Consider the following 57,063-nt stretch of genomic DNA (forward strand, 5'->3'; position numbering starts at 1 on the left):
GGAGTGGTAAATGGAGATTCTCGCCGGGCTTAGCCGGCATAAAGAGGCCAAAGAATTCGTCCGGGCCGGAAAGCTGAAAGCCGACTAGCTCGGGGGAGCGGATGACAATCCTCTGCAGGTTTTCTGCCGGGGCGCTGACGTCATAAACAGTGGCGCGGATGATTCGATGGTGCGGTTCAGAAGGGGCGGCCAAGAGTAGGTGGTCAGAAAAGGCCGCGCGGTAGGCGGAAGTGCTCGTCGGAGTGTTCAGGGTAACTGGGTTCGAGGTCATAGTGGGAGTTAACTTACCCTTACCTAAAGCAAAAGTGAAAGGGTGAGGGGCAGAAAAAGCCCCGCGGGGATCCGAGGTGAACTGGCCCCCGAAAGTTGGACTGGTTTAATTCTAGGCGGTGAGGGCTTCAAGGGTCTGATTTCGATATTGCTGAGGTTACCCACGTTTAGTGGACACCCTATTAGTGCGGATCTTGTGTCCGTAGGAGAGGATGTTCATTGTGAGTCAACAGCGCAAGAAGTACACGCCGGAGTATCGGCGTGAAGCCGCGAACCTGGTAATAGAGTCGCGGCGTCCGATTGCTCATGTGGCTAAGGAGATTGGTGTGTCCGCCGGGCTTTTAGGCCGGTGGGTCAAACTCGAGCGTGAGCGCCGAGGAGCATCAGATGGGATGAGCGAGGCTGATCTTCGTGCTGAGAATGCTCGTCTTCGTCGGGAGCTGGCTGAAGCCAAGATGGATAACGAGTTTTTGTCAAAAGCGACAGCCTTCTTCGCTGCGAAGCAACGCGAGCAGAAAAGTTCGAATTGATGCAGCAGGAGAAGGCGAACTACAGCATCAAGCGCATGGCACGGCTTTTTAAAGTGTCTCGGTCTGGATACTACAAATGGGCCCATACGCAGCAGAAGCGACTATCGGGCGAAGATGATCGTGCAGCATTTTACGATGATGTTGACCGCAAGATTCACCGGATTTGGAAAGACTCCGATGAGGTTTATGGTGCGCCGCGGATCACCGCAGAACTTGCCGAGCGCTACCACATTGCGCTTAACCGTAAGACTGTGGCTAAACGGATGTGCATGATGGGGATTGAGGGGATTTCACCGCGGGCCTTTGTCCCGGTGACAACGATTCAAGCTAAGCGTAAGTCCACGCTTCCTGACCTGGTCAAGCGCATGTTTGATACTGGTGAGCTCAACCGGGTGTGGATGTCAGATATTACCTACTTGCGCACCGGTGAAGGCTGGTTGTACTTGTGCGCGGTCCGCGATGGCCATTCCCGCCGGGTGCTGGGCTGGGCTATGGATAGCGTTCAAGATACTTCCCTGGTCGAGCGGGCCCTGCGGATGGCGCACACGTTGCGTGGTGACGTTCCTGATGGGCTGGTGTTTCACGCTGACCGCGGAGCTCAATTCACTAGCGAGCAGCTCTGGGAGGTTTGCCGCAGCCTGGGCATTGCTCAGTCCGTGGGGCGTACTGGTGTGTGCTTTGATAACGCGATGGCTGAGTCGTTCTGGTCGACGCTTAAAACCGAGTTCTACGACCGTAAGCGCTGGACGACCCGTGATGCTGCACGCAAGGCCGTTGCCTACTGGATTGAAGTCGTCTACAACCGTCGACGCCGACATTCCGCACTCGGTATGGTCAGCCCCGTCGACTTTGAGAACCAAATTGGTCTAATCACTAGCAGAAAAGAAATAGCTGCCTAACCACTAGGTAGCTCCACTACGTGTCCACGATTTGCGGGTAACCCCAACCCCCTGTTTGCCTCACACGGTGCTTACTGCTGGTGTCCGCCTACTTCCTACAATCGTATGTACGGTGTTGCAGCGCACAGCGATAGTTCCTGTCTTCTCGTAATTGCGTAGGAGGTATAGCACCCACAACCCAGGTTCATGTAAACCTCATCGGGAACAACCGCAGACCGCCCTCACTCACTTCTTCTGAGCTTGGAGGATTTCAGCGAAGAACGACTGCTGGTCGCTCCAGTCACCGACGTTTTCGCCGTTGACCTGCACCGTCGGAGTGCCCTTGAGCCCGTTGTTGAGGGCTTCCTTCGTCGACTGGGTGACATAGTCCTCAAACTGGATGTTGTTCACGCAGTCCGTGACGGTCACATCATCCTCAGCGGTGTTGATCTTCTTGTCGACGTCGACTCCGGCTTCCTTGGCCAGGTCGAGCATCTTCTGATCATCAAGACCCGTTGCGCCCTCTTCGGGCTGCTGGGAGAACAGGCCGAGCGACAGTTCCTGGAACTTATCGGCCTGGCCGGAGTCGACAACACACATCATGAGGTTGGCCGACCGGGTCGAGTACTTTGTGCCGCCGGACCGGTTGTCCAGCAGCGCCACCGGCTGGAAGGTCAGCGAAATATCGCCGTCATCGGCGAGCTTTCCAAGCCCCTTGCCGTTGAGGGCTTCGAACTGCCCGCACGCAGGGCACTGGTAGTCGAGGAACACCTTGACATTTGGCGCGCTGTCCTTTGCGTCCTTGCTGTCTTTGCTCGGGTCCCCCGTCAGCGCCACACCGTCGCCGTCTTTGACGAACGTCACCGAGCCGTCGCTGTAGCCCTGCGGCTGGTCAGCCGGCCGTGTGGACTGGTAGATGAGAACACTCACCACGACTATCACCAGGACCACCACGAGTGCGATTCCGATGAAGAGCACACGCTTGGCTGTCTTCTGCTTGCGGGCCTGCGCTTCGGCAATCTGCCGCGCCTTTTCACGCGCGGCCGAACGGCGGTCAATGTTCGACGGTTTCTTCGCCATGTTTCTCTGCTGTTCCTCCGGTTGAAGATCTCACCGACAATCCTACTTGCGCCTAAGACCGCAGGCGCACATCCTCCCTGGGAAAAGCACCGGGATCAGCTATGTCAGCTGCGGAATGGAGTCCACGGCCTCCGGCGCCAGCGGCCACGGGTCGAAGCTGTCGCCGGCCAGCACTCCAGACAGGAGAAATGCGGCGGCGATCAGCAGAACCACGCCGATGATCAGCCCGGCCAACCTCGATGACCCCGTACACCGGTCGAAGGCAAGCCGTGTTCCCAAACGCAGCATCTGCGAACCCGGTCCCCTCCACAGGACGAACGTGTACACAACCGAGGCGAGGAACAGTTCGAATGTAACCGACATGGGGCCGTCACCCAGCTCAACGAGGTTCAGGTGAGCCAAAATGAACGTCGCCAGGCCAGCCATAAGGGGCAGAATCGTCGCGAAGACACTGAGGAAGACGGAACTGAAGAACGCACCCGGCGCGTGAGACACGAAATCCCACTTCCCGCTGCCGGGCCCTTCGTAGAGGCGGCGCCTGCGCGCAATGATGTGCGCCTTGCCGAACGTGCGCGCCAACACCTGCCACAGGTAGGAGACCACCACCAGAATCAGGGGCGCGAACACCGCCGCCGCCATGCCCAGCATGACAGCGCCGAAAGTCGGGAAACGACCGCGGACCGGCTTGTCCGGCACCGGCTGCCCGAAGCCCGCATTCGGATAGGGCTGCTGCTGCGCGATTGGGCTAACGCCCTGGTGCGGCACGACGGGTGCCGGCGAATGCGGCTGATAGGGAGCAACGGCAGTCTGATGTGCAGCGCCCGGCTGGGGCGAATAGGGCCGGTGGGCAGGCTCCAGCGAACCGTGCACCGGAGGCTTCCACTGAGGTGCCGCCGGCTGCTGGCGCGGGAAAACCTCCGTGCGGGCCACCGCCTCCGGCTGCACCCTTGTCTGGTCTTCTGAACCCGGACCGGGGTCTGGCTTCTCTTCTGAGCCCCGACCGAAGTCTGGCATCCGCCCCTCTTCGACGTCGATGAGGGCGCCGAGCAGCTCGTCCCCCGTGGGACGGTCTTCCGGTTTGGGCTGCAGCGCAGCTCGGATGATGGGATCAAAGCGCTCCGGGCAGTCTTCGAGATCAGCCCGTCCAGTCGCCACCCGGGCAATGACCGCATCAATGCCGCCTCCGCCGAAGGGATTGCGGCCCGTGGCGGCAAAGGCCATCGTCGCTCCCCAACCCCACCAGTCAGTCGACGGTGACGAGTCTCCCCCTTCGACCACCTCGGGAGACAGGTATCCGGGAGTTCCCATGACCAGACCGGTCACCGTGACGGTGACCTCGTCAACAGCCTGTGCAATCCCGAAGTCGATGACCACGGGCTCACCATCGGAGATCATGACGTTGGCCGGTTTGAGATCACGGTGGACAACACCGGCGGCGTGCACGGCTTCGAGCGCATCCAGCAGCGCGTGTCCGAAGTGCACCAGCTCGGGCTCGGTGAACGGACCGCCTGAGCGGACGTCTTCAAGCAAAGTTGCGCCGGACACGAACTCCGTGACGATATACGGGCGCTGAGCATCAAGATCAGCATCGAGGACGGCAGCAATCCGCGGATGCGATATCCGCTGCAGTGTGCGAACCTCACGGGCTAGCCGCAAGCGCGAAGGTTCGTCGTCCGCGATGCTGGGATGGAGGACTTTTACGGCAACGGGCCGGTCGTGCTCGTCATAGCCCTTGTACACAACGCCCATACCGCCTGAGCCGAGCTTTTCGCCCAGGCGGTAGCCGCCAACTGTCTGCAGATTCATCAACAACAGGGTAGACGAATTCAGTAGGATGGTCTGCAAGTCCCGGATCTCCGCACAGGATTCGCACCGCGCACGCAGGGTCTGCCCGTCGCCGCACCGCCGAACTCTGCGGTCGAGTAAGGAGCACAGTGAAACGCCTGCACGCCGCCGACCAGCTGCCCACCATCGACCCACCCGCGCAGGGCCCGGAATTCCTCGTAGTGGCCAACCGGCTGCCCATCGACCGGGACGATTCCGGTGACGAACCCGGCTGGAAGACCGCTCCCGGCGGTCTCGTAACGGGACTTGCACCCGTTGTGCGCCGAGCCAGCGGAGCGTGGATCGGCTGGCCGGGAATCACCGACACCGACGTTGACCCCTTCGAACACGACGGAATGCACCTGGTGCCGGTGCGCCTGAGCTCTGACGACTTTCGGATGTACTACGAGGGCTTCTCCAACGGCACCCTGTGGCCGCTGTTCCACGACGTCATCGCACCGCCTGCATTCCACCGCACGTGGTGGGACAAATACCTCGACGTCAACACCCGCTTTGCCATCCGCACGGCCGAAACCGCCGGCAGAAACGCAACCGTGTGGGTGCACGACTACCAGCTGTTCCTGGTCCCCCAGCTGCTGCGCTCCATGCGCCCGGACGTCAGCATCGGCTTCTTCCTCCACATTCCATTCCCGCCGGTGGAGCTGTACAGCCAGCTGCCGTGGCGCTCTGAGATCCTGCGCGGAGTCCAGGGTGCGGACCTCATCGGCTTCCAACGGCCCACGGATGCAGCGAACTTCCGCCGCTGCGTGCGCAAACACTCCGGCTTCATCACCAAGGGCGACGACATCACCGTCACCGCCGACCCGGACCTCGGAACCGAGGAACACACCGCACGCGCTGCCCACTACCCCATTTCGGTCGACACGGAAGCCCTCATAGAACTGGCCGGCGACCCTGCAATTCAGGCTCGTGCACAGGACATCCGCCGCGAACTGGGAAATCCGGACATCGTCATCCTCGGCACCGACCGCATGGACTACACCAAGGGTCTGCGCCACCGCCTCAAAGCCGTTCACGAACTCCTCCGCGAGGGCCGCCTGAACAAGGACAAGGTCACGTTCGTGCAGATCGCCACCCCCAGCCGCGAAAGGCTCGACCACTACAAGCAGATCCGCACGGAGGTCGAACTGGCCGTCGGCCACACCAACGGTGAATTCTCCGGCCTGCACAACCAGGTCATCCACTACTTCCACCACTCTTTTCCCCGCGACGAAATGACGGCCTTCTACCTGGCGGCAGACGTCATGCTCGTCACCCCGCTGCGCGACGGCATGAACCTCGTGGCCAAGGAGTACGCGGCCTGCCGCACTGATGATTCCGGTGCGCTCGTGCTCTCGGAGTTCGCTGGGGCTGCCGATCAGCTGACCCAGGCCGTGCTCATCAACCCCCACGACATTACGGAACTCAAAGACGGCATCATGCGCGCCGTGGGCATGGAAGTGCGCGAACAGCGCCGCCGGATGCGGCCCATGCGCAGGCGCCTGAAAGACGAAACCGTACACACGTGGGCAGGCAGCTTCCTGTCGGACCTGGCCAGCATTGCCGGCACGGAGCCCGTTCCGCTGGAAACTGCGGCCATCAGCTTGGATGCGGTGCGCGAGGGACTGGGCTCAGATGAGGTTTCGGGTGAGCACAGCGACGGAAGCGCACGATGAGCCGGCTGAAAGACGCGCTTTCGCAGGCGGCCCAAGCGAATCTGCTGCTGGTCGCACTGGACTTCGACGGTGTGATGGCTCCGCTGGTGGACAACCCGTACGAATCCCGCGCCCTGCCGGAATCACTCAACGCGGTAGACCTGCTGGATCGGCTGCCGCGCACGTGGACGGCATTCGTCACCGGCCGCAACCTCGACAATCTGCGCTCGGTTGTCACTCCCCCAGACAACACTCTGCTGTTCGGGGCCCACGGGGCCGAGGTGTCGGTCCCCGATGCGGCCGCGGTTGAAAAAGCTGCCGTACCCGGCAGCGGAGAGGATCTCTCCACGCGCGAAATGCGGGTCCTCGACGTCATCGACACCGCCCACGAAGAACTCGATTCGCGCCTGAACCACACCGGGATCTCCGGCATGTGGCTTGAGCGCAAACCGCTGGGCCGGGCGTTCCACACGCGCGAAGTCGAACCCAAGGGCGCCGAAATCGTTCGCAGAACCCTCGACGAACTGTCAGCCGAACTTGACGATGTGCGGATTGTCCACGGTCACGACATCGTCGAATTCAGTGTGCGCAGCACAACAAAGGGTGACGCGATCGACCAGCTGATGCGGGCCACACGGGCCGACGCGGCCATCTACATGGGCGATGACACAACTGACGAAGACGCCTTCCGCCACCTCAACCGCTACCCCGGCGGGCTGACCGTCAAAGTGGGCCAGGGTGCGACGGAAGCCCGGCTGCGGGCAGAAGACCCGCGCGAGGTGTCCCGCGCGCTCGCCCATTTAGCCAGCGCCCGAGAACGGGAAGTGTCACGGGAGGCCTGACGGCACCTCGGCAGTGGGCAGGTTCCGGTCAGCGGCGGGCCAGCTGAGTCAGCGACGGGCCAGCGGCGCATCCGAACTGCGCAGAACGAGCTCGGGTTCGACCCAGTAGGCCGGCAGCGGATCGACCGGCCCGGCCATGAGCCGCTCGATTTCGCGCACGCCCGTGCTGGCCAGCTGCTCCCAGTCGAACGTGACCTGAGAGACCGGCGGATTGAACACATCGGCATCCGGGACATCGCCGACGGCCAGAAACGACAGATCGTCAGGCACCCGCAGGCGCTGCCGCTGGGCCGCTTGGAGGAAGCCGACCGTCAGATCCGGCGACGCGCTGATGACGGCAGTGCACTTGGTGTCCAGTAGCTGCTGCGCAGCCTGCGCACCGGCGAGCACACCGGGGTCGGAGACAACAACCGGAGCCTGTTCCCGGGTACCGGTGATGAACAGCAGGTCAGCCATCGTGGTTCGAAAAGCACTCACGCGGGAATTCTTCGCGGAGTCCTCCGGCACAGCCAAGCCGATCCTCGTGTGCCCCAGCTGCACAAGGTGGCGCACAGCGGTCTCAATGCCGACCGATGAGTCCATGATGATCTGCGCGAAACCGGTGTGCCGGGCGTGGGAAATGCGCAGCATGGGAAGTTCGGTGCTCGCCAGCTTCTCCGCTTCACCCGAAGCGGGCCCGCCGCCGACGACGATCACCCCGTGGACCCCAACGGCTGAGAGCAGTTCGTAGGTGGGAGGAAGACCGGGGTCGGTGACCGCTTGAACGGCAACGTGGCCGACGGCGAAAATGCGCTTGGTCAGCTCTTCTATGAGGGTGGTGAACGGCTCGATGTCCGGCCCGATGGGCGCTGCCGTGACCACGGCGATCCGCTTGACATCGGGGTCAGCCGGCACCTTCACGCCCAGGGTGCGCAGGGCGATGTCGACAGCCCTGCGGGTTTTCGGCGCAACTGACGCCGAACCGCGCAGCGCCCGTGAAGCAGTGGCCTGAGATATTCCCGCCGCCGTGGCGATCTGCTGCAGGGACACACCGGAAAGTTCGTACTGGGTCACGCTCACCTCCTGACTGCCGCGGTCGAGGCGCGGGCCAGCAGCCGAGGCCGGAAATTCGGGGGAACCGCCATCGGCGGCGAACCGTCCAGAATGTGCAGGGCCGCCCTGGCAAGTGCCTCCGCCAGACTGTCGGTGTCATAGGACAGGACGGTTGCCGGCGGGTTCGTAAACCGCATTGTCGACGAATCGCCGATGCCGATGACCGACAGGTCGCGCGGCACGCTGAGACGACGACGGCGCATGGATTCAAAGACTCCGTACATCTGCAGGGCACTCTGCGTAATGACTGCCGTGCAGGCGGCATCGCGCAGAACCAATGCGGCCTCGACACCGCCGGCGAAGGTCTTTGGGACTGCCGCAATCCAATCGTCGAGGTTGGGGGCGATCGCCGCAGCCGGGTGGAGAGCTTCGAAGTTCTCCTTGAGGATCTCCGCGAGCTCTCCGACGTCCTTGCACACCAGCCCAATACGGCGGTGCCCCAGATCGTACAGGTGGTCGAAAGCCAGCTGCATGCCCGCGCGCACATCGATATCAGCCGCAATATCGTCGCGGCCGACCATTCTTCCGTCGGTGCGCACAGCACTGCTGCGCCGCCCGGGCTGGGAGAACCGCACCACAGGCACATCGACATCGAGTTCGGTGAAGGTGGGTGTGACGATGACAGCCGCTCCGGCGTTCAGGCACGCACTCAGCTCGCGGCCTTCAGCATCGAGATACGGCGTCATGACGGCATGGCCGGCACGCTGCAGGTGGGCGATCGCAGCCCGCGCGACGTCCGTCTGCCAGTGTTCGGGATTCTCCGGCAGGCTCACCGCAGCAAACTGACCCGCGGCAGCGCCGAGCAGAGTGGAGCGCTGATAGCCGACGTCGTGAACCGCACGCATCACCTTGGCGCGCGTTGCCTCTGCAACAGTGTCCCGACCGCCGAGCACGCGCGAGACAGTCGAAACCGACACTCCCGCCCGCTCAGCAACGTCTTTCAGCCGAACACCCATACGGCGAGTCTACGGCAGGGCGCAGGGAGATCAGCTCCCCTTGCGGTAGTGTTGTCCCTGGTGGCAGCCGCCCACCGCGGCTTTGCGCCACGCTGCTCAATGACGAAAGGCACCAATGGCACGGGTCGTCCTCACAGGTCTCACGCACCGCTATCCGTCGACTGTGACAACGACAATCGACGACCTCAACCTCGATGTTCCCAACGGTGAACTGCTCGTGATCCTCGGCGGGACCGGTTCGGGCAAAACCACCCTGCTGCGGCTGATCAGCGGGATGGAAACGCCGACTGCCGGGACCATCGCATTTGACGGAGAAGACGTCACCAAGCTCAGTGCCCCTCAGCGTCACGTTGTCATGGCCTTTGAGAACTACGCCCTGTACCCCCACATGACGGTCGCCGAAAACATGGCCTTCGCGCTGCTGCTGTACGGCGAAACCCACGAGGGCGCTATGGAGCGCGTCCGCGCGGTGGCCAGCCGCATGGGACTGCAAGACCTGCTCGACGCCACCCCGGACGAACTGACCGGAACACAGCGCCACACCGTCGCAATGGCACGCGCGGCGGTACGCCGACCGGCGGTGTTCCTCCTGGACGAACCGATGGGCCGACTGCCCCACGACACCCGCGAAGAGACGACCGCAGCCCTTGCAGACCTGCAGCGCACAATCGGCATCACGGCAATCGTCGCCACTCGCGACACACAGCTTGCACTCGACATCGCCGACCGAATCGCCGTGCTCGAAAACGGCAGGATCACGCGGCTCGGAACGCCAGACGAGCTGCGCGACTTCCTGTGACAGGCGTGCGGGGTGCGCGGGGCGTGCACATCGCTGCTGTTGACGATGACATCCGCGAGCGCCTTGCGACCCTGCCGTGGGACAGACCCCTGGCCCAATGGGACGGTGTGCAGTTCGGTTCGCTTGGCCTGTCGCGCCACACCGTCCGTGCAGTGGAGTGCGGGCAGGCTGAGGCGCTGGCTGAAACGCTGATCATAAAGGAAACAGACGAGGGCAGAGCCGGTGACGAATACCGACTGCTGTGCTCCCTGCGGGACGCGGGCCAGCCGGCGGTCCGCCCACTGGGGGTCGTCACCGGCCGCACCACCCCGACTGCGGGAGCACTCATCACCCAGCGGCTGACACCGGCCGCCCGCTATGACGAAATCCTGCGCGACGGGCCCCGTTCAACCGCCGCGCACAGCGTGGTCGACGCCTTTGCCGGGCTCCTGGCCCGCCTTCACCAGGCCGGGTTCTTCTGGGGCGATGCCGCTCTGTCAAACACGCTGTTCTCACCTGGGCAGGCCGGGTACACCGCGTGGCTTGTCGATGCAGAAACCGGTGAGCTTCACCCTCGCCTGTCCGATGGCCAAACAGCGCACGATCTTCAGCTGGCGCGCCTCAATATGGCGGGTGAGCTCTACGCCAGCACAAGCACCGCTGCCGAGGCGGATGCCGCCGCGGTGCGCGCACTCGACTCCCGCTTGGCGGAGACGTACCGGTCCCTGGTTGGGCAGGGCTGACTCTCAGGCGCCGGGTTCGGCAGGAGCGCTGCGCAGACCGCGGGTGCGTGCGATTTCGTACAGCGACACCGCCGCTGCGACACCGGCGTTGAGCGACTCTGTTGCCCCGGCCATGGGGATGGACACGATCTGGTCGCAGGTTTCGCGGATGAGCCGCGACAGGCCCTTACCCTCTGAGCCGACCACCAGGCAGACGGGTTCGGTGCCCAGCTGCAGTTCCGGCAGGTCGACTTCACCGTCCATGTCGAGGCCGAGCACGAACACGCCCTGCTTTTTGAGTTCGGCGAGCTCGCGAGCCAGGTTGACCACCTGGGCCACTCGGATGCGGGCGGCGGCCCCGGCCGATGTCTTCCAGGCGCCGGCGTTCATTGCGGCAGAGCGGCGTTCGGGGATGATCACCCCGTGTCCGCCGAAAGCGGCGGCTGACCGGATGATCGCTCCGAGGTTGCGGGCGTCGGTGATGCCGTCGAGCGCCACGAGAAGCGGTTTCTGGACTTCTGCGGCTGCTGCGTCCAGCAGGTCCTTCGGCGTCGCGTACTCATACGGCGGCAGGACCAGGGCGAGCCCCTGGTGGACTGCCCTGTCGGTCATCCGGTCGAGTTCATCGCGGCTTGCCTCCAACAGCGGCACTCCGCGGTCAGCGGCAATTGCGATCGCATCGCGCACACGGTCGTCGGAATCTGCTCCGCGCACAATGTAGAGCGCTTTGGCCGGCACGCCCTCTCGGAGTGCTTCGAGCACCGAGTTGCGCCCGGCAACCGTGTCAGCACCCTGTTCGCCTTTGAAGCGGCGGGAGTTCTGTTTTCCCTGCTGACGGCGCTGCCGTTCGAGCTTGGCTTTGTGCGCTTTGTGGTACACGCGGTCTTCGGCCTTTGGGGTGGGGCCTTTGCCCTCCAGCCGACGCCGCCCGTGACCGCCCGTTCCCTTGCGCGGACCCTTTGCCTTTGCCATATTCAGTCCTTTATCTGGTAGCGGTAGCCGTCAGCGGTGTCTTCGACGACTATGCCGGCTGCCGCCAGCTGATCGCGGATCGCATCAGCCACTGCCCAGTTTTTGTTCGCGCGCGCCTCAGCGCGGGTGCGCACGAGCTCATCGACCAGCTGGTCAAGAGCCTGCGCGGTTGACGAGGATTCTCCACCCTCAGCCCAGGTGGACGAACTCGGGTTGATGCCGAGGATGTCGAGCATGAGCTCCACCGAGGTGAGCACCCGGGCGAGTTCGCTTCGGTCTCCGCCGTCGAGCAGGCGGAAGCCTGCACCCACCTGGTCGAACACAACGGCCAGGGCCTTCGGAATGCCGAGGTCGGCGTCCATTGCCTGCGCGAAGGCTTCCGGCACAGCCGTCGAGGTGTCGCGGAAGGTCGGCACTGCCGGAGCCTGGTCACCGAGCTCCTGACGAGCGCGGGCAATGAAGTTGCGGATCCGCTCCAGGGCCGGGGCCTGCCCCTCGACCAGTTCTTCTGAGAACTCCAGCACGGACCGGTAGTGCGCGGTCGACAGGAAGTAGCGCACCAGCAGCGCCGAATGACCGTCGAAGAGGTCGTGGGCGAAGATCGAATTGCCCAGCGATTTCGACATCTTGTCCCCGCCGACGTTGAGCAGACCGGAGTGCATCCAAATGCGGGCAAAGCCATCGCCTGCCGCAGTTGACTGGGCGAGCTCGTTTTCGTGGTGAGGAAAGCGCAGGTCCAGCCCACCGCCGTGGATGTCGAATTCGGCGCCCAGGTATTTGGTCGACATTGCCGAGCACTCGATGTGCCAGCCCGGCCTGCCGCGACCCCACGGGGTCGGCCAGCTGGCTGTGATGGGATCGCCGTCCTTGTGGCCTTTCCACAGTGCGAAGTCGCGCGGGTCGCGCTTGCCGCGGACCTCGGCATCGGTTTCGGCCATGTCGTCCAGGCTCTGGTGCGTCAGCGCACCGTACTGGGGCCAGGAGCGAGCATCGAAGTACACGTCCCCGCTGCCGTCTTCGGCCGCATAGGCGTGGCCTGCGTCAATCAGCCTGCCGATCAGTTCGATCATTTCGGTGATGTGGCCGGTGGCCCGAGGTTCATAGGACGGGTGCAGAACGCCGATCCTGTCGTATGCGGCAGTGAACACCTGCTCGTACTTGTAGGCGTGGGCAAACCAGGGGCGGCCCTCTTCTGCAGACTTCTGCAGGATTTTGTCGTCGATGTCGGTGACATTGCGAACCAGCAGAACATCGAGTCCGCGGTAGGTCAGCCAGCGCCGAAGCTGGTCGAACACGACAGCCGAGCGCATGTGGCCAATATGGGGCGCACCCTGAACGGTCGCACCGCACACGTAGATCCCCACCCGTCCGTCGCAGACCGGTACGAGGGGTTCAAGGGAGCGGGACTTGGTGTTGTACAGCTGAATTGTCACGGCTGACAGTCTAGCCGCCATGCGCCGCCAGCGCGGGGATGGCGTCACCGCAAGCGGTGAACACAACAGGCCTTCGCACCCATCCCGCAGTCATTGTCAGCGACAGTCTGAGAATCACAAACTGGCAACAGTCTGAAAGCAGCCTGGACGAACTATGATATTCGTCACTCATTCGTTTAAAGTTTTCCCATCATCGCAACAAACAAAGGTGTTTCTATGTCAACTCAAGCACCCCCTCAGGGTGAAAAGCGGCAGGTTTTCGTCAGCCGCAGCGCTTTCATCTTCGCTGCAGTCGGCTCCGCGGTCGGTCTGGGCAACATCTGGCGCTTTCCCTATGTCACCTACGAAAACGGCGGCGGAGCGTTCATCCTCCCCTACCTCGTCGCACTCATCACGGCAGGTATTCCGCTGCTCTTCCTGGACTACGCAATAGGCCACCGATTCCGGTCGTCCGCACCCCTGGCCTTCCGGTCCATGAATCGCGCAGCCGAACCCATCGGCTGGATTCAGGTGGGCATTGCCACCGTCATCGCCATCTACTATTCAGCGATCATCGCCTGGGCGGCCAGCTACGCATGGTTCTCCCTGTCAAAGGCGTGGGGCGATGACCCCGAAGGCTTCCTCTTCGGTTCGTACCTGCAGCTGGACGAAGGCGGCCTGCCGACAGCAGACATCGTGCCGGGCGTGCTCGGACCGCTCATCGGCGTGTGGGCAATCACGCTCATCATCCTTCTGCTTGGAGTGCAGGACGGCATTGCCCGCTTCTCCAAGGTCTTCATTCCGCTGCTCATCGTCCTGTTCGTGGCACTCGTCATCCGCGCGCTCACCCTAGAGGGCGCTATCACCGGCCTTGACGCCCTGTTCAAACCGGACTTCTCCCAGATTGCGCAGCCGAGCGTGTGGATCGCCGCATACGGTCAGATCTTCTTCTCGCTGTCCGTGGCCTTCGGCATTATGCTGACCTACGCTTCGTACTTGAAGAAGCGCACCAACCTCACCGGCTCCGGCCTTGTTGTCGGCCTGTCGAACTCCGCGTTCGAAATCCTCGCGGGCATCGGCGTGTTCGCCGCGCTCGGCTTCATGGCCCACGCCGCTGGAAGCGATGTGAGCGAAGTCGCCGCCGGCGGTGTCGGCCTGGCATTCGTCGTGTTCCCGCAGATCATCTCCGAAATGCCCTTCGGTGAGATCTTCGGCGTGCTGTTCTTCGTCAGCCTGATCTTTGCGGGTCTGTCCTCGCTGATCTCGCTGGTGCAGGTGCCGATCGCGGCAGTTTCGGACAAGCTCGGCATTTCACAGCGCAAATCCACCGGCTTCATAGGCGGCGGCATGGCGCTGGCAGCAGTCGTCGGCTTCGCCACCACCTCGGGCCTCATCACGCTGGACACGATCGACTACTTCGTCAACAACATCGGAATCGTCGGCATCGCCATCATCGCGATCATCACGGTCGCCTGGATTCTGCGCCGCCTGCCGTTCCTGCGCGACCACCTCAACGCCGTGTCGTCGTTCAAGCTCGGCAAAGTGTGGATGGTCTTCGTGGGCATCATCACCCCGGTTGTCCTGGTCGTCATGCTCATCCAGGTCATCCAGACGACGATCAAAGAAGGCTACGAAGGCTATCCGCAGCTGACCCTCAACCTGCTCGGCTGGGGCGTCCTCGGACTCATCGTCGTGGTGTCGCTCGTCCTGTCGATCACCCCGTGGCCGCGCAAGAGCCTCGAAAAAGTCGAACGAGCACAGGCCGAGTTCGAACAGCAGCTGAACGAGCCAGCCGCAGCTGCAGAAACCCAGGCTGCCGCACCGAACAACGAGAACGGAGTTACCCCATGAGCGCATCCGCAGTCATCATGATGCTCATCGCCATCATCACCGTCTGGGGCGGTCTCGGAGCCGCAATCCTGCATCTGAAGGCCCACCCTGACGAAGCGGCCGGCGACATCGACTGACCTGTCGCCGCACGCTGACTGAAACAGGGCCGGGCTTGGCACACAGCGAAGCCCGGCCTTTATCTGTGCGCAGTTTTCGGTAGCGTGGGACTTGACACATCAACGACTGCTTATAGGAGTCAGCATGTCCCAGACCGTGAAGGGCATTGTCGCTTTCGCAAAAGAAGAACCCGCACAGCTTGTCGACATCGTCATCCCCGACCCCGGTCCGGGCGAAGTCGTCGTCGACGTTAAATCGTGCGGCGTGTGCCACACCGACTACCTCTATCGCCAGGGTGGAGTCAGTGACGACTTCCCCTTCCTGCTGGGCCACGAGTCCGCCGGTGTTGTCAGCGCCGTCGGCGAAGGCGTCGTCCACGTTGAGGTCGGCGATTTCGTCATCCTCAACTGGCGTGCCACCTGTGGTGAATGCCGCGCCTGCAAGCGCAATGAGCAGCAGTACTGCTTTGCCACCCACAACGCCAAGCAGAAGATGACGCTGACCGACGGCACGGAACTCGAAGCCGCTCTGGGCATTGGGTCCTTTGCCGAGAAGACCCTCGTTGCCGAACGCCAGTGCACCAAGGTCAACGAAGGCGATCCGGCGGTGCTCGGCCTTCTGGGCTGCGGCGTCATGGCGGGAATCGGCGCTGCTATGAACACCGGTGAGGTCACACACGGCGATTCCGTGGCGGTCATCGGCTGCGGCGGTGTGGGCTGTGCCGCCATTGCCGGTGCGAAACTGGCGGGTGCCTCCACCATCATCGCAATCGACTTCGACGACAAGAAGCTCGCCGCGGCCGAAGACCTCGGAGCCACGCACAGCTTCTCGTCGAAGGGCATGAGCGAAGACGAAGTCGTTGAAAAGGTCCAGAGTCTCACCGGCGGGTTCGGTGCAGATGTCGTCATCGACGCCGTGGGCCGACCTGAAACCTGGCGCCAGGCGTTCTACGCGCGCGACCTCGCCGGAACGGTTGTGCTGGTGGGCGTACCGACCCCGGACATGGAGCTGACCGTTCCCTTCATCGACATGTTCGCCCGAGGCGGCAAACTCAAATCCTCCTGGTACGGCGACTGCCTGCCAGAGCGCGACTTCCCCATGCTCACCGAGCTTTACCGGCAGGGTCGCCTGCCGCTGGAGAAGTTCGTCACCGAGCGGATCGGCATCGAGCAGGTCGAAGACGCCTTTGAGAAGATGGCACAAGGAGAAGTCCTTCGATCGGTTGTGGAGTTCACATGACAGACAGCACCGTCCGCATTGAGCGGCTCATCACCTCGGGAACCTTTTCGCTCGACGGCGAAACCTTCGACGTCGACAACAACGTGTGGATTGTCGGCGACGATTCGACCGTCGTCGTCATCGACCCGGCGCACAGCCCGGATGCCATTGCCGAAGCCGTCGGCGAGCGCGAAGTCAGCGCTATCCTCCTGACCCACGGCCACGACGACCACATTCGGTACGTCTTCGACGCTCAGGCCAAGCTCGGCGACCCGCCGATCCTGCTCAACCCCGCCGATTCCGTGCTGTGGGACCAAGTGTTCGAGGACCGTCAGCCCACCGGACGGATCGATGACGGCGACACCTTCACGGTGGCCGGTCTGCGCCTGAGCGCGATGCACACACCGGGCCACTCCCCCGGCTCCACGTGCTTCTACATTGCCGAAGGCCTCACGGGTGCCGGACTGCCCGAAGACGTTCGGGGAACCACTCCCGCAAACGCCGAGGTGCCGGTCCTCCTTTCCGGTGACACTCTGTTCAACGGGGGCCCGGGAGCGACAGGACGGTCGCATTCGAGTTTCGACACGATCATCGACTCGATCCGGCAGCGGCTTTTCGCCCTGCCTGAAGACACGATTGTGCTGACCGGACACGGTGATTCCACCAGCATCGGCGCGGAAAAGCCGCATCTGCAGGAATGGATTGAACGCGGTCACTGAGCCGCTGCGACACATCACCGCGGGGCCGGGCGCTTTAAGCGCCCGGCCCCGGTATTATTCAGCGGACATGATCTGCGCCACAGCGGCGTATCATGTCATCCGAAGTTCACCAGCTGTTTTTGTTCATAAGGATTTTCATGGCCACCACCCAACTGCAGAAGCGCCTGAAGACCCGGCACCTCGTCATGATGAGCCTCGGTTCGGCAATCGGCGCGGGCCTTTTCCTCGGTGTGGGCGAAGGCATTGCCGTCGCCGGCCCGGCAATTCTCCTGGCCTATGTGGCTGCCGGACTCATCATCATCTCGGTTATGCGGATGCTCGGCGAAATGGTTGCCGCCGACCCCAACCCGGGAGCGTTTTCGTACTACGCGGGCAAGGCGCTGGGCCCATCGGCCGCTTTTGCCGTCGGCTGGCTGTGGTGGGTGCAGCTGTGCCTCGTCGTTGCCGTTGAAGCGACAGCCGCCGCACAGATCATGCGGTCTGCTTTCCTGCCCGATGTCCCACAGTGGATCTGGGTGCTCGCCTTCATGATGGTCTTCACCGTCATCAACCTCATGGGCGTCGGCTCGTTCGGCGAATTCGAATACTGGTTCAGCTTCATCAAAGTCGCCTTCGTCATCCTGTTCCTCATTGTCGTCACAGCATTCCTGTTCGGACTTACCCCCGGCGAGTCACCCGGGCTGAGCAATGTGCAGGGCGTAGACCTCGCGCCTTCCGGCATCGGCGGAATCGGCACCGGCCTGCTCATCGTGATCTTCGCATTCGGCGGCATTGAGATCCTCGCCGTCGCGGCTGCCGAAACCGCCGACCCCGAAACTTCGATCCGCAAGGCGATCGCCGGCATCGTGCTGCGCATCCTCGTGTTCTACATGGGCTCGGTCGCGCTCATGATCCTCGCCGTCCGCTGGGACAACCCCGACCTCGCCGAGAACCCGTTCGTCACGACGTTGACGGCCACGGGACTGCCGGCCGTCGGCACCGTGATGGCCATCATCATCGTGGTGGCGCTGCTGAGCTCGCTCAACGCCAATGTCTACGGGGCGTCCCGCATGGTGTTCTCACTGGCCCACCGCGGCATGGCGCCAGCGGTCACAGGGCGAGCAAACAACAGGGGCGTGCCGATCCCGGCGATCGTGGTGTCGGTCCTGATCGGCTTCGCCTCCGTGCTTGTGAATGCCTTCAATCAGGACAAGGTGCTGTTCATCGGCCTCAATGTGGTCGGCTCGACGCTCATCGTCACCTGGGTGGCGACCGTGGCCAGCCACATCATTCTTCGCCGACGGGCCGAACGGGAAGGCACACACCTGCCCATGAAGATGTGGGGCTATCCGGTTCTGTCATGGCTGACCGCCGCGGCCCTGCTTGCCGTGGTCGTGCTGGGCATGTTCGCGCCGGACACCCGAACACAGATGCTGTGGACCTTCGGCATCTTCGCCATTGTGTGGCTGATCGGCGTTGTCGTGACGCGCGGGAAGTCAGTTGAGCAGGTCACCGGCGGAGACGAACTCGCCTCAGATGATCCTCACGCCTGGTAGACCAGGGCGGTCGCCACGGCGGCAACCCCTTCACCTCGTCCGGTGAAGCCCAGACCGTCGGATGTCGTGCCGGACACCGTGACCGGCGCTCCGGCGGCCTCACTCAGCACCCGCTGGGCTTCGGCCCGGCGGGTGCCGATTTTGGGACGGGTACACACGGCCTGCACCGCAATGTTGCCGATGGCAAAACCGGCTTCGCGCACCAGACGGGCGGCCTCCTGCAGCAGCTGCGCCCCCGAGGCCCCGGCCAGTTCCGGCCTGTCAACGCCGAAGTGGGCGCCAAGATCGCCGATGCCGGCGGCTGAGAACAGAGCATCACAGCAGGCGTGAGCCACCGCATCGGAATCGGAGTGGCCCTCAAGGCCCGGACCGGCGTCCTCCCACAGCAGACCGGCCAACCACAGGGGGCGCTGCGGGTCGTCTGAAAAAGCGTGGCTGTCTATGCCGATTCCCACCTGCATTGTCATTCTCCTCGCAGTCGAGCGCGCGCTTGGCGCAGATCATCGGGGTAGGTGATTTTGTGTGCGGCTTCTGCTCCGGGCACTCCCCTGGCGGGAATACCGATGGCTTCCAGAAGACCGGCGTCGTCTGTTGCTGAAATGCCGGCTTCACGCGCGTGCTGATGTGCCGCCCGCAGGTCTTCTGTACGGAACCCCTGCGGGGTCTGGACTCGTCTCAGCTGGGATCTGTCAACGGGCACGGCGAGGTCCTCCACTGCCGAGGTGTCGCCGGACACAGTTCTTATTGTGTCGGCAACCGGGAGGGTCGGCACGACATTGCGCTCACCGGCGCGCAGAGCTTTGATCACGCGGGTGAACACTGCCTCGGGCGTGAGCGCGCGGGCAGCGTCGTGCACCAGCACAAAGCGCGGACCGGCGGATTCGAGCACGGTGAGTGCGGCGGCAACCGAGTCGGTCCGCTCAGTGCCGCCTTCAACGACAGCAACCAGGCTGCGCGGAAGACCCAGCGCGTCACATTCGGCGTGTGCGACAGTGCGTGCGTGATCCAACAGGTGTGCTGGTGCGGCAATGACAGTGAGCCCGCAGCCGGCGCGCAGCCCACAGCGCAGCGACCACGCCAGAAGCGTGCGGCCTTCAAGTTCGACAAAGGCCTTCGGACGGTCAGCGCCTAAGCGCGTACCGGACCCGGCGGCAGGAATGATGAGGGCTGTCTCCACGACAGCCATGGTAGCCGTCAACAGTCAAACACAAAGCCCGCGCTCAGAGCACTCTGAGCGCGGGCCGTGCTGCGAAGATCAGGAAGCCAGAACTTCGTCAAGCATTGCTTCGGCTTCGTCTTCTTCCTTTTCCTTGGCCAGAGCCAGTTCGGAAACAAGAACCTGGCGAGCCTTGGCGAGCATCCGCTTTTCGCCCGTGGAAAGTCCACGGTCCTGTTCGCGGCGCCACAGGTCGCGAACAACTTCTGCGACCTTGATGACATCGCCGGATTGGAACTTCTCGAGATTGGCCTTGTAGCGGCGCGACCAGTTTGTGGGCTCTTCGGCAACTTCGGCGCGCAGAACTTCGAAGACCTTTTCCAGACCCTCTGCGTTGACGACGTCGCGAACACCGACGAGGTCGCAGTTCTCAGCAGGGACTTCAATAGTCAGATCGCCGTGCGAAACCTCAAGCTTGAGGAAGACGGTCTCTTCACCCTTGATCTTGCGGGTGTTCACTTCTTGAACAGTGGCTGCACCGTGGTGCGGGTAGACGACGGTGTCTCCAACCTGAAAACTCATACTCTTTAGTCCCCTTTCGGTGACCCATCTTACCACGACACTTTCCGCAAATTGGGCGGCCATCGTCCACAGTGTGATATAGCGTCTCAGCCGCATATTCAGAGGAACATGGGAGATTCCACACTGAATCCTGTGACCCGAGTTTCGGACCGTTGGCAGAAACAGGTACGATTCCGTCAGAGGCCAAGCATTACTTCTTCTAGGAGCTTTTATCGTGAAAAGGCTGACCCGCTTCGGCGCTGTCGCGCTCGCAGCAGCCCTCGTTGCACCCCTCAGCGGCTGCGCCGCGCTGATCTCGTCCCAGCAGACCGCCAAGTACCACTACAACGGCGGCGACGGCGCTGCCACCTCGATTGACGGCGTGGACGTTCGCGGCATCCTGCTCATCTCAGACGAAGACCAGGAAAAGGCCCAGCTGTTCTACACGCTGGTCAACAACACCGACAAGACAGCCGATGTTTCGATCAAGGCCGGCGACAAGTCCGTCAGCCAGACCGTCAAGGCGGGAGAAAAGTTCTCGCAGGACCCGCAGAACCCCAACGCTGAGGGCGCTGACGAAGTCATCGTCTCCGGGCTGAACCAGCCCACCGGCACCCTCGTCGACGTCACGGTCACGGTCAACGGCAATTCAGAAGACGTCCAGACCCAGATTCTCGACGGCAGCCACTGGTACTACAAGACTCTGGAACCCAGCAGCGCACCGTCTGCCACAGACGGCGCAACGGACGACGCCACCGAGGACAGCACCACCGGCCAGTGAGCTCTGTGAGCCAGCACCCCCAGCGGACAGGCTCACACACAGCAGAGGTCCCCGAGCGATTATCGCTTGGGGACCTCTGCTTGTGGCGGCTGCGGGTATCAGTCTTCGAATTTGTAGCCCAGGCCGCGCAGGGTTGTCAGCAGCTTAGGCTCGGAGGGGTTGACCTCGATCTTGGCGCGCAGACGCTTGATGTGCACGTCGAGGGTTTTGGTGTCCCCCACGTAGTCAGAGCCCCACACCCGGTCGATCAGCTGACCGCGCGTCATAACGCGCCCTGCATTGCGCACCAGCATCTCCAGCAGCTCAAACTCCTTCAGCGGCAGCTGCATTTCCTCACCGCGGACCGTGACCACGTGGCGGTCGACGTCGACGCGCACGCCGCCGGCTTCGAGCACATCGTCGAACTCGTCGTCGACAGAAGCTGATCCGCGGCGCAGAACAGCGCGGATGCGAGCCAGGAGCTCACGCGAGGAATACGGCTTCGTCACGTAATCATCAGCGCCGAGTTCAAGGCCGACGACCTTGTCGATTTCGGCGTCTTTTGCGGTGAGCATAATGATCGGCACGTTCGACCGGCCGCGAATGATGCGGCAGACTTCCGTGCCGGGCAGCCCGGGCAGCATGAGGTCCAAAAGCACGAGGGCCGCTCCGGCGGTCTCGAATTCTTCGACCGCCTTCTTGCCGTCGGCCGCCACAACAACGTCGTAGCCTTCGCGACCCAGCAGGTAGGACAGCGGGTCCGACAGCGACTCTTCGTCTTCGACCAGCAGAATTTTGGTCAACTCATGCCTTTCTCTCGCGACCCTCGGCGGCGATTCCGTCAGAGGGTGTGTTTTCCGGCGGCTTCAGGTGCCGAACGTTATCAGCCGGCGCTGCCGGCAGGGCGATGGTGAAAGTCGACCCTTCACCGGGACGGCTCCACACGTCGATGCGCCCGCCGTGGGTGGCCACGATGTGCTTGACGATCGACAGGCCCAGGCCGGTGCCTCCGGTGTTGCGCGAACGTGCAGGATCGACACGGTAGAAGCGTTCGAAGATCCGCTCAGTGTCTTCTGCCGAAATGCCGATTCCGTGGTCAGTCACGACAATGGAGGCATCGCCGTCAGTGGACTCAACACTTATGCCCACGGACGTGCCCGAGTTCGAATAGTTGACCGCGTTGTCGATCAGGTTGCGCACAGCATTGACCAGCAGATCAAACGAACCCTGCACAGCGGCGCCGGGGCTGCCGGAAACTGACAGTTCGATGCCCTTTGCATCGGCATTTGTGCGGGCGCGGTCAACCGCTTCCTGCACGACGTCGTCAAGCTCGACCCGCGTTGTCGATTCCAGCTGTTCGTTGTCCTGGACCCGCGACAGATTGATGATCTCCTGAACAAGCTGCGCCAGACGCGCGGATTCCTTCTGAAGCTTCCCGCCGAAGCGCTGCACGGCGTCGGGGTCGTCAGAAAAGTCGGTGACGGCTTCGGCCATCAGGGAAATAGCGCCGATGGGGGTTTTGAGCTCGTGGGAAACATTTGCCACGAAGTCACGCCGGACGGCGTTGATTCGGTGAGACTCCGTGTGGTCATCACACAGCACAAGAACATAGGCCTCAGCCAGCGGGGCAACGCGCGCGTGCAGATAGCGGCGACTCTTTTCGTCTGATCCGCGCTGGGTTTCGAAGTCGATCTCTTCGATCAGGCCGCGCACGCGCACCCGCCCAACGGCTTCGCGCAGCTGCGGGGCGGCCAGGACGTGACCGCGCACAAGGCCGAAGGTGTAGGCGGCAGGCGATGCCTTCGTGACATCATCCCCGGCGTCGATGACGATTGCCGCACTGGGCAGAACGGCGAGAACTTCGGCGATGCCTTCGGGAAGTTCGTCATCCGAATGCAGCGACGCGGATGACCACGAGCTTTCGGACATGCGAAACGCCAGGATCCCGGCGATGCCCAGAATGAGCCCAACTCCGCCGGTAATGAGCGAAATAATCAACACGTCCACACTGACAGCCTAAACGCACGGTGACGCGGGTTCTATCTGACAGCGACGGAGCGTGCGACATTTCCCCCGGTATTCACATTGGGGACAGGCTCCTTTAACTCCCGCTTGAAAGCGTTAACTTGGTTCGTGTTGGTGTACAGTGCCTCACGTAGAACTTCAAGGAAAGGACCTCGAGTGCGCGAAGCCTTCCGCAATGAACTCGAATCCATCGCCGACGGACTTGTCGAAATGGCCGAAAAGGCCACCGTGGCTATGGAGAGCTCAGTTCAGGCTCTCTTGGAAAACAACCTCGAACTCGCTCAGCAGGTCATCGCCGCTGACGATTCGATCGACGGCATGCAGGCTTCCCTGGACCGCCGTTCAGCAGAAGTGCTGGCCCTCCAAGCTCCCGTCGCCGCCGATCTGCGCGCTGTCATCGCGGCGCTGAAGATGTCGGTTGCAATCGAGCGCATGGGCGACCTCGCCCGCCACATCGGTTCGCTCGTGCGCATCCGCCACCCCGAACCGGCACTGCCGGAGCAGTTCCGCGACGTCTTCACCCACATGGGCACGACCGCGGTGCGCATCGGCAACGCTCTCGTTCAGCTGCTGAGCGAACCCGGCACGGCGGCCGTGCCGATGATCGCGGCCATCGACGAAGAACTCGACACGCTTCACCTGCGGGTGTTCACCATCATCGGCGAACTGTCCAACGGTGAAATCTCGCCCAGCCAGATTGCCGATGTCACGCTGATCTCCCGCTATTTCGAGCGTTTCGGCGACCAGGCCGTCAACGTGGCACACCGCGTTGAGTACCTGCTCACCGGTTCGTTCGAACCGACGCTGACAGCGCTTCACGACTCCGAACCGGCACGCCGTGAAGCTGAAATCGCCGACATCCGCGCAGAGCAGGACGAAAGCTGACCACCAGCAGACTGCTTGAACGCTTAAGGCCCGGTGTCCACATGGACACCGGGCCTTAAGCGTTGGTTCTGGGCTCAGAGCATCAGCGCACCAGTCACTTCTTGCCCTGGGCGGCAACCGCGGCTGCGGCTTCGGCTGCCGCTTCGGGATCGAGGTAGCGGCCACCGGGGTTCACTGGCTTCAAATCTTCGTCGAGCTCGTAGTGCAGCGGAATGCCGGTGGGGATGTTCAGCCCCACGATGTCGTCGTCACTGATGCCGTCGAGGTGCTTGACGAGCGCGCGCAGCGAGTTTCCGTGCGCTGTGATCAGAACAGTGCGGCCCAGCTGGAGGTCTGGGACAATCGAGTCGTACCAGTACGGCAGCAGACGCTTGATGACGTCCTCCAGGCATTCGGTGCGCGGGATGGCAGAACCCAGGTTTGCGTAGCGCGCCTGCCCTGCCTGTGACCATTCCGAGCTGTCGTCGAGTTCCGGCGGCGGTGTGTCGAAGGACCGGCGCCAGATCATGAACTGCTCTTCGCCGAATTCTTCGCGGACTTCGGCCTTGTTCTTGCCCTGCAGCGCACCGTAGTGGCGTTCGTTCAGCCGCCATGAGCGTTTGACGTCGATCCAGGAACGGTCAGCGGTTTCCAGGGCAAGGTTCGAGGTGATGATGGCGCGCTTCAGGCGCGAGGTGTGCAGAACATCGGGCGCCAGCCCGGCTTCTGTCAGCAGCTCCCCCGCCCGGGCGGCTTCGGCGCGGCCCTTGTCAGTCAGGGGCACGTCAACCCAGCCGGTGAAGAGGTTCTTCTTGTTCCATTCGCTTTCGCCGTGGCGCAGCAGCACGAGGTTGTAAGTCATAGCCCTATTCTTCCATGTGAGGTCAGTCCTCGGCGGTTCTATCCGCCGAGGACTGACTGCCTGTCTCAGTCGGTGTCGGTCTCGGTGAACGTGCCGATGAACTCGTTGTCGTCGTTATCCAGCAGGTGTTTGAACGCTTCGAGGTTGCGAGTGGATTCGCCGCGGGCGATCCTCCACGCCCATTCGCGCTTCATGGATGTGAGAAAGCCGTGGACCAGCAGATCATTGAAGCTGCCGTCAGACACTGTGAGGACTTCGCCCATCACCTGATCGATGATCTCGGCCGTCCACGCGGATGCGGGGATCGATGCGCGCAGGTAGACGTCCCCGTGCGGGTCGAGGAAGAACGACACCAGGTGAAGTATCTGATTGCGGCGCAGCATCCACCGGTAGAACGCGGCGTGGTTTTCATCGGGCCTGCGCATGAGGAACGCCTGCAGGTCGACCCGGCTGGGTGTGAAGCGCACCGACACTGTGGTTTTGAGCTTCTTTTCGCCTGGCAGCGTGACCACCAGGTGGCCGACGTCGACCACGTCGAACTCGACCTGCGCGTCTTTGGCCCACGCAACCAGCGCAGATGCTGTTTCTTCGATCGGCGTCATTCGTTCCTCCCCGCGGACTGTTGGCCCGCTCCGGCGGCAGTGAGTGCTGCCATTACCTTCTCAGCACAGGCCTGCCACGTAAACCTCTGCACACGTTCGCGGGCTGCCTGGCCCAGACGTTCCCGCAGCTGCGCATCGTCAAGCAGCCGGGCGAGCGCCTCCGCCCAGCTTCTGTGGTCGCGGCCTTCCAGAAGCACTCCCGTCGTCCCGCTGTCGACAATGACTTCCAACCCGCCCACGCGGGAGGCCAGTACGGTACGACCGGCGGCTGACGCCTCGGCGGCGACAAAGCCGAACGACTCCGAACGCGACGGCACAATCACAACGTCAGCCGCCCGGTACCAGTCGGCGAGCTCTTCGGCGGGCACGGGTTCGCGGACCTTCAAACTGTCTGCCACTCCCAGGCGTCCGGCGAGTTCGGCGTACACGCTTGCGTGCGCGTCCCCGGAAACCGCGCCCAGCTGGACCATGCGCGTTCGGGCCGCCAGATCCGGGCGCACCGACCGCAGTGATGCGAGTGCTTCAATTGCCAGATCGGTTCCCTTGACCCGCTGCATCCGGCCGACCCCCAGCACCAGCAGGTCGGCGTCCGCCCCGACACGGCGGCGTGCCTGAGCTTGATCGCCGGGGGTGAATACGTCTGTTCGCACGCCCGGCGGCACGGTGAGAACTCTGTCGGAGGCAGCCCCCAGCAGTTCGCGTGCGTCTTCGGCTTCTGCCGGGGTGTTGGCCACGATGATGTCGGCCGTCTGGGCGATCCGCCGTTCAGCTTCCAGCCGTTGGGACGGTTCGCGGTGGCCAGGGAAGTCGCGCTCTTTGACCGCGGCGATCGTGTGAAATGACACGGCAGTCTTCTTGCGCGGCTGAGCCCGCAGGGCGGCATCGGCCGAGATCCAGTAGTGCGCCCACACAAAGTCGGCTGCCCGGTAGTCAGAATGTTCGCTCAGCTGTCCGGCAAGGCGGTCGATGTCATCAGCCAGTTCGTCTTTTGTTTCTGCTCTCGTGCTCAGCAGGTGAACTCGGATGCGGGGACCCAACTGACGAGGTGCCGTTTGGCTGCCGCTTTGCAGCTGCGGGTCGGCTGTGAAGATGTCGACTGTGTGCCCGGCTGCGGCAAGTTCTTCCGCGACGTTGAGGGCGTAGACGTTGAGGCCTCCGGCATCACCGGCACCGGGCTGGGCGGCCGGGGAGGTGTGCAGGGAGATGAGCGCCAAACGGCGAGCGGGCGGGTTCGGCATCGGCGGCTCAGCTGTCAAAGAACTCGCCCAGTATGCGGCGCACGTCCTGGCGTCCGCGCCACAGAATGGAGCCTCGCGGCAGCACTTCGAGGCGAGCGTGTGGGAAGGCGTCAGCGTATTTCTGTGCGACTTCGACCGGGTGGCTGGTGTCTTCTTCGTGTGTCAGCACGAGAACATCGCCTGCGAAATCTGAGGCTCCCGCCGGATTGTCCACGGCAGTCCTGCACGCTAAGCCGATGCCGTCTTCGAGGTCGGTTGTCATGATTGCCCGGGCCCGTCCGCGCGCAAACTGCTGGGCTTCGGGCATCTGCCGGACTTCGGGGGCTTCGCGTTCCGCAAGGGCCCTGGCGAGGCCGTCTTCGTCGCCTTGTGCGACATAGCTGCGCAGCATGTCGGTGTAGGCGGCGAAGTTCTCCATCAGGTGTTCCGGCGGCGCTGTCCACGACGCGGGCAGGACGAACGCGGCCTTTTTCAGCCCGCGCGCTGCGTGGTGGCCGTCGGTGATGAGTCTGGCGAGAGCACCAGCGCTCATGGACACCCCGAGTGCGCGATCGGCGTTCGTGCGTTCGAGAACACCGGCAAGCGCCTGGGCAAGCATCGGATATTCCCAGCCTGGACCGGGCGATGGATTGCCCCCGTGGCCGGGCATGTGGGGAAAGACTCTTGTGCCGCGGATGCCCGCCGCAAAAGGCCGGGTGTCGCGGATGCTGCCGCCGAAGCCGTGGGCGAAGACGGTCGTGGGCTCGCCCGAGCCGATGATGGCCGTGTAGTGCTCATCCGCGCCCGGCAGGTTGGTGCGCGTCACCTTCTGTGGCGGCGGGATTCAATGGCACGCAGCTTCTTGGCCATATCGCCCAAGTAGATGCCTGCCGCCACAACGCTGGCAATGCCCAGCAGACCGAGACCGCTCCTGACTCCGGTGAGTGGGAGGTTGGCGAAGGCCAAAGCGGCGGCCACACCCAGGATGCTGCACCACAGCGCCTTGGAGTGGCGGTCAATTGCCTTGTACGCCTCGTCGGAGAATCGCAGCGAATCGATGAACGCGATCGTCGTCAGAGCAAAGACGCCCACCTGGATGAGCATCATGATTCCCATTTGAATGTTCCCAAGCACCAGCATGGTGCCATTCTAGACTGCGCGGACCGGCACCTCGTGAGCCTTCAGGTTCTGTGCTGTCCTCGGCGGCTTTCCGACCTGGCTGCCCAGCGGAGATCACTCTCCGTCAAGTTCCGGCAGGCCCGGCAGGACGTCGTCGGCGGCGGCTTCGGTCAGACCGGCAGCGCACATGAGGTCGTGCGCCAACGGACGCAGCATAAGGATGACAGTTTCGTCCAGTCGGCCCTGAGCAAACGGCGCTTTGACATCCAAGCGCGCCGCCACCGACGCCAAATACTCCTCCGCCGGAACGCGAGACGTTCCCCGGCGCAGCGCAATGCCGAGCATGGAACTGCCCTCGGCGAGCGCATCGATGAGGTTCGCGATCTCCGGCCGCGCATCACCCGTCTGAGTCAGCGTGACGGACCGACGCGCCACGATCCTCACCATGCGCATAGAACGGTCGGCGTACTCAGCGGCACGGGCAAGCCGGTTGACCTCGGCCGCGTAACGGCGGGACCGCGCGTTGATGCGGGTGGCCTCCTTCGACACGCTGACCGAACTGTGCCACTGATCGACAAAGCTCTGCGTGTCGCGCGCACGCCCCAGCGCACGCTGGGCCGCCCCCTTATCCGCCGTGCGGATGCTGCGTGAAATGTCCTGCAGAATCTCGGAAATCTCATCGAGCAGAGAAGCTGCCCTGTCCCGCGGAGCCTTGCGCGCATCGTGGGGCACGATAAGGCTCATGAGAATCGCAACAGAGGCGCCGACGGCAGCGTCGACAGTCCGATCAAACGGATAGGCGTTCAGCGCAGGCGGGACCGTGACCACATAGATGGACTGCACGCCGATCTGCGTGATGAACAGCGGACCGGAATTGATCAGTGCGCCCACGAGAATGCCGCAGAACATGACCAGCGCCATCTGCCAGATGCCCGTGCCGAACAGCGACAGCACCAGCTCGCCGGCCAGCACACCGAAAATCGCACCGATGCCGAATTCCGTGGCCCGCCGCAGGCGACGGTCCGTGACAACGCCCGTTCCCACGGTTGCGGCGACCGCGGCCAAGAACGGGTACTGGTGCCCCAGGACCAGCAGACAGAACGAATACGCAACAACGGCGCCGATGACCACCTGCAGGTACTGGCCGAAATTCGCCCTGATCCGACGCAGACCCAGCCGAGCGCGCAGCCCCAGGTACGAACCCAGGCGCCGGGCCCGCGACGGCTGCTTGACTGTACTCACTGAAGCACCTCCTCCTGAAGTCTATATATCGACATTCCACGAAATATGAAAAGCTGGTCGTCGGAGGACCAATGACATCAAATCTCACCCGCACAGAGGCCCAAGAGCGAGCGCGCCTGCTCACCCTTGAGGCCTATCGCATCAGCCTGGACGTTTCTGGTGCGCCCAACCGCGATATGTCCACGTACGATTCGGTGACGACCGTGACGTTCACCGCGGCCGAAGATTCCACGACGTTCATCGACATCATCGCCGACTCTGTGTATGCCGTCAGCATCAACGGAAAAGACCTTGACCCCACGACAGCTTTCGACGGCTTCCGCGTCACCTTCCCCGTCACGGCCGGACAGAACGAACTGACGGTCGGGGCAAAAGCGCTGTACTCCCGTTCCGGTGAGGGCATGCACCGCTTCTTCGACCCCGCAGACGGCAAGGTCTACCTGTACACGCAGTTCGAGCCGACCGACGCCCGCCGCGTCTTCGCCAACTTCGACCAGCCGGACCTCAAAGCCGTCTTCGAGTTCGAAGTGACCGCACCGAGCGACTTCACCGTGCTGTCCGGTGGAACCAGCCGACAGTCCGAAGAGGTCGCCAAGGACATCACCCGGCACAGCTTCGCCCCCACTCTGCGTCAGTCGAGCTACATCACCTGCGTGTGCGCCGGGCACTACGTTGAGCTCACCGACTCCTACACGCGGACCGGTGCGGGTGCAGACGGCGCAGACCTCACCATTCCGCTGGGACTGTACGCCCGGGCCAGCCTCGCCGACCACATGGACCCCAAAGCGATCTTCACGGTCACCAAGCAGGGCCTCGACTTCTTCATGGACTTCTTCGACTACCCCTACCCGTGGGGTAAGTACGACCAGATCTTCGTCCCCGAATACAACCTCGGCGCCATGGAGAACCCCGGCCTGGTCACCTTCACCGACGACTACCTTTTCCGGGACGCCGTCACCCGACGCCAACTGGAGGCGCGCGCCAACGTCATCCTGCACGAAATGGCACACATGTGGTTCGGGGACCTTGCGACCATGACCTGGTGGGATGACCTGTGGCTCAAAGAGTCCTTCGCCGACTACATGGGCGGACTCGCCCTGGCAGAAGCCACCGAGTTCGACGACGGCTGGGTGTCCTTCGCGCTGTCGCGCAAAGACTGGGCCTACCGCCAAGATCAGTACCCCACAACGCACCCCATCGTCGCCGACATCCCCGATGTCGAAGCTGCCAAACTCAACTTCGACGGCATCACGTACGCAAAAGGCGCGTCCGTGCTCAAACAGCTGGTCGCCTACGTGGGCATTGACGCTTTCCGCGAAGGCTCCCGCCAGTACTTCCGCGACCACGCCTACGGCAGCACCACGCTGGAAGACTTCCTGTCCGCACTCGATGCGGCAGCACCTGACCGGGACGTCCGCGGCTGGGCCAAAGCCTGGCTGCAGACCACCGGCATGAGCGAAATCGGCATCGACCTCGACGTCGACACGGACGGAACGATCACCTCCGCAACGGCCTACCAGCGCAACTGCGACGGCTCTGATGTGCTGCGCCCGCACACCATGCGGGTGGGCACATTCACCAAAAACGGTGCCGCCATTGAGCTCACGGACTCCTTCACCCTCGACTTCGACACCGCAAAGGCCGAAGTCAGCCATCTGGTCGGCGCACCCGCACCGGACCTCCTGCTGGTCAACCACGGCGACGACGACTTCGTCAAAATCCGCCTGGACGAAAGATCCACCGCCACCGCGCTGCGTCACGTCAGCCGGCTGGAGGACCCCATGGACCGCGCTCTCGCCTGGTCGGCGCTGACCAATGCCGCACGGGACGGGCTTCTGCCCGTGACGGACCTCATTGAAGCCCACGCTCGTTCCCTCGGCCGTGAAGACCACGCAGGCATCGCCGGAGGAGTGTGTGCGACAGTGCTCGGCGCACTCGACCGCTGGACGGCCGACGCCGACCACCCGGAGGCGCTGCGCTCACTGCTGGGCTCAGCACTCGACGCTCTCGCTGCGGCCCCCTCCGGCTCCGACGTGCAGCTCGACCTGGCCGAACTGGCACTTGTGCTGGTGCAGCGCGCCGCCGCCCTGACCCAACCGCACCCCGTGGACACCGCTGGACGCCAGTGGGCTTCGAAGGTTCTCAATGCAGAGCTCGGCAGCGCTCTGAACGACGGGGCCAACGACCTCACCATCGAGCACTCACTGCGCTGGCTGGCACTGACCGCGCTGGTCACACAGGGCTGGGCCGACCAGCAGGACATCGATATCGAGGCCAGACTCGACAACACCGGTGCGGGCCTTCTGCGGGCACGCACAGCGCAGGCTGCCATGCCGCTGGTGTTGGCCAAACAGCGCGCGTTCACCTCAGCCGTTGACGACCACACCCTGTCCAACGATGCACTGAGCGCAACCATTCAGGGCTTCATCGCACCGTGTGCCCTGCCGTTGCGCGAACCGTTCGTCAAACAGTACTTCGAGCGACTGGAATCGTTCTGGACTGACCATTCGATCGAAATCGCTCGTCGCCTTGTGCTGGGCCTCTACCCCACGTGGAGCAATGACGCACAGCGGGTACTCGACCTGACGAATGCATGGTTGGACGACCACCCGCAGGCGCCCGCCGCTCAGAGGCGGCTGCTGATAGAACTCGCCGACAACCAGGCCCGGTCCATCCGCCTGCGCAGGGCAGGCGAACGGACAGAGAAGCCGGTCGGCACCTCGGGCCACCCTGGGCGGCACCTCAGAGCGGTCAAGGATCAGAACAGCTCTTCGGCCAGAAGCTCCAGCGTTCGCTCCCGGGCGACCGAAGTGCGCAGGTCCTCGTCTGGATAACCGCCGGCAACAGCCTGCATCATGACCTCGTCGACGCCGCCCTCGGCTGCCAGTTCGCGCAGCTGACGGGCGGCGTCGGTCGGTGTGCCGATGATGTACGTCTGTGCGAGCTTGTCCGCCACCGCGCGGTGCCCGGCCGACATGACCTCGTCCGTTTCCCGTCCCACCGTCGGCATGGAGCGCATGGGAGCGCCCACCCGCAGGTTCGCCATCTGGTACAGGAACGGCTGTGCCAGATTCCAGGCCTCTTCCTCGGTTTCAGCGACAACCACGTTCGCTGTCATAAAGCTGCGCGGCTGTCTTCCGAACTGGGTTGCTTCGAACTGGTCGCGGTACAGCTGCATAGCCTGCTGTGCGCCGCGACCGGCAAAATGATTGGCGAACACATAGGGCAGGCCGAGGACTGCTGCCAGCTGGCTCGAATAATTACTGGACCCCAGAAGCCACACCTGGGCTGCAGGACTGACATCAAGCTTCGGGGTGGCTCTCAGCGTGTGTTTGCGGTCGCCGAACAGCTCCACGTCCAGCCCTTCGGGGCCCAGCAGGCGAAGAATGTCCATGACGTGCTGCGGGAAGTTCTCCACGGGATCAATCGGCTGGCCCTCCCGATTGACCACCTGGCCCTCCCCCAGGTGGCCCCACATGGCCATGCGCGTAAACGGGTCGGTGCCGGGAGCACGCCCAATGCCCAGATCAATCCGGTCGCCGTAGACCGCGGCCAGCAGGGAGAACTGCTCAGCCACCGAATACGGCGCGTGGTTGGGCAGCATGACACCGCCAGAGCCCAAGCGAATCCGCGAGGTGTTCTGCCCTAAGTGCATAAGCTCAACTGCGGGATGGCTTGACGCAATGGCCGGCATGTTGTGGTGTTCGGCCACCCAGTAGCGGGTGTAGCCCAGGGCATCCGCCTTTTCTACAAATGACTTCGACGCCCGCAGAGCGTCACTGGTTGTCTGTTCGCCGCGAACGGGCACAAGGTCGAGGATCGAAAGCTTCAACGGTGTTTCAGTCATAATGCCGGAACACCCCTAGTCGAGGAGGAATTCCCCAAGGCCGTCGAGGTGGAGCTGAGTGGCCGAGGTGGGCTCGGATGGACTGCCGGGAGACGTTGATGAGGAACTCACCCGTCGCGGCCATGGACGGGCCTGGCGTTCGCAGGAGGGTCCCCGACTTCCTGAATGGCGTGGCCGCTGCAGGCAGTCATGGTGACGGTAGCGCATTCGATGCGCGACACGGAGAACCACCGCATCGCACCGCGCAGGAGGCACCATCCGACCAGATACCACCGACCGCCTGCAGAAGCGAAAAGCACGGGTTCAACCTCACGAACAGTCGTAGTGCCCTCCCGCGATGTATAGCGAATGCGGAGCACTCTTTGTTCGGCCATCGCTTCCTCTATCGCTGACTGAATAGTGCGTGAGGAAGAAGGAAGCGAATCCACCCAGACCCGGTGGGCAAGCTCGTCGGCCTGCGCCCGAGTCTTGGGATCGAGGACGTCCATGATCTTCTTGACCCCGGCGCGCGCCAGATCGGCATAGGGCGCATCTGACGCGGCGGACACCGCCACCATGAGCGCCACGGCCTGCTCCGGGGACAGGGTAACGGGCGGAAGGGAAGCGCTCTTGGCCAGTCCGTACCCACCGCCCGGACCGGGGCGGGACCAGATCGGCGCACCGCTGTTCTCCAACGCGTATAGGTCGCGCTTGACGGTGCGGACCGACACTTCGAACTCTCGCGCCAAGCGCTCGGCCGATACACCTCGCGTCCCGCTGCGACGCAGCATCTCGGACAGAGCGTGTAGTCGTTCGGCTCTCTTCACTGCGCGAACCTCACCAAATTCATGACATAAATGGTGACATACGGTTGTCCGCCAAGGCTGGGAGCCTTGTCCTATGACAGCAACACACAACATCAGACCTGCCGTCCTCGTTCCTGGCCACTGGCTGGGAGCATGGGCCTGGGACGAGGTCGTTGAGCACCTCACGACCGATGGCACGCGCACAGTGGCGATGACGCTGCCGGGCCGCGACGAGGACGACCCAGAGCGTGCGGCAAAGACGGTCGACGACCAAGCAGCAGCGATCAGGGACACGATTGCCGAGCAGGGCGATCAGCCTGTGCTCCTCGTCGCGCACAGCGGCGCCAATTTCCCCGTCAGTCTCGTTCTCGACCGGCACCCCGAGCTGATTGCACGGGTGGTGTGGGTCGATTCCGGCCCCGTGGCCGATAGCACTGCCTTCGCCGCCGACTTCCCAACCGAGAGTGAAGACCTGCCGCTGCCGTCGTTCGATGACCTCGGTCAGCAAGCCAGCCTCGAAGGGCTGAGCGCCGAAGCACTCGAGCGCTTCCGAACAAAGGCTGTCCCAGAGCCCGCTCCCGTGCTGCGCCAGTCCGTCGAACTCACGAACGGGGCCCGCCACAGCGTCCCAACAACCATGGTGTGCTGTTCAATTTCCGGCGAACAGGTGATGGCGTTGGCCAAGGCAGGTCACCCCATGTTCGCTGAGGTCGCAAACCTCGAAAGCCTCGATGTCGTAGACCTCCCTACAGGACACTGGCCCATGTGGAGTCGACCGCGCGACCTCGCCGAGATCATTCGCGCAACGTCGCAAACAAGCTAAACTCCACTCGCAGCTGTGAGTGGTCCAGCTGAAACGACTGGCCCCTTTTCCTTATTGAGTACTATGTCCGGCCAGCGCAGTTAGATCGCTGCGCTCTTGCCATGTGAGATTTCGCTGGGCTGAACGCGTTCTGGCGCGTAGATTACCCGCTATGGCACCCGGGAACACGAACTCACCCAACGACAGCAGCGACAGCGGGGCAGGCACCTCGTCAGCGATACGCACAAGCAGAGCGGCAGGCGACCAGCAGACCCGCAGCGCGCGGCTTGCCGTGACGGCATTCCCGGTGCTGGTGGTGCTCGGCGGCCTGCTGGGCATCGCGGCATCTGACACGCTCGTGGCCATGAGCCCCGCAATCCCGTGGGCACTGGGCGTGGTCATGTTCCTCATGGGCCTGACACTTACGATGCCGGACTTCGCCCGCATCGCCAAGCGCCCCTGGGCTGTGCTCATCGGCGTTGCGCTGCAGTTCACCATCATGCCGCTGGCCGGTGTCGCGATCGTTCGTCTGCTGGGCCTGGACCCCATGCTGGCCGTCGGCGTCATCCTCGTGGGCTGTGCGCCCGGCGGCACAGCCTCAAACGTCGTCACCTACCTGTCACGCGGCGATGTCGCGCTGTCAGTGACGGTGACGACAGTGTCGACGCTGCTGGCTCCCCTGCTCACACCGATCCTGACACTGTGGCTGGCCGGCTCCTACCTCGAAGTGTCGGCCGCGGCGATGATGCTCTCGATCGTCAAAACCGTGTTCGTGCCGGTCATTCTGGGGGTCATCGTGCGGCTGTTTGCTGCACGCGCCGTGGAGGCTGTCGCACCCGCACTGCCGTGGCTTTCGACCATCACGATCACACTGATCGTCGCTGTGGTCGTCGCAGGGTCGAAGGACAGCTTGGCCTCGGCCGGGCTCATTGTTCTGCTGGCCGTCATCCTGCACAACGCCATCGGCCTGGGATTGGGCTACTGCGCCGCGCGGCTCACAGGTCTTTCGCCGGCACAGCGCCGCGCACTGTCCATTGAGGTCGGCATGCAGAACTCCGGCCTAGCAGCGTCCCTTGCCGCCGCCTACTTTTCGCCGCTCGCCGCACTTCCCGCCGCTGTTTTCAGTGTGTGGCACAACGTGTCCGGGGCTATCATCGCAGCGTTCTTCGCCCGGTCCAAGACCGACTAGGACAGCACAAAGCGCTTCCGGCCGCTGCGTGATTACAGCGGCCGGAAGCGCTTTCAAGGCTCAGACCCGCGCGGTGAGGGCAAGCCCGCACCACGCAGCTCAGATCACTTGTCGAGGGCCTTGGCGAAAGCCTCTTCCATGACGTCGAAAGCGTCGTCAAGCAGTTCGTCGGAAATGGTCAGCGGCGGCAGGAAGCGCAGCACATTGCCGAACGTACCGGTGGACAGAACAAGAACACCCTGTTCAGCACAGTACTTCACGACATCACCGGCGAGTGTGGGATGCGGTTCGGTGGTGCCTTCGACAACGAGTTCGATGGCCTGCATGGCACCGCGGCCGCGGATGTCGCCGATTTCAGCGAAGCGCGACTGCAGCTTGGTGCAGCGGTCAACCATCTTTTCGCCGATCTCCAGAGCACGCTGGGCGAGACCGTCCTGTTCGTAGGCTTCGATGGCGCCGAGAGCACCGGCAACGGCAGCCGGGTTGCCGGAGTAGGTGCCGCCCAGGCCGCCGCCGTGAACGGAGTCCATGATGTCGGCGCGCCCGGTCACTGCAGACAGCGGCAGGCCGCCCGCAATGCCCTTTGCGGTGGTGACGAGGTCAGGTGTGATGCCCTCCCATTCGGAGGCGAACATCTTGCCGGTGCGGGCAAAGCCGGCCTGGACTTCGTCGACTACAAAGACGATCCCGTTCTTCTGGGCGTACTCCTGCAGTGCCGGCAGGAAGCCTTCGGCGGGGACGATGAAGCCGCCCTCACCCTGAATGGGCTCGATGACGATGGCGGCGACGTCTTCAGCGCCGATCTGCTTATCGATCATGGTGGTGACGCGCTGTGCAGCCTCTTCACCGGACAGCTTGGTGCCATATGCGGCGTTGTCGCGGAAGGGGTAGGACATGGGTGCGCGGTAGACCTCGCCGGCAAACGGGCCGAAGCCCTTCTTGTACGGCATGGCCTTTGCGGTCATGGCCATGGTGAGGTTGGTGCGGCCGTGGTAGGCGTGGTCGAAGACGACAACCGCGTTGCGCTTGGTGTAGCTGCGGGCGATCTTGACGGCGTTTTCCACTGCTTCAGCACCCGAGTTCAGCAGCAGTGTGCGCTTTTCGTGGTCGCCGGGAGTCAGTCGGTTGAGTGCTTCGGCAACTTCGACGTACGCCTCGTAGGGGTTGACCATGAAGCACGTGTGGGTGAACGCCTCAAGTGCTTCCTTCGCACGGCTCACCACGCGCGGATTCGAGTTTCCGACGTTCGTGACCGCGATGCCCGCGCCCATGTCGATGATCTGGTTGCCGTCGATGTCTTTGAGGATTCCCCCACCGCCGGCGACGATGTATGCCGGCAGCGAACTGCCCACACCGGCGCACACGGCCGCTTTGCGGCGCTCTTCGAGCTCACGGGACTTCGGCCCGGGGATTTCGGTTACAAGTTTGCGTTCCTGCGGCAGGCTCTGCCCGCCCTGCTCCAACGTAGTCATGAGGTCAGTGTAGAACTCTCAGAACAGTCTGTGCTGACCGGCTCACCTGCCAAGCCGCCGCAGATCAGCTTCGCGGTTGATGTGCGGCACACCGGCACGGTTTTCACGTTTGTGGGCAACGATTTCTTCGACGATGGTAGGCAGCTTTTCGTCTTCGTCACCGGCAGCCAACAGCTGGGCGTCGACGCTGGTGCCGCGACGGATCAGCGCGAGTGCCACGGGCCCGTACTCGTAGTGGATCGCAGTTGAGGTCAGGTGCCCGATCACCCTCTCGGCGCCTCGAACTTCGGCATACACTTCCGCTCCGGGCCGCGGAATGGTGTGAGTCGAACCGTCGATGTGCAGGAACACCAGGCGGCGCGGCACCTGGCCCAGGTTGTGCACGCGGGCCACGGCCTCCTGGCCGCGATAGCAGCCTTTGGCCAGGTGCACGGCGGTGCGCAGCACGTCGAGTTCGCCCACGAGCGTTTTGCCGTCGACGTCCTGTGGTGAGGGACGCCAGTTCTCAATCCGCAGTGCTTCCCACGCGTCGCGGCCGGCAACGCCGTTCGGCTGCCATTGCTGCAGCTGATCGCGCGGGCAGAGCTGAATGCGCAGGTCGTGCGTGTGGCCCGGGTGGTCCGGCGAGGCCTGGTCCGAACCGAGGTCGACAGCGGCATACGAGGCGGAGCCGGCTCCCACTGCCGGCCAGGGATCGTCCCACTCGGCTTGGGAGGGCAGTCCTTCCGGGGCGGGCCCGACGGTGCCGACGCATTGGAACTCTGCGGACCGGTCGGTGATTTCTGCGCGCATCATGAAGCGCATCGAGTCCAGCCACTCCACGGCTTCTTCGCCGCCGGTTTCGAAGATCAGCCACAGGCTGTCCTCTTCTGCGATGATCCGCACCCAGTGTTCGATGTGCCCCGTGGCCGACAGGATGAGCGTTTCGGTGTTCGCACCCGCCGGAAGGTTCTCCAGCGACTGTGTTGTCAGGGAGTGCAGCCAGCGCAGGCGGTCTTCGCCGGTGAGCGTGTAGACGCGGAAGCTGGAGAGGTCGGCAACGGCACGGCCTGCTGCGAGGTCGCGCTGCTCTTTGAGCGGCATGCCGAAGTGCTGGACTTCGTCTGCGCGTTCGTCGATGCCGTAGACGGCGGCAGAGCGGGGGTAGCGAAGCGAGTTCACGGATCTCCTGACTGTTCGACGAGGGAATATTCGACGAGAAATCTTGCGAGGTGGTCTGTTCTGCCGTCAACCGCACGGCGAACAGAGCTGCTAGGAGGTGGTAAACGACACAGCGGAATCGAAAGTGTCGTAGGCGTCGCCCAGCACTTTCTGCGACTCGTGCAGTGACGAGCGCACCGGGCTCCACGCACCGGAGTCGTCGACGGCATTGAGCGTATCCCGCGCGCTTTTGAGCTTCCGCATGGCCTCCGGCGTTTCGGCTGCGGCCGGACCGAAGTCCTTCAGCGCGCCGAGCCGCTCAGTCAGCGACTGGCCGTCCTCGCCTTTGAAAACTGAGGTTGACTGAGCGAGCGTGACTGCGGTGGGTGCGGCCTCGTCTACGACGATGATGAACTGGTCGAGAATTGTGGCGACGATGCTGACGTTCTTTTCGACGTCGGTGGCCTTGCGCAGAACCGGCATGGGGAACATGTCGATTTCCTCCCGTGCCGCGTGCAGTTCCTCTGAGGCCTTCTGCCGCGAGGAATCGGCGTTCTGCGGGTCCTCGCGCAGGTCTTCGGCGAACTGTTGGGCCGCTTCGATCGCACTGTCCGCGTGGGTGCGCAGATTCTGATAGCGCACAGTGGCCATTGCCCCGATTGCCACGAGGAATCCGGCAATGATCGCAAGCACTGTGAACACCGAAGCAAATGCGGCCAAGCGCCGCCGTCGGCGCTGCCTGCGCTCTTCGCGGATCGGATCTTCTGCCCTGCGCACGGGGTACGCAGCGGTGGGTTCGATCGTCATGGACTGACCGGTCAGGCGACCTTCTTCAGCCGCGCCGAAGCGTGGCTGCCCAGCGGGTTGCCGAGTGCGGCCATGTCCCACGCCCACAGAAGATCACCTTCGACCAGCCCGTACATGCGGGTGGAAGACTTGTATTCCTTCGATGTGGTGGTGCGGGCAACGAGGTCGGTCGCCAGGTCGATGCGCGGGCCTTTGACGCGGCCGGTGTAGAGCTCCATGATTCCGTGCGGCTGCACGATCGAGACTTCGAGTTCGAAGGCGTCGTCGTCTCCGCGCAGCTTTTCTACGGATTCGGCCGTGGTGTACGGGCTCTGCGCGGTGGGCACCATGAGTCCGGGGCCCGCATCGTGGGCTTCGCGCTTGCGCACCAGCTGCCAGATGCCGGTTTCCATGGTCAGCGTTTTGTCGATCTTGCCGTCAGCGTCAAGCGTGTACGCCTGCGCCGTGTAGTGCAGGAACGGAGCGCCGACAGGTGCGACGAAGTCGATGCGCTGGCCGAACTGGGTGTCGGGAGCGTCAGCGTAGCCGACGACTCCCACACCCTCCCAGGACCCGATGACCCATGCCAGCGGCACGAGCTCAGGAGCGAGGTCCGTAGGGATTTCGGTGACCATCAGCGGCGGCTCTTGAACAGGTTGGTGATGACCTTGGCTGCTATGCCGAAGGTGGCGAGGCCCGCGAGGGCAACGAGAACGGTGAAGAAGGTTTCGAGAACCACTAAGTTATCCATGACTTCAGTGTACCCAGGACGGCTGAGGACAGAAGACGCGCCCGCCGCTTCTCAGAAGGCCCGGCCCTGCCCCGGTCAGATCATGGGGAAGAGCAGCGGAATCTGGTCGAAGATGTACACGACCACCCCGCCGAGTGCGATCGGCGTTCCGCCCAGGGTGAGGTTGACGCCGACTTCGCGGACTTTGCTTCGATTGGGGCTGCGGCGGGGGCTGCGCGCGTGGAAGCGACCTGCGGCAATCGGGGCGAGCGCGCGGTCGACGGCCGCGACAAGACCGCCCAGAAGGACGCCCATGATGGCCGCCGAGGCGAGGGTCTGGGTGGGATACCACCAGGCGGAGTAGCCGATGAGCGCTCCGACCAGTCCGGCGATGATCGCCAACGGCGAGGTGAAGCGGGCGGGAAACGGCAGGATCGAGGCGCACTGGGCCAAGAAGATGGCGGCCAGCCCGATGATGATTGCCGATTTGTCACCGGGCAGTCGGAAACTGGCCGCCCAGGAGCACGCGGCAAGGGTCACGACGACTCCGGCCACCTGCGCTGAGACATTGGCCACTGCGTTTGAGGCTTCAATGCCGCGAGCCAGGTTCTGCACAAACGCCCACAGCAGCGCCAAACCGGTCAGCAGCGGCAGCCATTCCAGGTGCGGCGGGTAGATGCTCATCCACGTGGTGCCCATGCCCGCTATGCCGAACACGAACAGCATGATCGACGTCAACCAGCGCTGTGGGGAGTCCGTCAGGCGCGGCCAGCCGAAGGCGAGGACGCCCACGAGCGCGGCTGTTGCCAGGGCCACGGGGATGACGGCAACGGCCTCGCCGGCCAGCGGGTAGCTTCCCAGGAGGGATGTTGCCCCCAAAGCGAGCGCTCCGAACAAGGCCACGAGGGCGCGAAACCATCTGTACACGGCCCTATCGTCTCAGAGGGGGTTGCGTCTGCCTAATGGCGGTGTGACCGCGGCGCGTCTGCAGGCGTCCGCGCCGATATACTGTGTGCCGCGAAGACGGAAACCCGATCGCCGCGAAAGGTGGCTGCTGCTGTGTCTTGGGATATTCACTCTCCCGCCCGCGTCGACGGAAGCGTCCGCGAGCTCCTCGCGCAAGCGCAGCGGGCAGACGGTGTTCCCCCGCTGTCAGACGGCGTTCTCGATGCGGCCGATGCCACCGACACGACCGCCGTCGCGCTGGCTGACGGTTCGACCGTCGTCGGCTTCGGCATTGCCACGGGGCTGGGTTCCCGAGGTGCCGTCGAGTTCACCATCCACCCCGACTTCCGGGGCCGGGGGCTGGGCAAGAGGCTGTGGACTGAGCTGCTGGAGCGCCTGCGGGCTGAGGGCAGTCCGCACACCACGTGGGCGTGGTCGCACGGAAACCACCCGGCGGCCGCAGCACTTGCCGCCGAATACGGTTACACGCCGCAGCGCACCCTTCTGCAGCTGCAGACCCCGCGCACTGAAGATCTCGAACTGCCGCCGCTGGATCTGCCGCCGGGTGTTTCGCTGCGCACTTTTGAAACCGCTGACGAACAGCCGTGGCGGGACATCAACAATGCCGCGTTCTCCTGGCACCCGGAGCAGGCCGACCAGACCCTTGACGACATCCGCAAGCGCACCCGCAGCGCCGATTTCGACCCGCGGGATGTCATCATCGCCGAACAGGACGGCCGCGTCATCGGCTTCCACGACACCAAAATGCACCACAATCACGCCTCGGGCCTGATTGTGGGCGAGGTCTACGTCATTGCGGTTGACCCGGAGGTGCACGCGAAGGGCATTGGAAATGCGCTCATGGTCGCCGGTATGCGCGACATGATCGACCGACGCGGCGCGCGAATGCTCGAACTGTACGTAGAAGACGACAACGACAAGGCCCTCGGCCTGTACGACCGTTTGGGCTTCACACACCGCATTGAGCACATCAGCTACGCCCCGCCGTCCGCTGAGGACTCTTCCGACAAGACGCAGGGAGAAGGCTGATGTACGACGTCGCCGCCAGCGGGAAGAAGCACGACCTCCCTGAGCCGCGCGATCGCTACCTCGACCGCGAACTGTCCTGGCTGGCGTTCAACGAGCGCGTGCTGAGCATGGCAGACGACGCTGAAACCCCGCTTCTGGAGCGGGTGAACTTCCTGTCGATATTTGCGTCCAACCTCGATGAGTTCTTCATGGTCCGCGTGGCCGGCCTCAAACGCCGCATTGCCACCGGCCTGGCCGTGCCGTCTGTCACCGGCGCCCAGCCGCGGGCTGTTATGCGCTCCGTCAACAAGCACTCACGGGCATTGGCCAAACGCCACACGCGACTTTTTCTCGACGACATCAAACCCAAACTGGCCGGCCAGGGCATTCACTTTGTGTCCATGGACGAACTCAGTGCGCGCGAACGCAAGCACATTGACCGCTTCTACCGCAAGCGGGTCTTCCCCGTCCTCACTCCCCTGGCAGTCGACCCAGCTCACCCATTCCCCTATATTTCGGGGCTGTCGCTCAACCTCGGCATTCTGCTGCGCAACCCCGCCACGGGATCAGAGAGCTTTGCCCGTCTCAAGGTTCCCGGCCTGCTTCCCCGGTTCATCAACGTGTCGGAATCCCCCGACGGCAACCGGCTGGTCTCTCAGGCACACCCCGCCCGCTTCGTCGCGATCGAAGACCTTATCGCCACAAAACTCGACACGCTTTTCGAAGGCATGGAGGTCATCGGCTATTCGCTTTTCCGCGTCACCCGCAACGAAGACATGGAGGTCGAAGAGGACGAAGCCGAAAACCTCCTGAAGGCCCTGGAAAAAGAACTCAGCCGCCGCCGCTTCGGCCCTCCGGTCCGCCTGGAAGTCACCCACGACATCCATCCGCGCGTGCGCGCCCTGCTGCAGGACGAACTCGACCTCGCCGATTCCGAAATCATCGAGCTCGACGGCCCACTCGACCTCACGGGACTGTCGGTCATTGCCGATATCCCCCGCGATGACCTGCACTTCCCCCGGGCAGTCCCGCGCATGAACCGCGACCTCGCACCCACGGAAACCGCCGACCAGGTCGACGTTTTCGAAGCGACCGCCGAACGCGAAATCCTCCTGCACCACCCCTACGATTCGTTTTCCACATCCGTGCAGGCCTTCATCGAACAGGCAGCCGCCGACCCTCACGTGCTGGCGATCAAGCAGACCCTGTACCGCACATCGGGAGACTCCCCGATCGTCGACGCACTCATAGAAGCCGCCCACGCGGGCAAACAGGTTCTGGCAGTCGTTGAGATCAAGGCCCGCTTCGACGAAGAGGCCAATATCTCCTGGGCGCGCAAACTCGAACGCGCCGGAGTGCACGTGGTCTACGGACTCGTGGGGCTGAAGACCCACGCCAAACTGTGCCTGGTGGTGCGGCAGGAATCCGACGGCCTGGTGCGCTACTCACACGTGGGCACAGGAAACTACCACCCCAAAACCGCTCGCGGCTACGAAGACTTCGGCCTGCTTTCACGCGATCCGGCTCTGGGCGAAGACCTCTCGAAGCTGTTCAACAAGCTCTCCGGCTATTCGCCCCGCTCGGACTACCAGCGGCTCGTGGTCGCCCCGCAGTCCGTGCGCACCAGCCTTCTGCACCTGATCAACCGCGAAACCGAAAACGCCCGTGCGGGCAAACCCGCCCGGATCCGCATCAAGGTCAATTCGATCGTCGACGAAGCAATCATCGACGCCCTCTACCTGGCCAGCCGGGCCGGTGTTCAATGCCAGATGTTCGTGCGCGGCATCTGCGCTATCCGACCCGGAATCAAAGGGCTGAGTGAAAACATCGAGGTGCGCTCCGTCCTCGGCCGCTACCTTGAGCACTCCAGGGTATTCTCGTTCCTCAACGAGGGGAACACCGAAATGTGGATCGGCTCGGCTGACCTCATGCACCGCAACCTCGACCGGCGCGTCGAAGCGCTCGTCGAGCTCAAGTCCCCCGAGCACATCAAAAAGATCGACGCCCTGTTCGTCCGGGCTTTCGACCCGGCAACGGAGTGCTTCGTCCTGGGGCCTGCGGGAGTGTGGAGGCACATCGACCGCTCACCCGACGGTGAGAAGCTCTCCAACTACCAGGAACTGACCATCGCCGACTACCGCCGTCGTCCAGGAGAGCGCCCGTGAGTCCCACTCCGGTAGCCAACGCGGGCGAATCCGCCAGGATCAGCGCCGATGTTTTTGCCGCAGGCGCGGTTCTGTGGCGCGACTTCACCGGCCAGCTGGAAGTCCTGCTCATTCACCGGCCCAAGCACAAAGACTGGTCCTTCCCCAAGGGGAAAGTCGACAAGGGCGAAACACTGCCCGAAGCCGCGGTGAGGGAAGTCCGAGAAGAGACAGGCTACATCGTCCATTTGGGCCTGCCGCTGCCAGACGCCCGCTACACGGTGGGCAAAAAGCTCACCAAGCACGTCAAGTACTGGTCCGCTGAAATCACGACCACCCAAATGCCGATGGCCGCCAACCCCAAAGAAGTCGACGAGGGCCGCTGGCTGCCCATAGACCAGGCCATCAAAAAAGTCTCCCGACACGCGGACCGCGAACAGCTCGAAAAGCTCAAACTCGCCTACTCGACCGGTTCGCTGCGAGCCTGGCAGTTCATCATCGTCCGCCACGCAAAGGCATTTCCCCGCTCCAAATGGCACGAAACCGAGGCGCTGCGGCCGCTGCTGGCCATCGGCACCCGTCAGTCGATGGCGCTGACGGGACTTCTGGGCGCTTGGAACATCCCCCGCCTGCTGTCCAGCCCGTGGAAGCGGTGCACCGCATCTCTCAAGCCGTTTTCCGCCGGGCGCGGACTGAAGATCGCAACCAACCGCTGGCTGTCGGAAAAAGCCAACACCCACAAGCCCGAGAAGACCGTCAAGGTGCTCAAGAAAGTGTTTGCGCGCGGCCAGACGACGGCTGTCTGCTCACACAGGCCGGTGCTGCCGACCTTCCTGGAAGTCGTTGCCGAATACTGCGTCCCCGGCCTGGCCGAGAAGCTTCCACAGAAAGACCCGTATCTCAGCCCGGGCGAAATCCTCGTGGCCTACGTGCGGCCGGGATCCATTCCGAAGATTGTCGACTTCGAGCGCTTCCGCCCGATCGACTCCTGAGAACGACTGTCCGACCGACCGGCTCGAACCGACCAAACAGCAGATGCAGACGGGCACAATAGTCGCTTGAAAGCCCTTATGTGGCGGGGAACACCGCGCCCGCACAGAGGTTCACCTTCCGTTAACCTTAAAAGTTCCTGGACGTTACACGAGGTGCCTAACTTTTGAAGAGCACTGAGGGAAAACCTACCCTGTGACCTCGAAAGAAAGGCACTCTTGTGAAGCTCACACGCCTCGCACCTGCCGCAGCCGCATTCGCCGCAGCTGCCATCACCCTGTCCGCCTGCGGCGGAGGCTCCGCCACTGGAGAATCCCAGAACAGCAACGAAGGCGGAGAACAGGTCTCCGGCGAACTCGTCGGCATCGGAGCATCCTCGCAGAAGGCTGCCATCCAGTCTTGGACCACTGACTTCACCGGACAGAACTCCGGCGCAACCGTCAACTACTCGCCCGACGGCTCCGGCGCAGGCCGCAAGCAGTTCCTGGCCGGCAAGGCTGACTTCGCCGGTTCGGACGCCTTCATGGACGACGAAGAAATCAAGCAGGCCGAAAAGGTCTGCGGTGACGGCGGAGCCTTCGAATTCCCCGTCTACATTTCGCCGATCGCCATTGCCTACAACCTCGAAGGCGTTGACGAACTCAACCTCGACGCTTCCACCGCTGCGAAGATCTTCGCAGGCAAGATCACCAAGTGGAACGACAAGGCCATCGCCGACCTCAACCCGGACGCAGACCTGCCTGACACCAAGATCACGGCCGTCCACCGCTCCGACGAATCGGGCACCACCAAGAACTTCACCGACTACCTCAACAAGGCAGCCGGCGATGACTGGAAGGACGAAGCAGCCGAAGAGTTCCCGAAGGAAGCCGGTGGCGAAGCCGCACAGGGCACCGACGGCGTTGTCTCGCTCGTGACTGAAACCGACGGCGCAATCGGCTACGCAGACGCTTCCGCTGTCTCCGACGACCTGGGCACCGCCAAGATCAAGGTCGGCGACGACTTCGTGGAATACACCCCCGAAGCAGCAGCCAAGGTTGTTGACGCATCCCCCGTCGCCGAAGGCCGCGGCGAAGGCGACATCGCCGTTGAACTCGAACGCGACACCGAAGAGGCCGGCGCCTACCCGATCGTCCTCGTGTCGTACCACATCGTGTGCTCGAGCTACGACAGCCAGGAGAAGGTCGACCTCGTCAAGGCGTGGGAAAGCTTCGTCGTCAGCGAAGAAGGCCAGAAGTCGGCAGCCGAGAGCGCAGGTTCGGCACCGATCTCGGCTGACATGCGCGACAAGGTCACCGAAGTCATCGAAAAGATCGAAGTCAAGAAGTGATCTCACGCCGGTCTGAGGCTTTCTCAGACTGAGCATCAGGGCTGTGCGGCTGTTCGGGACGGACTCCGAACAGCCGCACAGTCCCTTGAATTACCTACCCACACCACAGGAGCTCTCTTGTCTACTGCAGCAGACACACAAGCCTCTGCTCCGGAATCGAAGAAATCCCGCACGGTTGTGCGCCCCGGCGACCGCATCTTCTCGGCCGCAGCGCTCAGCGCTGGCGTCTTGATCCTTGCGATTCTCGCCGGAGTTGCGTTCTTCCTGCTTCTTCAGTCAACGGACACCATCAAAGCATCGTTCGACGACCCCTCGCAGATCAGCGGCGGGCGCGGCTTTTTGCCCTACGTCTTCCCGCTCATCATCGGCACACTCATCTCAGCCGTCATCTCGCTGATCCTCGCAACCCCCTTCGCAATCGGCATTGCGCTGTTCACCACGCACATGGCCCCGCGCAAACTCGCACCGTTCCTCGGCTACACGATTGACCTGCTGGCGGCCATTCCCTCCGTCGTCTACGGCCTGTGGGGCCTGGCACTGTCGGGCAACCTCGTAGGCCTCTACACCTGGCTTGCCAAGTACCTCGGATGGATTCCGATCTTCGCCCCCGACGCCGACGGCGCAATTTCCCAGACGGGCCGTACGCTTCTGACCGCAAGCTTCGTTCTGTCGATCATGATTCTTCCGATCATCACCTCGCTGGTCCGCGAAGTGTTCCTCCAGACCCCGCGTCTGCAGGAAGAAGCCGCACTGGCCCTGGGCGCAACCCGTTGGGAAATGATCCGCATGGCAGTTCTGCCCTTCGGCGTATCCGGCATCGTATCCGCCGTCATGCTGGGACTCGGCCGTGCACTCGGCGAAACAATGGCCGTTGCCATGGTCCTGTCGTCCGGTGGGCTGATCGTTTCGCTGCTCCTGTCGGGCAACCAGACGATCGCAGCCGAAATCGCCCACAACTTCCCAGAGGCCGCAGGTCTGCGACTCTCTGAACTCATCTCGATCGGGCTGGTCCTGTTCGCCATCACGCTGGTGGTCAACATGACGGCACGCTGGATCGTCGCTCGCACGACCGTGAAGGGGCAGTGATGAACACGCAAACACGAACCGCTGACAAGACCCGCGGTGCATCGCACCTGGTGACCAAGCGACTGCCCAAGCGCGCACCGCTGTACGTTGCCGCAGGCTCCATCATTCTGGCGATTGTTCTCACACTCGTCATCGCCCACGGCTTCAACATTCCGCTCGCCGCGTTTCTCGCCGGCGTCATCAACCTGGCCGTGATCGTCGGATGGTCGTGGTCGGTTGAAGGCCGCCGCAAAGCTGTAGACCGCGCCGCTACAACACTCGTGACCTCGTCCTTCGCGCTGGCCCTCATTCCGCTCATCTCGCTTCTGTGGATGTCGATTGAAAAAGGCGGACCGGTCATTGTCGAAAACTCCACCCTCCTGTCCCGCTCCATGGAAGGCATGAAGGGCGTCTACGACAAGGACTTCGCCGCAGGACAGGGCGACCTGCTGGGCGGCTTCTACCACGCCATCATCGGCACCCTGCTCATCACGCTGTTTGCGGCACTGATCTCGATTCCGATCGGCATCATGTGCGCCGTCTACCTGGTGGAATACTCAGGCGGCAAAAAGGCCGGTGCACTTGGCCGTTCGATCACGTTCTTCGTCGACGTCATGACGGGCATCCCGTCGATCGTCGCCGGTCTGTTCGCCTTCTCCCTGTTCTCGACCGTCATCGGACTCGTCGCACCCGACAGCCTCACAGCAGCGAAATCGGGTATAGCAGCGTCCGTGGCCCTGTCTGTGCTCATGATCCCGGTCGTCGTGCGCAACACCGAAGAGATCCTTCGCCTGGTCCCCCACGACCTTCGCGAAGCCTCCTACGCGCTCGGCGTTCCCAAGTGGAAGACAATCGTCAAGATCGTCCTGCCCACCGCGATTTCGGGCATCCTCTCCGGCATCACCATCGCCATTGCCCGCGTCATCGGCGAAACAGCACCGATCATGGTGACCGCCGGCTTCGCGGCGAGCGTCAACTGGAACGTGTTCTCCGGCTGGATGTCCACCCTGCCGACGTTCATCTACGACTCCGTGACCCGACCGACCGCACCGGGCAGCGCAGCAATCGCTTCGGTTGACCGCGCATGGGCGGCAGCCCTCGTGCTCATCATCATCGTGATGGTGCTCAACCTCGGCGCGCGCATCATGGCAAAGGTTCTGGCCCCCAAGGCCGGCCGCTGACCGACCAGCACAACAGACAAGACTTAAAGCCGGCTTCCACCTCGTGAGCTCAGTCGGCACCCCGCCTGCCGGGGAAACGGCACAAGCCGAAACAGATTTTTGGAGGAAACGTGTCCAAGCAGATCGACATCGAAGATCTCAACATCTTCTACGGCGACTTCCGCGCTGTCGAAGGCGTGTCCATGACCATCGAACCGAAGTCCGTCACCGCGTTCATCGGGCCTTCGGGCTGCGGTAAGTCCACCGTGCTGCGCACGCTGAACCGCATGCACGAAGTCATCCCCGGCGCCAGCGTGCAGGGCTCTGTCAAAATGGACGGCAAAGACATCTACGGCCCCGGCGTTGACCCCGTCAACGTGCGCCGCGAAGTCGGCATGGTGTTCCAGAAGGCCAACCCCTTCCCCACCATGTCGATCAAAGAAAACGTGCTCGCCGGAGTTCGCCTGAACAACAACAAGCTTTCGAAGTCCGAAGCCGACGACCTCGCCGAACGTGCGCTGCGCGGCTCGAACCTGTGGGAAGAAGTCAAAGACCGTCTGGATAAGCCCGGTTCGGGCCTTTCCGGTGGTCAGCAGCAGCGTCTGTGCATTGCACGCGCAATCGCCGTCGAACCGGAAGTCCTGCTGATGGACGAACCGTGTTCAGCTCTTGACCCGATCTCCACACTGGCCATTGAGGACCTCATCAACACCCTCAAGGACGAATTCACCGTCGTTATCGTCACCCACAACATGCAGCAGGCCGCCCGCGTTTCGGACAAGACCGCGTTCTTCAACATCGCGGGCACCGGCAAGCCCGGCAAGCTCATTGAGTTCAACCAAACATCGGATATCTTCTCCAACCCGGACAAGGAAGAAACGCAGAACTACATCTCCGGTCGGTTCGGATGATCTGCGGCTGAAACAGCCCGCCTCCTCCGCTTGTTGACGGTGCAGGCGGACGGCTTCTAGCAGGCCCACAGGGTCTGAACCACACAGTCTGAGGCGTTCACCGAGGAGTTTCTGGGTAGGTTCTCCCTTTGGACGGCTCATCTCCCGCGGGGGTGGAAGGATCTAGTCCTCCTTCCACCCCCGCATTCTTATTGTCTCCGGGCAGACAACGGGCCTATGCTCGGCCTTCAGGAAGCTGGTCGGGCCCGGAAGCGCGATCATTTCAGGTCGGAGGCGGTGAGCAGAGTTGGCGGCCCTCATTCTGACGCTTGCAGCGGTGTTCGGGCTCGTGATTGCGGCACATGCTGTTGGTGCCGGGACAGCAGTCTTTGCCTGCACTGTAACCCTCTTGGCGTTCGGTCTGGCGCCTTTCGCAGGAGGTTCTCTGCAGCGCCGCATTCCCGAGTCCGTGTGGGCTCGTCTGTCGCTTTCTCGCAGTGCCGCCCGACGCTGCGGGGTCGACGTGTTCAACACCGCTCTGTCTGCAATCCGGTGGAACAAGCACGTCATGGCGATGAGGAGAGGCAGTTCGGGGCTGTCAGCAGAACATCTGAATCCGCGGCACATACAAGCAGCTGCGGTCGGCCACGCGTGGGCCGCCACCGGTGATTTGAGCCTTACCGCCCCGCGGGATAAACTGATGAGGCGCATGTGCGCGGGCCTCTAGCTCAGTTGGTAGAGCAACGGACTTTTAATCCGTGGGTCGTGGGTTCGATCCCCACGGGGCCCACTTTTTTATGCCCGCACCGGGTCAGCACTTCTGCCGTCTAGGGGGATATAGAGCCGAAGACTGCGATTTTGCCTCTATATTCCCCTAGCGGGCAGAGTTCGCTTAAGACAGCGGCCTGCAGAAGGCCCCGGCGGACGGTGTCTTATTTCTTCGATCCCACGACCGCGAGCAGGCCGCCGATAATGGCCGCGTTCTTGTAGAACTGAGTCTTCTGATTGGCCCTCTGGCCTTCGTCTTCTTCCTTCCAGAAGGCGTGGCCTGCAACCGTTGTGGGAATCAGCGAGCCGGCGAGCAGCGCCGCCGAGGTCTTCGGCAAAAGCCCCAGACCCAGCGTCACACCGGCCGCAGCCTGGATACCGCCGTTGATGCGCACAGCAAGCTCATCGTCCTTAGGGATCAGCGGAATGTACTCCCGCATAACGTCGAGAGTCGGCCCTGCCATCTGGGGTCGGGGTCCCGGCTCCTTGACGGCAGCGATGCCGTTGACGACGAACAGCGGAGCGATGGCCAAACGGCCAGCGGTGCGCGCAAAAGCGTTGAACATGCGTCCTCTTTCAGTAGCGTGCAATCTGCTTGCAGCTTCAAGCCTACGCTCGCGACGGCAAGTTCTGCCCCGTTTACACAAGCTTCCATTTGATGCGGGTGTTCGCTTTGCGCGGCGGCACGACCTTCACCGGCAGCGGTTTCGCAAGCTCGAACTCATAGCCGCCGTTGTCGATTGCCTGCCCTGCTCGCATTCGAGCCTCGTCATCGTCAATGTTGAAGTTGTTGTCCTCCAGCCACTTCTTCCAGCTGTACACCTGCCTGCGAATGGGGCCTGGCAGGTTCTTGGGACGGACGGGCTGATCCTCGTAGCGCTGCACACCGTGCGGAGTATCGACATCAATGCACACAGAGTTCAAACGGCTGTCAGCGACATCGCCCACCGTGCGGAATCTGCGTGTATCCCGCCGCACACGAACTACGCGAACCACGCCGTCAACAGCATCGGAGCGCAAGCCGATCGGCGCTCTGCCGGGCGACAGGCGATACACGATGACTGCGCAGAGCACAAGCAGCGCCACAATCGCGAGGAAACCACCCCCGGCAGACAGCAAGACCTGCATGAGATCACTGCTCATGATGCTGCCTTCGTGACAGGCGATTCATGCGGTGCGAACGGCGCCTCATGCCGGGCGGAGCACGAAACGCTGCACCAGGTGCACAAACAGCGCGCCGAGTGCCGCAGCGAGCACGAACACAGCACCGGTCGCAATGTCCATCAGCACTCCCGTCGACAGGTTCCACGGCGTGAACAGCGCGTAGTAGACCGACAGGAGAGCGGACACACCAAGAACGGCGACAGCGTGGCGGATCCACCCGCCTTCACCCGACCACAGGTGCACAGCAGCCGCGGCGACACCGGCTAGGAGGGGGCTGAGAAGGTTGAGAAACATCAGCGACCCGAACGGCAGAATCAAGCCCAAGACGAAGTCAATCGCAATAAAAACAGCTGCGCCGACGACCCACGCGCGGATTATGTCCATGGCTCACTTCCCCGGTTTGAGTTCAACCGAATCGGCAATTTCCTTCAGGAGGTCCTCGTCGAGCGTCTTTTCCTGACCGGCGATTTCGATGGTCACAACCTTGTAGGTCTGCGGATCAGTCATGAGGATCCAGCGGCCGCGCATTGGCGAATCGCTGTCAGACACATAGGTGAAATCGGCAGTGAAACCTCGGAAGGCCCCGGGGATTTCAGCTTTCTGCCGCTTACCGCCCTTCCAGTCTGACCCATAGAAACCCCCGACCTGTGCGCGCGTGGCCAACTCGGCCTCGACAACGTCCGGGTGAGGCGAGTCATTGATCTCAGGTGCCATGCGGACGCGGATCGTAGGGCTGTCAGCGGAATCGTCGTAGCCTTCGGTCCAGTCCCCGTCAAAGTCCTCTTCGGGGCTTTTCACCCAGCCCTCGGGAACTTTGAGGCTAACTTGACCGAGCATTACGTCCTGCATGCCGCCCTTTTTCTGTCCCTGGGCCTGAGAAGCACCGCCCGACTCCTGCTTCCCCTGTGGGGATTCTGAACTGCCACAGGCGGCCATCGACAGCGTGAGAGCTGCTGCCGCGCAGGTCAGAGCGGTCTTCTTCAGTGCTGATTTCAAGCCGGGTGTCCTTTCGGTTATTTCAGACAGTCCGCGTTGTTCTGGACATTGCGCTTGCCTTCCCGTATAGCCTCAGCATACTCGGATTTGACCAGGCGGTAGCCGGTTTCCTCGCCGCTGGCCTCTCCGCCGATCACACCGAAATCGAAGGAATCGCCGATGAGCTTCTTATCCACTTCGTAGACGTTCCGCGACAGTTGGCTGTTGTTGTAAATGGCGTTCTCGCCCTTGCCTTCGCCGGGCCCGTTCTTCATCATGTCTGCCAGGTTGACGGGCTTCGGGTTCTTGGTGATGCGGTCAAACGCAGCGTTTCTGTCCTCTTCGGTCATCTGCGAGAAGTCCATGTCCATGTCGTACCACTCTTCGGTGACTGCGTCGCCGCCGAGGCCGAAGCTGAAGTTGTCGTTCTCGTGCGAGTCTGTGGCACCACCTGACTGGTCGCTCTTGCCGTTCACTTTGAGCTTGTTTCCACTGGTCTTCGCCTGGCGGACCTTGAGGCCGACCAGTTCGTGGTTCTCGTCGAACTTATAGGTGATGGACTGTTTGCGCTTGAGGTCATTGCGAGCTTCGCCCCCGACTGTCTTAGGCGTCTGGTCGTCCGGGAGCCCGGGCAGCGAGTTCGGCATGTCTGCCTTTACGTCAGCGTTTGCCCCGAATTCACGTCCGTAGCCGGTGTCCAGCGAAATGCTGTAGCTGCCGTCCTGGTTTGTCTCGACGCCGAACTGGCCGTTGAACCCGCTGCCGAACTGGCCGCCGATCTTGGTCTCCAGAGCTTCTGCAATATCAAAGCCCAGGTTCCCACTGACATTGGCATTGCCGCTGATTTCGCCCGTGTAGCTCTTGGAATCAGGATCCCGCGGCGGCGTCGGACCATTGGTCAGTCCGGCAAACAGTCGACCGCCGAAGCCGAACGTCGCGTCGTCAGCCATGTTGTAGTAGACCCAGTCGCGCAGCTGCTCTTCCAGATCCCCGGCTTCAGCTTCGTTGTCAACCTCCCAGGTATCGCCCTGTTCGAAGCCGATGTTGATCTTGGCTTCAGCTTCGAGTGCGGCTTCTGCGTCTGTGCCCTTGATTTCCGTGCCGACGTCGACACCCTTGCCGGCACCGCCTTCTACTGCCGAGGTCAAAGTCATGGTGTGTTTGCCCTCGCTGTTGACGTCGTGCTGCAGCGCCCAGCCTCCGCCGAGCTCCCATACGCCGGCTTTGCCGGTAATGCTGCCGGACTGTGATGCACGGGATACCGTGCAGGCGGGCACAGCGTCATTGGGATTCTGCGCTTCAGGAGCTGATTCACCGCCCTCGCCGGAGCCTTCACCGCCGCATTCTCCGCCGAAGATATTGCAGATTCCATCCTGGAATCCCTTGGTCACTGTCGGCTGCGACGAAACCGGCACAGCAACGAGCACCGAGATGATCGCAGAGGCGATCAGGGCAGTCGCCATGTACTCGACGGAGGCAATGCCGCGCTCGCTCCAGCTCTTCAGAGAACGGCACCGCTCGTCTGAAGAGCGGCGCGACAACGGTGAAAGGACTGTCATGGACGACACAATAGAGCAAGAGTCCCACAAACAGAACGGCACAGGGACCCACCGTGAGGCCCAGCTGGCTCACATAGAAGCACCAGCGAGCACGCAGACTAGGAGTGCTGCAACAAGCATCGACGGTCCGAAGGCAATATGCACGTTCTTGAACCTGCGTTTGGCCACCGCAACCACCAGACCGTGCACAACCCCGATTACAAGCGTGAGAACCAAGGTCAGAACCACCACGCGCCACCCGTACCAGCCGACAAGAAGCCCGATGGCCACCGCAAGTTTAACGTCGCCGAAGCCCAAGGACGCTGGCGCAAAAACGAACATTGCGAAGAAAACGGCGCTCAGCAGAACTGCCCCGAGACACGCCTGAATCATCCGGTCGCCCGTACTGTCCATGACCGCAGCGACGCAGCTGGCAGCGAACACCACCAGCGCAAGGGGAATGACAACAACATCGGGCAGTCGACGCTCCACAAGATCCACCCAGATCAAAAGCGGAACAGCCAGAGCGAACAGCACCACGGCCAGCCGGTGCCAGCCGTCGCCCGAGCCCACGCACAGCCACATCACAGCTGAAAGCACTGCTGTTGCGACCGCACACAGCACCCAACCGCGGGGTGTTGAGTGCGCTGGATCGGCAAACAGTCGGCGGGTCGAGAGCCAGCGGCTGAAGGCCCCGGGACGAGATTCGGTCATCGACGTGTCCTCCTGCGCTGATGGAAGCCCGCTGCCCTGCGGTCGAGCCTGTACTCGACCCTAGGCCACACAGCTGCAAGAGCCATGCCGCAGAGCACGGACAGCACCGACCAACCGAACATAAAGGCAGCTTGCACATAGATGGAATGTTCAGCCTCGACCGCCCAGCGCGAACTGGCTGCATAAGCCAGCCCAGTGCCGATGAGCACGATCACCACATGAGCCGCCAAGAGATTGACCGCGCACGTGAGACGCGAAGCTGACAGCCTGCGGATCGCAACTGTGAATGCGCCGTCAATGCACGCGTGCAGAACCAGCGAACAGATGAGCACGAGTGCCGATGCCGCACCAGCCCCCAGCAGGGCAGAGACCGTCGGAACAGTCATGAGGCTGAGGGCAAGAGCCGCGAGCAGGCCGACCAGATGAAAGGCTGCGGCGAAAATGACAATAGACGGAAATAGGCGCAATGCCGTCACTTCGCTTCGTCGACAGACCCGTCGTCGGGCTCACAGTTCACAAAGGGCTCGATGCTGTCTTCGGGGCGCTTCAAATCCATCGCCTGTCCCTTCTTGAGGCGCGGATTGAACTTTTCGGCACCGGCCTGCGTCGGCACTCCCGTGGCCAGCACGAGGGTGTCCTGCACCGTCAGCGGACCTCCCCCCGGGTTGTTGTATTCGGTTTCGACGAGCACGGCCTCTGACCGCAACTGGCGCGCAAGCAGGTCCGTGGCGAAGCGTGGGCGGTCCTTGCGTGCTGACTCAGCCGCACGGTATTCGCGGTTCGGAAGCGCACGGAAACGCTGCCCGCCAACGCTGCGCACGCCCGGCATCGCGGCCTCGAACGCGCGAACATTCTTCTCTACAGTCAGATCGAGCGTGTACGAGCGCATCGCGAATCTGCGCCCGTCAATGTCTTCCGCATTCATCTTGCCCACCGAGGGGCTGGTGCCGGTGAGGACTCGCAGGTCCCATCCTTCCCGGGCAGGCCCGTACAGGGTCAGGCTGACCGGAGCGCCGTCTTCCCCGTAGCCGGTGCTGATGACAACGTGGTGATCGATTCCCACCCACTGGGCGAGCCCAGTCAATCGCGCACCTGCGGCGTGCGGGAATTCGACAGCCTGCACAGCGGTATAGCCGCCGTCGCGCCTTTCGCTGACCACAACGTTTCCGTCATCTGATCGAGCCACGTCCGAGGTGTCGCTCGACTGAGTCTGGGAACCGAGACCCACTTTGTCGAGGGCTTGGAATACTGCATGCGTCGGGCCTGACACACCTGGGCCCCACACGCGGTCCGCAGCCTGCAGTTCAGCCTGATTGCGGCCGACAAGCCAACGCAGAGCACCGCGGGCTGTGGAGAACCGGTGCAGCTGCAGGCCGTCGCCGCTGTCTCCGGTGACCGCCGCAGTGCCGTCGGCAAAATACCGCAGACCCTTGCCGCCGGTCTGCTCGTAGTAGACCGGCGTGCTGGTCTGGCCGCTGACGATGGCGTTCGTGTTAACAGCACACGCGTTCGTCATAGCTTCAGATGTACGACACGAGCCGAGCGTTTCACACGCCGCGGCCTGCGCACCGAAGCCAAGCTGCGGGGCAACAGGGATGATTGCTCCGCTCGCAATTCCGATGACTGCCAGAGCCGCAATCACTGCGGGCTGCAGCCTGCCGAACAGCCTCATTCCTGCTCGCCGCGAAGAATGTCTTCGATCGGCAGCGGCCACGTGCCGCTGTTGGCAATGCGCAGAGTCAGGTTCTTACGGTTGAGAACCTCGGCCGGGAACATTGAATACATCGGCGCAGGCTCCGCGAAGAGTCGATCCACTGTGGCCACACCTTCGGTGCACAGGCAATCGGCATCTCCGCCGGTGACCGGCAGGAACTGCTCACCGGTGTCTTCGTCAATCAAAGACACATTGCTGCCGGAAGGCGCACCACCATAGCCGTAGGCGTTGAGACCGAAATGCAGGGATTTGTTCACCATGCTGTTCCCGATGAACAGAGCGGGCGCGGATTTCGGATCGCCCTCTGCCGGCGCGAAGGCGTAGTCAAGGCGCGCATACCGGCCGTCTGCCTCCAGCCCGCGAACGTCGATGCGCAGGTCAGTGCCCGGGTCCCTGTTCGGCTGCTTCAGAAGCGCCGAGGCTTCAGCGCCATCGGCTGTTTCGGCTTCTTTCATCCTGGGGGCGTCGGGAAGCTTCTGCCCGGCATCGATTTTCGCATCTGCCCCTTCACTGGGCTTGTAGTCAAAGGACACCCGGCGGTTCTGCTTGCGGTTCTCCTCAATCGGATCGCCCTCGGCAGTTCTGTTCGGAACCAGCGGCTGCTTTTCGCCCCGTCCTTCTGTCTTCAAGGTGATGTCCGCACCGTCAAGCTGCTTCCCGATGGCCTTTTCGACTGATTCGGCTCGCTCTTCGGACAGCTTCTGATTGTAGTCTTCTTCGCCTTGGTCATCTGTGTGCCCGACAATCGTCACCGTCTGGCCCGCGGCACTTTCGCGCAGCGTCTTCGCTGCTTCGCCGAGGACCTTGTCGCCCTCTGCGGTGATTTTGCTGGAATCGAAGTCAAACAGAACATCTGAAGTCACGGACAGCTGAAGCTGATCACCTTCGTGCGTCTGCCGAGATCCCGTGACGTTCTTGATGGTCTCCTGCAAAGGCAGCACAGCCCGCTGCGCATCCTCGCTGCCGTACTGCTCAGGTGGAGCTTCTTTGAATTCGGCTTTGTCAGGGACCGGATTGTCAAAGGGAGTGCCCGAGCTGATCGGAAGGG

The 57,063-nt window shown here is 62.9% G+C and carries 56 protein-coding genes and 1 tRNA gene (2 of these 57 cut by a window edge); 23 read left to right on the forward strand and 34 right to left on the reverse strand.

Features of this window, described 5'->3' with window-relative positions; translation table 11 throughout:
• Positions 1-271 carry the start of a siderophore-interacting protein gene (locus HMPREF2757_RS07500; protein ID WP_070574804.1) on the reverse strand. 653 nt of this gene lie to the left of the window's left edge, so the window shows 271 of its 924 coding nt (coding positions 1-271); it begins with the start codon at positions 269-271; the stop codon falls past the left edge of the window.
• Positions 272-482: 211 nt separating this feature from the next.
• Between HMPREF2757_RS07500 and HMPREF2757_RS07510 the strand changes: the two genes are divergently transcribed.
• Positions 483-1,699, forward strand: a protein-coding gene (locus HMPREF2757_RS07510) for an IS3 family transposase (RefSeq protein WP_141750220.1) whose coding sequence is annotated in 2 segments (ribosomal slippage) — positions 483-744 and positions 744-1,699 — 1,218 coding nt in all. Because the reading frame shifts where the segments join, the coding sequence is not laid out codon by codon here.
• 225 nt (positions 1,700-1,924) lie between these two features.
• Here the strand turns inward: HMPREF2757_RS07510 and HMPREF2757_RS07515 are convergent.
• Both HMPREF2757_RS07515 and HMPREF2757_RS07520 read right to left on the reverse strand, forming a co-directional pair.
• Positions 1,925-2,758 (reverse strand): DsbA family protein, encoded by an 834-nt coding sequence (locus tag HMPREF2757_RS07515; protein ID WP_070574806.1) that lies wholly within the window; start codon positions 2,756-2,758, stop codon positions 1,925-1,927.
• A gap of 99 nt (positions 2,759-2,857) precedes the next feature.
• Positions 2,858-4,564: a serine/threonine-protein kinase gene (locus HMPREF2757_RS07520; protein WP_070574808.1), complete on the reverse strand. Its 1,707-nt coding sequence runs from the start codon at positions 4,562-4,564 to the stop codon at positions 2,858-2,860.
• 128 nt (positions 4,565-4,692) lie between these two features.
• Between HMPREF2757_RS07520 and HMPREF2757_RS07525 the strand changes: the two genes are divergently transcribed.
• Positions 4,693-6,258, forward strand: coding sequence for an alpha,alpha-trehalose-phosphate synthase (UDP-forming) (locus HMPREF2757_RS07525; RefSeq protein ID WP_070574811.1), 1,566 nt, complete (start codon positions 4,693-4,695; stop codon positions 6,256-6,258).
• Complete coding sequence (otsB, locus tag HMPREF2757_RS07530) at positions 6,255-7,079, forward strand: trehalose-phosphatase (RefSeq protein WP_070574813.1); 825 nt, start codon at positions 6,255-6,257, stop codon at positions 7,077-7,079. Before HMPREF2757_RS07525 ends, otsB begins: the two co-directional genes overlap by 4 nt.
• Before the next feature lie 48 nt (positions 7,080-7,127).
• Here otsB and HMPREF2757_RS07535 read toward each other — a convergent pair whose 3' ends face one another.
• Complete coding sequence (locus HMPREF2757_RS07535; RefSeq protein ID WP_070574815.1) at positions 7,128-8,132, reverse strand: LacI family DNA-binding transcriptional regulator; 1,005 nt, start codon at positions 8,130-8,132, stop codon at positions 7,128-7,130.
• 2 nt (positions 8,133-8,134) lie between these two features.
• Positions 8,135-9,127, reverse strand: a complete 993-nt coding sequence (locus HMPREF2757_RS07540) for a LacI family DNA-binding transcriptional regulator (RefSeq protein WP_070574816.1) — start codon at positions 9,125-9,127, stop codon at positions 8,135-8,137.
• Positions 9,128-9,242: 115 nt separating this feature from the next.
• Between HMPREF2757_RS07540 and HMPREF2757_RS07545 the strand changes: the two genes are divergently transcribed.
• Together HMPREF2757_RS07545 and HMPREF2757_RS07550 are read left to right on the forward strand one after the other, a co-directional pair.
• A complete protein-coding gene (locus HMPREF2757_RS07545) occupies positions 9,243-9,926 on the forward strand; it encodes an ABC transporter ATP-binding protein (RefSeq protein WP_070574818.1) in 684 nt (227 codons plus the stop codon).
• A 23-nt stretch (positions 9,927-9,949) separates the two neighbouring features.
• On the forward strand, positions 9,950-10,648 hold the full coding sequence (locus HMPREF2757_RS07550; protein WP_070574819.1) for a lipopolysaccharide kinase InaA family protein: 699 nt from the start codon (positions 9,950-9,952) through the stop codon (positions 10,646-10,648).
• A 3-nt stretch (positions 10,649-10,651) separates the two neighbouring features.
• Here HMPREF2757_RS07550 and rlmB read toward each other — a convergent pair whose 3' ends face one another.
• Positions 10,652-11,599 carry a 23S rRNA (guanosine(2251)-2'-O)-methyltransferase RlmB gene (gene rlmB, locus HMPREF2757_RS07555; RefSeq protein ID WP_070574821.1) on the reverse strand — a complete coding sequence of 316 codons (948 nt, stop codon included), beginning with the start codon at positions 11,597-11,599 and terminating at the stop codon, positions 10,652-10,654.
• A 2-nt stretch (positions 11,600-11,601) separates the two neighbouring features.
• On the reverse strand, positions 11,602-13,032 hold the full coding sequence (cysS, locus tag HMPREF2757_RS07560) for a cysteine--tRNA ligase (RefSeq protein ID WP_070574822.1): 1,431 nt from the start codon (positions 13,030-13,032) through the stop codon (positions 11,602-11,604).
• A gap of 216 nt (positions 13,033-13,248) precedes the next feature.
• Between cysS and HMPREF2757_RS07565 the strand changes: the two genes are divergently transcribed.
• The 5 genes from HMPREF2757_RS07565 to HMPREF2757_RS07580 all read left to right on the forward strand — a co-directional run bounded on the left by HMPREF2757_RS07565 (position 13,249) and on the right by HMPREF2757_RS07580 (position 18,430).
• Entirely contained in the window at positions 13,249-14,862 is a 1,614-nt protein-coding gene (locus HMPREF2757_RS07565; protein WP_070574824.1) for a sodium-dependent transporter, read from the forward strand.
• Positions 14,859-14,978 carry a methionine/alanine import family NSS transporter small subunit gene (locus HMPREF2757_RS11480; RefSeq protein ID WP_019175780.1) on the forward strand — a complete coding sequence of 40 codons (120 nt, stop codon included), beginning with the start codon at positions 14,859-14,861 and terminating at the stop codon, positions 14,976-14,978. The genes HMPREF2757_RS07565 and HMPREF2757_RS11480 overlap by 4 nt, the downstream gene beginning before the upstream one ends.
• A gap of 124 nt (positions 14,979-15,102) precedes the next feature.
• Positions 15,103-16,197, forward strand: a complete 1,095-nt coding sequence (locus HMPREF2757_RS07570; RefSeq protein WP_070574826.1) for an S-(hydroxymethyl)mycothiol dehydrogenase — start codon at positions 15,103-15,105, stop codon at positions 16,195-16,197.
• Complete coding sequence (locus tag HMPREF2757_RS07575) at positions 16,194-16,895, forward strand: MBL fold metallo-hydrolase (RefSeq protein ID WP_070574828.1); 702 nt, start codon at positions 16,194-16,196, stop codon at positions 16,893-16,895. Before HMPREF2757_RS07570 ends, HMPREF2757_RS07575 begins: the two co-directional genes overlap by 4 nt.
• Before the next feature lie 137 nt (positions 16,896-17,032).
• Positions 17,033-18,430 (forward strand): amino acid permease, encoded by a 1,398-nt coding sequence (locus HMPREF2757_RS07580; RefSeq protein WP_070574830.1) that lies wholly within the window; start codon positions 17,033-17,035, stop codon positions 18,428-18,430.
• Here HMPREF2757_RS07580 and ispF read toward each other — a convergent pair.
• The 3 genes from ispF to HMPREF2757_RS07595 all read right to left on the reverse strand — a co-directional run bounded on the left by ispF (position 18,418) and on the right by HMPREF2757_RS07595 (position 20,168).
• Positions 18,418-18,897: a 2-C-methyl-D-erythritol 2,4-cyclodiphosphate synthase gene (ispF, locus tag HMPREF2757_RS07585; protein ID WP_070574833.1), complete on the reverse strand. Its 480-nt coding sequence runs from the start codon at positions 18,895-18,897 to the stop codon at positions 18,418-18,420. The genes HMPREF2757_RS07580 and ispF overlap by 13 nt on opposite strands.
• Positions 18,894-19,607, reverse strand: coding sequence for a 2-C-methyl-D-erythritol 4-phosphate cytidylyltransferase (gene ispD / locus HMPREF2757_RS07590; protein ID WP_226829334.1), 714 nt, complete (start codon positions 19,605-19,607; stop codon positions 18,894-18,896). Before ispD ends, ispF begins: the two co-directional genes overlap by 4 nt.
• Positions 19,608-19,685: 78 nt before the next feature.
• The gene (locus tag HMPREF2757_RS07595; protein ID WP_019175786.1) at positions 19,686-20,168 is read right to left on the reverse strand and encodes a CarD family transcriptional regulator; all 483 of its coding nucleotides are present in this window, start codon (positions 20,166-20,168) and stop codon (positions 19,686-19,688) included.
• A gap of 214 nt (positions 20,169-20,382) precedes the next feature.
• Here HMPREF2757_RS07595 and HMPREF2757_RS07600 point away from each other — a divergent pair, with 214 nt between their 5' ends.
• Positions 20,383-20,928 carry a hypothetical protein gene (locus HMPREF2757_RS07600; RefSeq protein WP_070574839.1) on the forward strand — a complete coding sequence of 182 codons (546 nt, stop codon included), beginning with the start codon at positions 20,383-20,385 and terminating at the stop codon, positions 20,926-20,928.
• Positions 20,929-21,026: 98 nt separating this feature from the next.
• Here the strand turns inward: HMPREF2757_RS07600 and HMPREF2757_RS07605 are convergent, their stop codons facing one another.
• The gene (locus tag HMPREF2757_RS07605; RefSeq protein WP_070574842.1) at positions 21,027-21,710 is read right to left on the reverse strand and encodes a response regulator transcription factor; all 684 of its coding nucleotides are present in this window, start codon (positions 21,708-21,710) and stop codon (positions 21,027-21,029) included.
• 1 nt (position 21,711) lies between these two features.
• A complete protein-coding gene (locus HMPREF2757_RS07610) occupies positions 21,712-22,914 on the reverse strand; it encodes a sensor histidine kinase (protein ID WP_070574845.1) in 1,203 nt (400 codons plus the stop codon).
• A gap of 174 nt (positions 22,915-23,088) precedes the next feature.
• Between HMPREF2757_RS07610 and phoU the strand changes: the two genes are divergently transcribed.
• Positions 23,089-23,817 carry a phosphate signaling complex protein PhoU gene (phoU, locus tag HMPREF2757_RS07615; RefSeq protein ID WP_070574848.1) on the forward strand — a complete coding sequence of 243 codons (729 nt, stop codon included), beginning with the start codon at positions 23,089-23,091 and terminating at the stop codon, positions 23,815-23,817.
• 94 nt (positions 23,818-23,911) lie between these two features.
• On the opposite strand, the gene HMPREF2757_RS07620 is transcribed toward phoU, so the two are convergent.
• The 6 genes from HMPREF2757_RS07620 to HMPREF2757_RS07645 form a co-directional block, all read right to left on the reverse strand.
• Positions 23,912-24,658 carry a phosphoglyceromutase gene (locus HMPREF2757_RS07620; protein WP_070574851.1) on the reverse strand — a complete coding sequence of 249 codons (747 nt, stop codon included), beginning with the start codon at positions 24,656-24,658 and terminating at the stop codon, positions 23,912-23,914.
• A 65-nt stretch (positions 24,659-24,723) separates the two neighbouring features.
• Positions 24,724-25,260 carry a YbjN domain-containing protein gene (locus tag HMPREF2757_RS07625; RefSeq protein ID WP_070574852.1) on the reverse strand — a complete coding sequence of 179 codons (537 nt, stop codon included), beginning with the start codon at positions 25,258-25,260 and terminating at the stop codon, positions 24,724-24,726.
• A complete protein-coding gene (locus tag HMPREF2757_RS07630; RefSeq protein ID WP_070574853.1) occupies positions 25,257-26,498 on the reverse strand; it encodes a glycosyltransferase in 1,242 nt (413 codons plus the stop codon). The genes HMPREF2757_RS07625 and HMPREF2757_RS07630 overlap by 4 nt, the downstream gene beginning before the upstream one ends.
• A 7-nt stretch (positions 26,499-26,505) precedes the next feature.
• Positions 26,506-27,303 carry an alpha/beta fold hydrolase gene (locus HMPREF2757_RS07635; protein ID WP_070574856.1) on the reverse strand — a complete coding sequence of 266 codons (798 nt, stop codon included), beginning with the start codon at positions 27,301-27,303 and terminating at the stop codon, positions 26,506-26,508.
• The gene (locus HMPREF2757_RS07640) at positions 27,300-27,617 is read right to left on the reverse strand and encodes a DUF2516 family protein (protein WP_070574859.1); all 318 of its coding nucleotides are present in this window, start codon (positions 27,615-27,617) and stop codon (positions 27,300-27,302) included. Before HMPREF2757_RS07640 ends, HMPREF2757_RS07635 begins: the two co-directional genes overlap by 4 nt.
• A gap of 93 nt (positions 27,618-27,710) precedes the next feature.
• Positions 27,711-28,838: an FUSC family protein gene (locus HMPREF2757_RS07645; RefSeq protein WP_226829332.1), complete on the reverse strand. Its 1,128-nt coding sequence runs from the start codon at positions 28,836-28,838 to the stop codon at positions 27,711-27,713.
• Positions 28,839-28,909: 71 nt separating this feature from the next.
• Here HMPREF2757_RS07645 and pepN point away from each other — a divergent pair, with 71 nt between their 5' ends.
• Entirely contained in the window at positions 28,910-31,672 is a 2,763-nt protein-coding gene (pepN, locus tag HMPREF2757_RS07650) for an aminopeptidase N (protein ID WP_083304176.1), read from the forward strand.
• Here pepN and HMPREF2757_RS07655 read toward each other — a convergent pair.
• Together HMPREF2757_RS07655 and HMPREF2757_RS07660 are read right to left on the reverse strand one after the other, a co-directional pair.
• The gene (locus HMPREF2757_RS07655; RefSeq protein WP_218079086.1) at positions 31,597-32,685 is read right to left on the reverse strand and encodes an LLM class flavin-dependent oxidoreductase; all 1,089 of its coding nucleotides are present in this window, start codon (positions 32,683-32,685) and stop codon (positions 31,597-31,599) included. The genes pepN and HMPREF2757_RS07655 overlap by 76 nt on opposite strands.
• A gap of 107 nt (positions 32,686-32,792) precedes the next feature.
• Positions 32,793-33,491 carry a helix-turn-helix transcriptional regulator gene (locus HMPREF2757_RS07660; protein ID WP_083304177.1) on the reverse strand — a complete coding sequence of 233 codons (699 nt, stop codon included), beginning with the start codon at positions 33,489-33,491 and terminating at the stop codon, positions 32,793-32,795.
• Between the two features lie 73 nt (positions 33,492-33,564).
• On the opposite strand from HMPREF2757_RS07660, the gene HMPREF2757_RS07665 reads away from it, so the two are divergent.
• Complete coding sequence (locus tag HMPREF2757_RS07665) at positions 33,565-34,293, forward strand: alpha/beta fold hydrolase (RefSeq protein WP_070574869.1); 729 nt, start codon at positions 33,565-33,567, stop codon at positions 34,291-34,293.
• 151 nt (positions 34,294-34,444) lie between these two features.
• Positions 34,445-35,461, forward strand: a complete 1,017-nt coding sequence (locus tag HMPREF2757_RS07670; RefSeq protein ID WP_070574871.1) for a bile acid:sodium symporter family protein — start codon at positions 34,445-34,447, stop codon at positions 35,459-35,461.
• 104 nt (positions 35,462-35,565) lie between these two features.
• On the opposite strand, the gene gabT is transcribed toward HMPREF2757_RS07670, so the two are convergent.
• The 5 genes from gabT to HMPREF2757_RS07695 form a co-directional block, all read right to left on the reverse strand.
• On the reverse strand, positions 35,566-36,933 hold the full coding sequence (gene gabT, locus HMPREF2757_RS07675) for a 4-aminobutyrate--2-oxoglutarate transaminase (RefSeq protein ID WP_070574874.1): 1,368 nt from the start codon (positions 36,931-36,933) through the stop codon (positions 35,566-35,568).
• 42 nt (positions 36,934-36,975) lie between these two features.
• Complete coding sequence (locus HMPREF2757_RS07680; RefSeq protein WP_070574877.1) at positions 36,976-38,094, reverse strand: CAF17-like 4Fe-4S cluster assembly/insertion protein YgfZ; 1,119 nt, start codon at positions 38,092-38,094, stop codon at positions 36,976-36,978.
• 90 nt (positions 38,095-38,184) lie between these two features.
• Positions 38,185-38,880: an AI-2E family transporter gene (locus tag HMPREF2757_RS07685; RefSeq protein ID WP_070574879.1), complete on the reverse strand. Its 696-nt coding sequence runs from the start codon at positions 38,878-38,880 to the stop codon at positions 38,185-38,187.
• A gap of 11 nt (positions 38,881-38,891) precedes the next feature.
• Positions 38,892-39,494: a heme-binding beta-barrel domain-containing protein gene (locus HMPREF2757_RS07690; RefSeq protein WP_070574882.1), complete on the reverse strand. Its 603-nt coding sequence runs from the start codon at positions 39,492-39,494 to the stop codon at positions 38,892-38,894.
• Between the two features lie 191 nt (positions 39,495-39,685).
• On the reverse strand, positions 39,686-40,516 hold the full coding sequence (locus HMPREF2757_RS07695; RefSeq protein WP_226829330.1) for an ammonia permease: 831 nt from the start codon (positions 40,514-40,516) through the stop codon (positions 39,686-39,688).
• A 132-nt stretch (positions 40,517-40,648) separates the two neighbouring features.
• Here HMPREF2757_RS07695 and mshD point away from each other — a divergent pair, with 132 nt between their 5' ends.
• From mshD to HMPREF2757_RS07740, 8 genes are all read left to right on the forward strand, one after another.
• On the forward strand, positions 40,649-41,584 hold the full coding sequence (gene mshD, locus HMPREF2757_RS07700) for a mycothiol synthase (protein WP_176745910.1): 936 nt from the start codon (positions 40,649-40,651) through the stop codon (positions 41,582-41,584).
• Positions 41,584-43,728, forward strand: a complete 2,145-nt coding sequence (locus tag HMPREF2757_RS07705; protein ID WP_070574891.1) for an RNA degradosome polyphosphate kinase — start codon at positions 41,584-41,586, stop codon at positions 43,726-43,728. The genes mshD and HMPREF2757_RS07705 overlap by 1 nt, the downstream gene beginning before the upstream one ends.
• Positions 43,725-44,699, forward strand: a complete 975-nt coding sequence (locus HMPREF2757_RS07710) for an NUDIX hydrolase (protein WP_070574894.1) — start codon at positions 43,725-43,727, stop codon at positions 44,697-44,699. Before HMPREF2757_RS07705 ends, HMPREF2757_RS07710 begins: the two co-directional genes overlap by 4 nt.
• Before the next feature lie 218 nt (positions 44,700-44,917).
• A complete protein-coding gene (gene pstS, locus HMPREF2757_RS07715; RefSeq protein WP_070574896.1) occupies positions 44,918-46,027 on the forward strand; it encodes a phosphate ABC transporter substrate-binding protein PstS in 1,110 nt (369 codons plus the stop codon).
• A 117-nt stretch (positions 46,028-46,144) separates the two neighbouring features.
• On the forward strand, positions 46,145-47,113 hold the full coding sequence (gene pstC, locus HMPREF2757_RS07720; RefSeq protein WP_070574899.1) for a phosphate ABC transporter permease subunit PstC: 969 nt from the start codon (positions 46,145-46,147) through the stop codon (positions 47,111-47,113).
• Positions 47,113-48,273 (forward strand): phosphate ABC transporter permease PstA, encoded by a 1,161-nt coding sequence (gene pstA, locus HMPREF2757_RS07725; RefSeq protein ID WP_070574901.1) that lies wholly within the window; start codon positions 47,113-47,115, stop codon positions 48,271-48,273. Before pstC ends, pstA begins: the two co-directional genes overlap by 1 nt.
• A 110-nt stretch (positions 48,274-48,383) precedes the next feature.
• Entirely contained in the window at positions 48,384-49,163 is a 780-nt protein-coding gene (gene pstB, locus HMPREF2757_RS07730; RefSeq protein WP_070574904.1) for a phosphate ABC transporter ATP-binding protein PstB, read from the forward strand.
• A 696-nt stretch (positions 49,164-49,859) separates the two neighbouring features.
• Positions 49,860-49,932, forward strand: a tRNA-Lys gene (locus HMPREF2757_RS07740).
• A 142-nt stretch (positions 49,933-50,074) separates the two neighbouring features.
• Here the strand turns inward: HMPREF2757_RS07740 and HMPREF2757_RS07745 are convergent.
• From HMPREF2757_RS07745 to HMPREF2757_RS07785, 9 genes are all read right to left on the reverse strand, one after another.
• The gene (locus HMPREF2757_RS07745; RefSeq protein WP_070574910.1) at positions 50,075-50,476 is read right to left on the reverse strand and encodes a DoxX family protein; all 402 of its coding nucleotides are present in this window, start codon (positions 50,474-50,476) and stop codon (positions 50,075-50,077) included.
• 73 nt (positions 50,477-50,549) lie between these two features.
• Positions 50,550-51,053, reverse strand: a complete 504-nt coding sequence (locus HMPREF2757_RS07750) for a hypothetical protein (RefSeq protein WP_070574913.1) — start codon at positions 51,051-51,053, stop codon at positions 50,550-50,552.
• A 45-nt stretch (positions 51,054-51,098) separates the two neighbouring features.
• Positions 51,099-51,458, reverse strand: a complete 360-nt coding sequence (locus HMPREF2757_RS07755; RefSeq protein ID WP_070574917.1) for a hypothetical protein — start codon at positions 51,456-51,458, stop codon at positions 51,099-51,101.
• A 3-nt stretch (positions 51,459-51,461) separates the two neighbouring features.
• Positions 51,462-52,070: a hypothetical protein gene (locus HMPREF2757_RS07760; RefSeq protein WP_070574920.1), complete on the reverse strand. Its 609-nt coding sequence runs from the start codon at positions 52,068-52,070 to the stop codon at positions 51,462-51,464.
• A 17-nt stretch (positions 52,071-52,087) separates the two neighbouring features.
• A complete protein-coding gene (locus tag HMPREF2757_RS07765; protein WP_141750221.1) occupies positions 52,088-53,608 on the reverse strand; it encodes a hypothetical protein in 1,521 nt (506 codons plus the stop codon).
• A gap of 69 nt (positions 53,609-53,677) precedes the next feature.
• Positions 53,678-54,301 (reverse strand): prepilin peptidase, encoded by a 624-nt coding sequence (locus HMPREF2757_RS07770; protein ID WP_070574926.1) that lies wholly within the window; start codon positions 54,299-54,301, stop codon positions 53,678-53,680.
• Entirely contained in the window at positions 54,298-54,687 is a 390-nt protein-coding gene (locus HMPREF2757_RS07775) for a hypothetical protein (protein WP_141750222.1), read from the reverse strand. The genes HMPREF2757_RS07770 and HMPREF2757_RS07775 overlap by 4 nt, the downstream gene beginning before the upstream one ends.
• Before the next feature lie 86 nt (positions 54,688-54,773).
• Positions 54,774-55,973, reverse strand: coding sequence for a hypothetical protein (locus HMPREF2757_RS07780; RefSeq protein WP_070574932.1), 1,200 nt, complete (start codon positions 55,971-55,973; stop codon positions 54,774-54,776).
• Positions 55,970-57,063, reverse strand: the 3' portion of a protein-coding gene (locus tag HMPREF2757_RS07785) for an OmpA family protein (protein ID WP_083304179.1). 604 nt of this gene lie beyond the right edge of the window; the window shows 1,094 of its 1,698 coding nt (coding positions 605-1,698); its start codon lies off the right edge, out of view; its stop codon occupies positions 55,970-55,972. The genes HMPREF2757_RS07780 and HMPREF2757_RS07785 overlap by 4 nt, the downstream gene beginning before the upstream one ends.

It is taken from the genome of Brevibacterium sp. HMSC063G07 (assembly GCF_001810665.1).
Taxonomy (GTDB): Bacteria; Actinomycetota; Actinomycetes; order Actinomycetales; family Brevibacteriaceae; genus Brevibacterium.

Bases quoted from the DNA above. Each gene is read 5' to 3' on its own strand.
- HMPREF2757_RS07515 (WP_070574806.1), bottom strand. From the start codon at position 2,758: ATGGCGAAGAAACCGTCGAACATTGACCGCCGTTCGGCCGCGCGTGAA.
- HMPREF2757_RS07520 (WP_070574808.1), bottom strand. From the start codon at position 4,564: ATGAATCTGCAGACAGTTGGCGGCTACCGCCTGGGCGAAAAGCTCGGC.
- otsB (WP_070574813.1), top strand. From the start codon at position 6,255: ATGAGCCGGCTGAAAGACGCGCTTTCGCAGGCGGCCCAAGCGAATCTG.
- HMPREF2757_RS07540 (WP_070574816.1), bottom strand. From the start codon at position 9,127: ATGGGTGTTCGGCTGAAAGACGTTGCTGAGCGGGCGGGAGTGTCGGTT.
- HMPREF2757_RS07545 (WP_070574818.1), top strand. From the start codon at position 9,243: ATGGCACGGGTCGTCCTCACAGGTCTCACGCACCGCTATCCGTCGACT.
- rlmB (WP_070574821.1), bottom strand. From the start codon at position 11,599: ATGGCAAAGGCAAAGGGTCCGCGCAAGGGAACGGGCGGTCACGGGCGG.
- HMPREF2757_RS07565 (WP_070574824.1), top strand. From the start codon at position 13,249: ATGTCAACTCAAGCACCCCCTCAGGGTGAAAAGCGGCAGGTTTTCGTC.
- HMPREF2757_RS11480 (WP_019175780.1), top strand. From the start codon at position 14,859: ATGAGCGCATCCGCAGTCATCATGATGCTCATCGCCATCATCACCGTC.
- HMPREF2757_RS07570 (WP_070574826.1), top strand. From the start codon at position 15,103: ATGTCCCAGACCGTGAAGGGCATTGTCGCTTTCGCAAAAGAAGAACCC.
- HMPREF2757_RS07575 (WP_070574828.1), top strand. From the start codon at position 16,194: ATGACAGACAGCACCGTCCGCATTGAGCGGCTCATCACCTCGGGAACC.
- HMPREF2757_RS07580 (WP_070574830.1), top strand. From the start codon at position 17,033: ATGGCCACCACCCAACTGCAGAAGCGCCTGAAGACCCGGCACCTCGTC.
- ispF (WP_070574833.1), bottom strand. From the start codon at position 18,897: ATGACAATGCAGGTGGGAATCGGCATAGACAGCCACGCTTTTTCAGAC.
- HMPREF2757_RS07595 (WP_019175786.1), bottom strand. From the start codon at position 20,168: ATGAGTTTTCAGGTTGGAGACACCGTCGTCTACCCGCACCACGGTGCA.
- HMPREF2757_RS07620 (WP_070574851.1), bottom strand. From the start codon at position 24,658: ATGACTTACAACCTCGTGCTGCTGCGCCACGGCGAAAGCGAATGGAAC.
- HMPREF2757_RS07625 (WP_070574852.1), bottom strand. From the start codon at position 25,260: ATGACGCCGATCGAAGAAACAGCATCTGCGCTGGTTGCGTGGGCCAAA.
- HMPREF2757_RS07630 (WP_070574853.1), bottom strand. From the start codon at position 26,498: ATGCCGAACCCGCCCGCTCGCCGTTTGGCGCTCATCTCCCTGCACACC.
- HMPREF2757_RS07640 (WP_070574859.1), bottom strand. From the start codon at position 27,617: ATGCTGGTGCTTGGGAACATTCAAATGGGAATCATGATGCTCATCCAG.
- pepN (WP_083304176.1), top strand. From the start codon at position 28,910: ATGACATCAAATCTCACCCGCACAGAGGCCCAAGAGCGAGCGCGCCTG.
- HMPREF2757_RS07655 (WP_218079086.1), bottom strand. From the start codon at position 32,685: ATGACTGAAACACCGTTGAAGCTTTCGATCCTCGACCTTGTGCCCGTT.
- HMPREF2757_RS07665 (WP_070574869.1), top strand. From the start codon at position 33,565: ATGACAGCAACACACAACATCAGACCTGCCGTCCTCGTTCCTGGCCAC.
- HMPREF2757_RS07670 (WP_070574871.1), top strand. From the start codon at position 34,445: ATGGCACCCGGGAACACGAACTCACCCAACGACAGCAGCGACAGCGGG.
- gabT (WP_070574874.1), bottom strand. From the start codon at position 36,933: ATGACTACGTTGGAGCAGGGCGGGCAGAGCCTGCCGCAGGAACGCAAA.
- HMPREF2757_RS07685 (WP_070574879.1), bottom strand. From the start codon at position 38,880: ATGACGATCGAACCCACCGCTGCGTACCCCGTGCGCAGGGCAGAAGAT.
- HMPREF2757_RS07690 (WP_070574882.1), bottom strand. From the start codon at position 39,494: ATGGTCACCGAAATCCCTACGGACCTCGCTCCTGAGCTCGTGCCGCTG.
- HMPREF2757_RS07705 (WP_070574891.1), top strand. From the start codon at position 41,584: ATGTACGACGTCGCCGCCAGCGGGAAGAAGCACGACCTCCCTGAGCCG.
- pstA (WP_070574901.1), top strand. From the start codon at position 47,113: ATGAACACGCAAACACGAACCGCTGACAAGACCCGCGGTGCATCGCAC.
- HMPREF2757_RS07745 (WP_070574910.1), bottom strand. From the start codon at position 50,476: ATGTTCAACGCTTTTGCGCGCACCGCTGGCCGTTTGGCCATCGCTCCG.
- HMPREF2757_RS07750 (WP_070574913.1), bottom strand. From the start codon at position 51,053: ATGAGCAGTGATCTCATGCAGGTCTTGCTGTCTGCCGGGGGTGGTTTC.
- HMPREF2757_RS07755 (WP_070574917.1), bottom strand. From the start codon at position 51,458: ATGGACATAATCCGCGCGTGGGTCGTCGGCGCAGCTGTTTTTATTGCG.
- HMPREF2757_RS07765 (WP_141750221.1), bottom strand. From the start codon at position 53,608: ATGACAGTCCTTTCACCGTTGTCGCGCCGCTCTTCAGACGAGCGGTGC.
- HMPREF2757_RS07770 (WP_070574926.1), bottom strand. From the start codon at position 54,301: ATGACCGAATCTCGTCCCGGGGCCTTCAGCCGCTGGCTCTCGACCCGC.
- HMPREF2757_RS07775 (WP_141750222.1), bottom strand. From the start codon at position 54,687: ATGACTGTTCCGACGGTCTCTGCCCTGCTGGGGGCTGGTGCGGCATCG.
- HMPREF2757_RS07780 (WP_070574932.1), bottom strand. From the start codon at position 55,973: ATGAGGCTGTTCGGCAGGCTGCAGCCCGCAGTGATTGCGGCTCTGGCA.